58 protein-coding genes and 1 pseudogene (2 of these 59 running past the window's edge) are annotated in these 55,047 nt (G+C 67.0%); 32 read left to right on the forward strand and 27 right to left on the reverse strand.

Annotation, left to right across the window (positions count from 1 at the left end):
• The 3 genes in view from ompR to FHS47_RS09340 are tightly spaced (at most 25 nt apart) and all read left to right on the forward strand, a layout consistent with a single transcriptional unit that may run on beyond the window.
• A protein-coding gene (ompR, locus tag FHS47_RS09330; RefSeq protein WP_167026062.1) for a two-component system response regulator OmpR crosses the window boundary here: on the forward strand, positions 1-55 show its end. Its footprint begins 665 nt before the window's first position; only the last 55 of its 720 coding nucleotides appear in the window; its start codon lies beyond the left edge, outside the window; it ends in the stop codon at positions 53-55.
• On the forward strand, positions 52-1,317 hold the full coding sequence (locus FHS47_RS09335; protein ID WP_167026065.1) for an ATP-binding protein: 1,266 nt from the start codon (positions 52-54) through the stop codon (positions 1,315-1,317). Before ompR ends, FHS47_RS09335 begins: the two co-directional genes overlap by 4 nt.
• Positions 1,318-1,342: 25 nt before the next feature.
• A complete protein-coding gene (locus FHS47_RS09340; RefSeq protein WP_167026068.1) occupies positions 1,343-2,206 on the forward strand; it encodes an alpha/beta hydrolase in 864 nt (287 codons plus the stop codon).
• Between the two features lie 33 nt (positions 2,207-2,239).
• Here the strand turns inward: FHS47_RS09340 and ccsA are convergent, their stop codons facing one another.
• Positions 2,240-3,037 carry a cytochrome c biogenesis protein CcsA gene (ccsA, locus tag FHS47_RS09345; protein ID WP_167026071.1) on the reverse strand — a complete coding sequence of 266 codons (798 nt, stop codon included), beginning with the start codon at positions 3,035-3,037 and terminating at the stop codon, positions 2,240-2,242.
• A gap of 174 nt (positions 3,038-3,211) precedes the next feature.
• On the opposite strand from ccsA, the gene ffh reads away from it, so the two are divergent.
• The 5 genes from ffh (at position 3,212) to rplS (ending at position 6,734) form a co-directional block, all read left to right on the forward strand.
• Positions 3,212-4,594, forward strand: a complete 1,383-nt coding sequence (ffh, locus tag FHS47_RS09350) for a signal recognition particle protein (RefSeq protein ID WP_167026074.1) — start codon at positions 3,212-3,214, stop codon at positions 4,592-4,594.
• 188 nt (positions 4,595-4,782) lie between these two features.
• Positions 4,783-5,034, forward strand: a complete 252-nt coding sequence (gene rpsP / locus FHS47_RS09355; protein ID WP_166699047.1) for a 30S ribosomal protein S16 — start codon at positions 4,783-4,785, stop codon at positions 5,032-5,034.
• Complete coding sequence (rimM, locus tag FHS47_RS09360) at positions 5,034-5,549, forward strand: ribosome maturation factor RimM (RefSeq protein ID WP_167026077.1); 516 nt, start codon at positions 5,034-5,036, stop codon at positions 5,547-5,549. The genes rpsP and rimM overlap by 1 nt, the downstream gene beginning before the upstream one ends.
• Positions 5,550-5,568: 19 nt before the next feature.
• Positions 5,569-6,342 (forward strand): tRNA (guanosine(37)-N1)-methyltransferase TrmD, encoded by a 774-nt coding sequence (trmD, locus tag FHS47_RS09365; protein ID WP_167026081.1) that lies wholly within the window; start codon positions 5,569-5,571, stop codon positions 6,340-6,342.
• On the forward strand, positions 6,339-6,734 hold the full coding sequence (rplS, locus tag FHS47_RS09370) for a 50S ribosomal protein L19 (RefSeq protein WP_167026084.1): 396 nt from the start codon (positions 6,339-6,341) through the stop codon (positions 6,732-6,734). Before trmD ends, rplS begins: the two co-directional genes overlap by 4 nt.
• A 182-nt stretch (positions 6,735-6,916) precedes the next feature.
• Here rplS and FHS47_RS09375 read toward each other — a convergent pair whose 3' ends face one another.
• The gene (locus FHS47_RS09375; RefSeq protein ID WP_167026087.1) at positions 6,917-8,983 is read right to left on the reverse strand and encodes an EAL domain-containing protein; all 2,067 of its coding nucleotides are present in this window, start codon (positions 8,981-8,983) and stop codon (positions 6,917-6,919) included.
• 101 nt (positions 8,984-9,084) lie between these two features.
• Positions 9,085-10,110 carry an EF-P beta-lysylation protein EpmB gene (gene epmB / locus FHS47_RS09380; RefSeq protein WP_167026090.1) on the reverse strand — a complete coding sequence of 342 codons (1,026 nt, stop codon included), beginning with the start codon at positions 10,108-10,110 and terminating at the stop codon, positions 9,085-9,087.
• A 65-nt stretch (positions 10,111-10,175) separates the two neighbouring features.
• Between epmB and efp the strand changes: the two genes are divergently transcribed.
• From efp to folE2, 7 genes are all read left to right on the forward strand, one after another.
• On the forward strand, positions 10,176-10,754 hold the full coding sequence (gene efp, locus FHS47_RS09385) for an elongation factor P (RefSeq protein ID WP_167026093.1): 579 nt from the start codon (positions 10,176-10,178) through the stop codon (positions 10,752-10,754).
• 97 nt (positions 10,755-10,851) lie between these two features.
• Positions 10,852-12,189 (forward strand): TRZ/ATZ family hydrolase, encoded by a 1,338-nt coding sequence (locus FHS47_RS09390; protein WP_167026096.1) that lies wholly within the window; start codon positions 10,852-10,854, stop codon positions 12,187-12,189.
• On the forward strand, positions 12,186-12,470 hold the full coding sequence (locus FHS47_RS09395; RefSeq protein WP_208381884.1) for a YciI family protein: 285 nt from the start codon (positions 12,186-12,188) through the stop codon (positions 12,468-12,470). Before FHS47_RS09390 ends, FHS47_RS09395 begins: the two co-directional genes overlap by 4 nt.
• 5 nt (positions 12,471-12,475) lie before the next feature.
• The gene (gene ubiG, locus FHS47_RS09400; protein WP_167026099.1) at positions 12,476-13,183 is read left to right on the forward strand and encodes a bifunctional 2-polyprenyl-6-hydroxyphenol methylase/3-demethylubiquinol 3-O-methyltransferase UbiG; all 708 of its coding nucleotides are present in this window, start codon (positions 12,476-12,478) and stop codon (positions 13,181-13,183) included.
• Positions 13,180-13,860: an HAD-IA family hydrolase gene (locus FHS47_RS09405; protein ID WP_167026102.1), complete on the forward strand. Its 681-nt coding sequence runs from the start codon at positions 13,180-13,182 to the stop codon at positions 13,858-13,860. The genes ubiG and FHS47_RS09405 overlap by 4 nt, the downstream gene beginning before the upstream one ends.
• The gene (locus tag FHS47_RS09410; RefSeq protein WP_167026105.1) at positions 13,857-14,693 is read left to right on the forward strand and encodes a squalene/phytoene synthase family protein; all 837 of its coding nucleotides are present in this window, start codon (positions 13,857-13,859) and stop codon (positions 14,691-14,693) included. The genes FHS47_RS09405 and FHS47_RS09410 overlap by 4 nt, the downstream gene beginning before the upstream one ends.
• 101 nt (positions 14,694-14,794) lie before the next feature.
• A complete protein-coding gene (folE2, locus tag FHS47_RS09415) occupies positions 14,795-15,718 on the forward strand; it encodes a GTP cyclohydrolase FolE2 (RefSeq protein ID WP_167026106.1) in 924 nt (307 codons plus the stop codon).
• Between the two features lie 100 nt (positions 15,719-15,818).
• On the opposite strand, the gene FHS47_RS09420 is transcribed toward folE2, so the two are convergent.
• From FHS47_RS09420 to yidD, 3 genes are read right to left on the reverse strand one after another with little or no spacing between them, the layout of a single operon-like run.
• Positions 15,819-16,610, reverse strand: a complete 792-nt coding sequence (locus tag FHS47_RS09420) for a M23 family metallopeptidase (RefSeq protein ID WP_167026109.1) — start codon at positions 16,608-16,610, stop codon at positions 15,819-15,821.
• The gene (locus tag FHS47_RS09425; protein ID WP_167026112.1) at positions 16,607-17,947 is read right to left on the reverse strand and encodes a dihydroorotase; all 1,341 of its coding nucleotides are present in this window, start codon (positions 17,945-17,947) and stop codon (positions 16,607-16,609) included. Before FHS47_RS09425 ends, FHS47_RS09420 begins: the two co-directional genes overlap by 4 nt.
• Positions 17,940-18,224, reverse strand: coding sequence for a membrane protein insertion efficiency factor YidD (yidD, locus tag FHS47_RS09430; protein ID WP_167026114.1), 285 nt, complete (start codon positions 18,222-18,224; stop codon positions 17,940-17,942). Before yidD ends, FHS47_RS09425 begins: the two co-directional genes overlap by 8 nt.
• 129 nt (positions 18,225-18,353) lie before the next feature.
• Here yidD and dksA point away from each other — a divergent pair, with 129 nt between their 5' ends.
• A complete protein-coding gene (gene dksA, locus FHS47_RS19765; RefSeq protein WP_167026117.1) occupies positions 18,354-19,409 on the forward strand; it encodes an RNA polymerase-binding protein DksA in 1,056 nt (351 codons plus the stop codon).
• Between the two features lie 58 nt (positions 19,410-19,467).
• On the opposite strand, the gene FHS47_RS09440 is transcribed toward dksA, so the two are convergent.
• Together FHS47_RS09440 and cysS are read right to left on the reverse strand one after the other, a co-directional pair.
• A complete protein-coding gene (locus tag FHS47_RS09440) occupies positions 19,468-19,905 on the reverse strand; it encodes a SufE family protein (protein WP_167026120.1) in 438 nt (145 codons plus the stop codon).
• A complete protein-coding gene (gene cysS / locus FHS47_RS09445; protein WP_167026122.1) occupies positions 19,902-21,281 on the reverse strand; it encodes a cysteine--tRNA ligase in 1,380 nt (459 codons plus the stop codon). The genes FHS47_RS09440 and cysS overlap by 4 nt, the downstream gene beginning before the upstream one ends.
• Positions 21,282-21,488: 207 nt before the next feature.
• Between cysS and FHS47_RS09450 the strand changes: the two genes are divergently transcribed.
• The 7 genes from FHS47_RS09450 (at position 21,489) to FHS47_RS09480 (ending at position 29,346) form a co-directional block, all read left to right on the forward strand.
• Positions 21,489-22,034, forward strand: a complete 546-nt coding sequence (locus FHS47_RS09450; protein ID WP_167026125.1) for a glycine zipper 2TM domain-containing protein — start codon at positions 21,489-21,491, stop codon at positions 22,032-22,034.
• A 379-nt stretch (positions 22,035-22,413) separates the two neighbouring features.
• Positions 22,414-23,421, forward strand: coding sequence for an N-acetylornithine carbamoyltransferase (locus FHS47_RS09455; protein ID WP_167026127.1), 1,008 nt, complete (start codon positions 22,414-22,416; stop codon positions 23,419-23,421).
• A 40-nt stretch (positions 23,422-23,461) separates the two neighbouring features.
• On the forward strand, positions 23,462-24,667 hold the full coding sequence (locus tag FHS47_RS09460; protein WP_167026130.1) for an argininosuccinate synthase: 1,206 nt from the start codon (positions 23,462-23,464) through the stop codon (positions 24,665-24,667).
• An 8-nt stretch (positions 24,668-24,675) separates the two neighbouring features.
• Positions 24,676-25,773 (forward strand): acetylornithine deacetylase, encoded by a 1,098-nt coding sequence (locus FHS47_RS09465; protein ID WP_167026132.1) that lies wholly within the window; start codon positions 24,676-24,678, stop codon positions 25,771-25,773.
• On the forward strand, positions 25,763-27,079 hold the full coding sequence (locus FHS47_RS09470) for an acetylglutamate kinase (protein WP_167026135.1): 1,317 nt from the start codon (positions 25,763-25,765) through the stop codon (positions 27,077-27,079). The genes FHS47_RS09465 and FHS47_RS09470 overlap by 11 nt, the downstream gene beginning before the upstream one ends.
• A gap of 7 nt (positions 27,080-27,086) precedes the next feature.
• Positions 27,087-28,034 (forward strand): N-acetyl-gamma-glutamyl-phosphate reductase, encoded by a 948-nt coding sequence (argC, locus tag FHS47_RS09475; RefSeq protein WP_167026138.1) that lies wholly within the window; start codon positions 27,087-27,089, stop codon positions 28,032-28,034.
• A 16-nt stretch (positions 28,035-28,050) separates the two neighbouring features.
• On the forward strand, positions 28,051-29,346 hold the full coding sequence (locus FHS47_RS09480) for an argininosuccinate lyase (RefSeq protein ID WP_167026141.1): 1,296 nt from the start codon (positions 28,051-28,053) through the stop codon (positions 29,344-29,346).
• Between the two features lie 109 nt (positions 29,347-29,455).
• On the opposite strand, the gene kynU is transcribed toward FHS47_RS09480, so the two are convergent.
• The 11 genes and pseudogenes from kynU to FHS47_RS09530 all read right to left on the reverse strand — a co-directional run bounded on the left by kynU (position 29,456) and on the right by FHS47_RS09530 (position 40,568).
• Positions 29,456-30,727 carry a kynureninase gene (gene kynU / locus FHS47_RS09485; RefSeq protein ID WP_208381885.1) on the reverse strand — a complete coding sequence of 424 codons (1,272 nt, stop codon included), beginning with the start codon at positions 30,725-30,727 and terminating at the stop codon, positions 29,456-29,458.
• Between the two features lie 16 nt (positions 30,728-30,743).
• Positions 30,744-31,244 carry a hypothetical protein gene (locus tag FHS47_RS09490; RefSeq protein WP_167026146.1) on the reverse strand — a complete coding sequence of 167 codons (501 nt, stop codon included), beginning with the start codon at positions 31,242-31,244 and terminating at the stop codon, positions 30,744-30,746.
• A gap of 94 nt (positions 31,245-31,338) precedes the next feature.
• Entirely contained in the window at positions 31,339-32,364 is a 1,026-nt protein-coding gene (locus FHS47_RS09495) for an amidohydrolase family protein (protein WP_167026148.1), read from the reverse strand.
• Between the two features lie 68 nt (positions 32,365-32,432).
• Positions 32,433-34,502, reverse strand: a complete 2,070-nt coding sequence (locus tag FHS47_RS09500) for an FUSC family protein (RefSeq protein WP_167026151.1) — start codon at positions 34,500-34,502, stop codon at positions 32,433-32,435.
• Between the two features lie 131 nt (positions 34,503-34,633).
• Positions 34,634-35,197 carry an elongation factor P-like protein YeiP gene (gene yeiP / locus FHS47_RS09505; protein WP_167026154.1) on the reverse strand — a complete coding sequence of 188 codons (564 nt, stop codon included), beginning with the start codon at positions 35,195-35,197 and terminating at the stop codon, positions 34,634-34,636.
• 37 nt (positions 35,198-35,234) lie between these two features.
• Positions 35,235-36,002, reverse strand: coding sequence for an SDR family oxidoreductase (locus tag FHS47_RS09510; RefSeq protein ID WP_167026157.1), 768 nt, complete (start codon positions 36,000-36,002; stop codon positions 35,235-35,237).
• A gap of 66 nt (positions 36,003-36,068) precedes the next feature.
• On the reverse strand, positions 36,069-36,641 hold the full coding sequence (locus FHS47_RS09515; RefSeq protein WP_167026160.1) for a GNAT family N-acetyltransferase: 573 nt from the start codon (positions 36,639-36,641) through the stop codon (positions 36,069-36,071).
• The gene (locus tag FHS47_RS19920; RefSeq protein WP_343203523.1) at positions 36,638-37,048 is read right to left on the reverse strand and encodes a GNAT family N-acetyltransferase; all 411 of its coding nucleotides are present in this window, start codon (positions 37,046-37,048) and stop codon (positions 36,638-36,640) included. Before FHS47_RS19920 ends, FHS47_RS09515 begins: the two co-directional genes overlap by 4 nt.
• 75 nt (positions 37,049-37,123) lie before the next feature.
• Positions 37,124-37,609, reverse strand: a pseudogene (locus FHS47_RS19775) (GNAT family N-acetyltransferase); the annotation flags it as partial.
• A 53-nt stretch (positions 37,610-37,662) separates the two neighbouring features.
• Positions 37,663-38,562 (reverse strand): hydroxymethylglutaryl-CoA lyase, encoded by a 900-nt coding sequence (locus tag FHS47_RS09525; protein ID WP_167026163.1) that lies wholly within the window; start codon positions 38,560-38,562, stop codon positions 37,663-37,665.
• Positions 38,563-38,573: 11 nt separating this feature from the next.
• Positions 38,574-40,568, reverse strand: a complete 1,995-nt coding sequence (locus tag FHS47_RS09530; RefSeq protein ID WP_167026166.1) for a biotin carboxylase N-terminal domain-containing protein — start codon at positions 40,566-40,568, stop codon at positions 38,574-38,576.
• A 195-nt stretch (positions 40,569-40,763) separates the two neighbouring features.
• On the opposite strand from FHS47_RS09530, the gene FHS47_RS09535 reads away from it, so the two are divergent.
• Positions 40,764-41,246 (forward strand): peptidylprolyl isomerase, encoded by a 483-nt coding sequence (locus FHS47_RS09535; protein WP_166699013.1) that lies wholly within the window; start codon positions 40,764-40,766, stop codon positions 41,244-41,246.
• A gap of 123 nt (positions 41,247-41,369) precedes the next feature.
• Here FHS47_RS09535 and FHS47_RS09540 read toward each other — a convergent pair whose 3' ends face one another.
• Positions 41,370-42,353, reverse strand: coding sequence for a phospholipase A (locus tag FHS47_RS09540; protein WP_247741419.1), 984 nt, complete (start codon positions 42,351-42,353; stop codon positions 41,370-41,372).
• A 246-nt stretch (positions 42,354-42,599) separates the two neighbouring features.
• Entirely contained in the window at positions 42,600-43,157 is a 558-nt protein-coding gene (locus FHS47_RS19595; RefSeq protein WP_208381887.1) for an EF-hand domain-containing protein, read from the reverse strand.
• Between the two features lie 117 nt (positions 43,158-43,274).
• Between FHS47_RS19595 and FHS47_RS09550 the strand changes: the two genes are divergently transcribed.
• Entirely contained in the window at positions 43,275-44,543 is a 1,269-nt protein-coding gene (locus FHS47_RS09550) for a crosslink repair DNA glycosylase YcaQ family protein (RefSeq protein ID WP_208381888.1), read from the forward strand.
• On the opposite strand, the gene FHS47_RS09555 is transcribed toward FHS47_RS09550, so the two are convergent.
• Positions 44,544-45,005, reverse strand: a complete 462-nt coding sequence (locus FHS47_RS09555) for a hypothetical protein (RefSeq protein ID WP_167026172.1) — start codon at positions 45,003-45,005, stop codon at positions 44,544-44,546.
• A gap of 338 nt (positions 45,006-45,343) precedes the next feature.
• Here FHS47_RS09555 and FHS47_RS09560 point away from each other — a divergent pair, with 338 nt between their 5' ends.
• The 4 genes from FHS47_RS09560 (at position 45,344) to FHS47_RS09575 (ending at position 48,124) form a co-directional block, all read left to right on the forward strand.
• Entirely contained in the window at positions 45,344-45,553 is a 210-nt protein-coding gene (locus FHS47_RS09560) for a cold-shock protein (protein ID WP_046967385.1), read from the forward strand.
• 1,087 nt (positions 45,554-46,640) lie between these two features.
• Complete coding sequence (locus FHS47_RS09565) at positions 46,641-46,844, forward strand: cold-shock protein (RefSeq protein ID WP_167026175.1); 204 nt, start codon at positions 46,641-46,643, stop codon at positions 46,842-46,844.
• 94 nt (positions 46,845-46,938) lie between these two features.
• The gene (locus FHS47_RS09570; protein WP_167026178.1) at positions 46,939-47,808 is read left to right on the forward strand and encodes a pirin family protein; all 870 of its coding nucleotides are present in this window, start codon (positions 46,939-46,941) and stop codon (positions 47,806-47,808) included.
• A 10-nt stretch (positions 47,809-47,818) separates the two neighbouring features.
• Positions 47,819-48,124, forward strand: a complete 306-nt coding sequence (locus tag FHS47_RS09575) for a DUF962 domain-containing protein (RefSeq protein ID WP_167026181.1) — start codon at positions 47,819-47,821, stop codon at positions 48,122-48,124.
• An 18-nt stretch (positions 48,125-48,142) separates the two neighbouring features.
• Here FHS47_RS09575 and cqsA read toward each other — a convergent pair whose 3' ends face one another.
• The 4 genes from cqsA to FHS47_RS09595 all read right to left on the reverse strand — a co-directional run bounded on the left by cqsA (position 48,143) and on the right by FHS47_RS09595 (position 52,529).
• The gene (gene cqsA / locus FHS47_RS09580; RefSeq protein WP_167026184.1) at positions 48,143-49,408 is read right to left on the reverse strand and encodes an alpha-hydroxyketone-type quorum-sensing autoinducer synthase; all 1,266 of its coding nucleotides are present in this window, start codon (positions 49,406-49,408) and stop codon (positions 48,143-48,145) included.
• Positions 49,409-49,679: 271 nt separating this feature from the next.
• Positions 49,680-50,717 carry a response regulator gene (locus FHS47_RS09585; RefSeq protein WP_167026187.1) on the reverse strand — a complete coding sequence of 346 codons (1,038 nt, stop codon included), beginning with the start codon at positions 50,715-50,717 and terminating at the stop codon, positions 49,680-49,682.
• Positions 50,717-52,093: a HAMP domain-containing sensor histidine kinase gene (locus FHS47_RS09590; protein ID WP_167026189.1), complete on the reverse strand. Its 1,377-nt coding sequence runs from the start codon at positions 52,091-52,093 to the stop codon at positions 50,717-50,719. The genes FHS47_RS09585 and FHS47_RS09590 overlap by 1 nt, the downstream gene beginning before the upstream one ends.
• Before the next feature lie 46 nt (positions 52,094-52,139).
• Positions 52,140-52,529, reverse strand: coding sequence for a cytochrome c (locus tag FHS47_RS09595; RefSeq protein ID WP_167026192.1), 390 nt, complete (start codon positions 52,527-52,529; stop codon positions 52,140-52,142).
• A gap of 75 nt (positions 52,530-52,604) precedes the next feature.
• On the opposite strand from FHS47_RS09595, the gene FHS47_RS09600 reads away from it, so the two are divergent.
• The gene (locus FHS47_RS09600; RefSeq protein ID WP_167026195.1) at positions 52,605-53,423 is read left to right on the forward strand and encodes a tRNA threonylcarbamoyladenosine dehydratase; all 819 of its coding nucleotides are present in this window, start codon (positions 52,605-52,607) and stop codon (positions 53,421-53,423) included.
• Here FHS47_RS09600 and FHS47_RS09605 read toward each other — a convergent pair.
• Entirely contained in the window at positions 53,420-54,505 is a 1,086-nt protein-coding gene (locus FHS47_RS09605) for a PLP-dependent aminotransferase family protein (RefSeq protein ID WP_167026198.1), read from the reverse strand. The two genes, FHS47_RS09600 and FHS47_RS09605, sit on opposite strands and share 4 nt — an antisense overlap.
• Here FHS47_RS09605 and FHS47_RS09610 point away from each other — a divergent pair.
• Together FHS47_RS09610 and FHS47_RS09615 are read left to right on the forward strand one after the other, a co-directional pair.
• Entirely contained in the window at positions 54,504-54,791 is a 288-nt protein-coding gene (locus FHS47_RS09610; RefSeq protein WP_343203517.1) for a GIY-YIG nuclease family protein, read from the forward strand. The genes FHS47_RS09605 and FHS47_RS09610 overlap by 2 nt on opposite strands.
• A gap of 61 nt (positions 54,792-54,852) precedes the next feature.
• Positions 54,853-55,047: the 5' end (the start) of a 2OG-Fe(II) oxygenase gene (locus tag FHS47_RS09615; RefSeq protein ID WP_167026202.1), read on the forward strand. It continues 666 nt past the right edge of the window; 195 of the gene's 861 nt are visible here — the first part of the coding sequence; the start codon lies at positions 54,853-54,855; the stop codon falls past the right edge of the window.

Here is a 55,047-nt window from a genome sequence, read left to right on the forward strand (position 1 = left end):
GCAGACTGTATGGGGCGTGGGTTACGTCTATGTACCGCCGGATGAAATCGCATGAGCCGCCTTCCGTTGCCGCGCAGCGTGTTCGGACAGCTCGTGCTCGTGATCGGGCTGGTGTTGCTCGGCGCGGCGGTGCTGGCCGTGGCGATGGGGCGTCAATTGGCCACCCGCCCGGCTGCCGGGCAATTGCTGAAAGCCATGGACGGCTTTGCCGATGTCGCCGAGGAACTGGCGCGCACCCAGCCCCACGAACGCGTGGTGGCCCACTTGCGCAATGCCGGACTGGCGGTGAGCGAACTGCCGCCGCCACCGCGCGACCTGCGTGCCGTGCCATTCATGCGCGAGTTGCTAGAGCAGGCGCCGCAGCAGCTTGCCCGTGGTCGCGAGGTGCGCCTGGGGCGAATCGGCATGGCGAATGTGGTGTGGCTGAAGCTGAATACGCAGCCGGCATTGTGGGTTTCGTTCGCTTTCGATCAGCGCGCCAGTCGCGTATTGCGCTTTTCGGTACTGATGCTGTTCGTGGGCGCGGTGCTGGTCTGGCTGGCGGCGGCCTATTACGCGCGCCGCCTGGTGGTGCCCTTGCGGCGTCTGGCGCAATCCGCCCCGGCGATCGTGCGCGGCGAATCGCCGCCCCCGGGCGCGCTGGCGGGGCCGCGGGAAGTGCAGGAACTGGCGCGGGCCCTGGCCGATTCGAGCAGGGACGTACGCGAGGCCGCCGAGGAACGGGCGCTGATGCTCGCCGGCATCTCGCATGACCTGCGCACGCCGCTGACGCGACTGCAGTATGCGGTGGAACTCGTGCCCGGCGTCGATGCGGAACTGCGCGCCGGCATGCATCGCGATATCGCCGATGTCGATGCGATCCTGTCGCAGTTCATCGCCTATGCGCGCGACGGCCGCGACGAAGCCAGCGAACCTCTCGACCTCGCCGTGCTGTGTCGCCATGCGATCAGCGCCTGCGAGCACGAGTGGCAGGTGGAAACGCCCCTCTACGCGCCCATGACCGGCAAAACGATGGCGTTGCAGCGCGCGGTGGGGAACTTGCTCGTGAACGCGCAACGGCACGGGGCACCTCCCTATTCGCTGCGACTTTTGCGGCAAGGCGATGCCTGGCGGCTCGAGGTCGCCGACCATGGCCCCGGTTTATCCGCGCAGGCAGCGGAGCGCGCGCGCCAGCCGTTCGTGCATGGCGAGGGTGGCGGTACGGGCCTGGGGCTGGCGATCGTCGAGCGCGTCGCACGCCAGCATGACGGTGAGCTGCGACTTTTGCCGCTGCATCCTCATGGACTGGTAGCGACGCTCGTGTTGCGCGGAAGTTGATCGTTCCATCGACGAGGCGGACGTTATGGGTAAGAGACGAGCGTACGTGGTGGCAGGCGCGGCCTGGATCGCATTAGGCCTGGCCGGCATCGCGCATGGCGCAAACGACGATGTGCGGCAGCCCGAATCACGGGTGGTGCACGACGTTGCCTACGGCAGCGACCCTCGGCAGCGTTTCGACGTGTATCTGCCACCGTCGCCACATGACGCCCCGGTTATTTTCATGGTGCACGGGGGCGCCTGGGCGATCGGCGACAAAACCAATCCGGGTGTTGTCGACAGCAAGGCCGCCTACTGGCTCCCCAAGGGATACGTGCTGATATCGGTGAACTATCGGCTGCTGCCTGGAGCCGGGCCGTTGGAGCAGGCCAACGACGTGGCCCGGGCGTTGGCTGCCGCGCAACGGCTGGCGGCGTCGTGGGGAGCGGACTCCCACCGGTTCGTATTGATGGGGCACTCGGCAGGTGCGCACCTGGTCGCCTTGTTGGGCGCCGATCCGGAGTTGCTGTCCGCCGCCGGGGCCGTTCGCCCGCGGGGCGTCGTTTCCCTGGACAGCGCCGCGATGGACGTCGTGCAGATCATGGAGTTTCCGTGCCATCCCAGGCTTTACGATCGCGCCTTTGGCGAGAACCCACGCGACTGGGCCGCCGCATCGCCCTACCACCGGCTCCGGTCCGGTGCGCTGCCCATGCTGGCCGTGTGTTCCAGCCGGCGTTTCGATGCCTGCCCGCAGGCGCGCCGTCTTGCCCAGAAGGCGGCAACACTCGGCTCGCGGGTCGATGTGCTGCCGCAAGACCTGTCGCACGCCGAGATCAACCGAACGTTGGGACAGCCCTCGGATTACACGGCGCGGGTAAGCGCCTTCATCGACGGGCTTGTCGCCTTGTAGCCGGCGATGCAGCAGCCGGCACGCCGGCTTGCGCTATGGCGTTCTGTGCAGGATCAACTCGAGCACGGCTTTCGTGCCGAAGAACGCCAGCAGCAGGATGCCCATGCCGATCAGCGTGAGATAAACCGCACGAATGCCGCGCCAGCCATACCGCCAGCGGCCCCACAGCAGCACGCCGAAGACGATCCACGCGATGATCGACAGCACCGTCTTGTGTACGAGGTGCTGTCCGAACAGGTCGCCCACGAAGAGCGCGCCGGTGACCAGCGTGAGGGTCAGCAGCACGAAGCCCACCGCGATGAGGCGGAACAGCAGTACTTCCGTCAGCGTGAGAGGGGGCAGGGCACGCAACCAGTGGCCGAAACGGCTGCGGCGGAGCGCGCGTTCCTGGATGGCGAGCAGCACCGCCAGCGCGGCGGCGATCGAGAGGATGCCGAAGGCGAACACCGCGATGGTCACGTGCAGTTCGATCTGCCACGTCATCGACTGCGGCGTGGTGCTGGGCGCGAGCCAGGCGTCGATGCCGAGAAGCACGGCCGACAACGGGAAGATCAGGATGCCCAGGCCGGCGACGGGGCGGGACAGGTTCACCACCAGCGTGAGCGTCGAGGCGATCCACGCCACCAGAGAGAGGGCGGCGAAGAAGTGCAGGTCGAGCGTGCCGCGATGGGCCGTGAGAAGGAGAACGCCGTGCGCCAGCGCCGCGAAGGTGGCGAGCGTCATGCCCCAGCGCGCGAGCGGCTGCCCACCCGTCGCGAGCGGCCGGGCGAGAACGCCGGCGGCGGACAGGTAAAGGACCACGGCGACCAGGGAAAGGGCGGTGACGATCATGGGGGCGCAGTGTGGCATAGAGCGGTGGCTTTGTAGGAGCCGCTATAGCGGCGAGGGGCGCCCCTCGCCGCTTCATCGTTCCGTTGGCTTCTCGCCGCCATGGCGGCTCCCACAAAGTGGCAGATCGAAGGTTCGGCTATAATCCGCGGTTTACCGCATCCTGCCGAATCCCTCATGTTCGAATCCCTCAGCCAGCGCCTGTCCGACACCGTCAACCGCCTGCGTGGCCGCGGCCGGCTGACGGAGGAAAACATTCGCGAAACCTTGCGCGAAGTGCGCATCGCCCTGCTCGAGGCCGACGTGGCCCTGCCGGTGGTGAAGGCGCTGGTGGAGCGCGTGAAGGTGCGCGCCGTGGGCCAGGAAGTGCTGAAGAGCCTTTCTCCGGGCCAGGCGCTGGTCAAGGTCGTCAGCGACGAACTCACGTCCGTGATGGGCGCCGCCAACAGCGAACTGAACCTGGCCGCGCAGCCGCCGGCCGTCGTGCTCATGGCGGGCCTGCAGGGCGCGGGCAAGACCACCACGGTCGGCAAGCTGGCCCGCTTCCTCAAGGAGCGCAAGAAGAAGCGCGTGATGGTGGTCAGCTGCGACGTCTATCGTCCGGCGGCGATCGAGCAGTTGCGCACCCTGGCCAGCCAGGTCGAGGTGTCCTTCTTCCCCTCCGAGGCCGGGCAGAATCCGGTCGACATCGCGAAGGCCGCCGTGGCGGCGGCCCGCCGCGAGGTCATCGACGTGCTGCTGGTGGATACCGCCGGCCGCCTGCACATCGACGAGGCCATGATGGCCGAGATCAAGGCCCTCCATGGTGCCCTCGATCCCATCGAAACGCTGTTCGTGGTCGACTCCATGACCGGCCAGGACGCCGCGAACGTCGCCAAGGCCTTCGCCGATGCGCTGCCGCTTACCGGTGTGGTCCTGACCAAGACCGACGGCGATGCCCGCGGCGGTGCGGCGTTGTCGGTGCGCTACATCACCGGCCGCCCCATCAAGTTCCTCGGCGCAGGCGAGAAGACCGACGCCCTGGAGCCGTTCCACCCCGACCGCGTGGCCCAGCGCATTCTCGGCATGGGCGACGTCCTGTCGCTGGTCGAGGAAGTCGAGCGCAAGGTCGACCAGGAAAAAGCCCAGAAGCTGGCCGAGAAGGTCATCAAGGGCAAGCGCTTCGATCTCAACGACATGCGCGACCAGCTTGAGCAGATGAGCAACATGGGTGGCCTGGCGGGCCTCATGGACAAGCTTCCGGGCATGTCCAGCATTCCCGACAGCGTCAAGTCCAAGGTCAACGACAACGAGCTGAAGCGCATGGTGGCCATCATCGGCTCCATGACGAAGAAGGAGCGCCGCCATCCGGACCTCCTCAACGGCTCGCGCAAGGCCCGCGTGGCGCGTGGCTCCGGCACGCAGCCCGCCGACGTGAACCGCCTGCTGAAGCAGTACATGCAGATGGAAAAAATGATGTCCAAGCTGTCCAAGGGCGGCAGCAAGGGGCTCCTGCGGCAGATGCGCGGCGCCATGAAGGGCATGGGCGGGATGGGCGGCATGATGCCGCCGGGCCGCTGACGCGGCCCGGAGTGAACCGTGAGCAGTGAACCGTAAGTAATAGCGGCGGTCCCCGGGGCCGCGGCGGCAGCTCACGGTTTACGGTTAACTCTTTACACACTCGAAATTTTCACTACAATGTTCGGCTTTACCGCGCCCGCTTCTCGCGCGCGCCTTGCCGGACTACGGCATTCTGGAGCTCGTAACTTATGGTTAAGATTCGTCTTTCGCGCGGTGGCGCCAAGGGCCGTCCGTTTTATCACGTCGTCGTGACCGACCAGCGCGCACCGCGCGATGGCCGCAACATCGAGCGCGTGGGCTACTACAACCCGGTCGCTTCGGGCGCCGACAAGCGCCTCGAGCTCGACGTCGCCAAGGTCCAGGCCTGGGTGGCCAAGGGTGCGCAGCTGACCGACAAGGTCCGTGCCCTCGTGAAGGAAGCCGGCAAGCTGGCTGCTTGATGTCGACGGAGTCCGGGAAGCGCGTCCGCGTTGGGCGCATTGTCGGGCTCCACGGCGTGCAGGGACAGGTCAAGCTCGAAAGCTGGACCGAACCCCGCATCCAGATCTTCCGCTATCAGCCATGGCTGCTCACGGCGCCGGGTGTGGAGCGGGAGATGAACGGAATCCGAGGGCGCGCGCAGGGAAAGGGCATCGTTGCCACCCTGCCGGGCATCGAGGATCGCGACCAGGCGGCCGCGCTGGTCGGTTGCGAAATCACGGTTTCGCGCGACACGCTGCCGCCCCCCGCACCGGGCGAGTTCTACTGGACCGACCTCGAAGGCCTTGAGGTCGTCACCAAGGAAAACGCCAGCCTGGGAAGGGTGAGCCATCTTTTCGCCACGGGCGCCAACGACGTCATGGTGGTGAAGGAAGGCGACAGGGAGCGGTTGATTCCGTTCGTCCAGGGCCCCTACGTGCATTCCGTCGATTTCGACGCGGGGCGCATCGTGGTGGACTGGGACCCCGAGTTCTGATACGCGAAGCCTGAAGATCATGCGCATCGACGTGGTTTCGCTGTTTCCCGATTTCGTCCGCCAGTCGGCCGCGATCGGGGTGGTCGGAAGGGCGCAGCAGCGCGAACTGTTACAGGTGGAAACCTGGAACCCTCGCGACTTCGCCACCGACAATTACCGTACCGTGGACGGCCGTCCCTTCGGCGGCGGGCCCGGCATGGTGATGCTGATCGAACCCCTGCGGGCCGCCCTGGCGGCGATCCGCGAGGCCGCACCGGAGCCGGTGCATGTGATTTACCTCAGCCCGCAAGGTGCGCGGCTGACGCAGAAGCGGGTGGAAGCGCTGGCCAAGATGCCGCGAATCGCCCTCATCTGCGGACGTTACGAGGGTGTGGACGAGCGCCTGCTCGAGCACGAGGTCGACGAAGAGCTCTCAATCGGCGATTATGTGCTGTCTGGCGGGGAACTCGGCGCAGCGGTGGTTATCGATGCGGTGGGTCGTCTACAGGAAGGCGCGTTGAACGACGCGCAGTCCGCCCAGCAGGACTCCTTCTCGGATGGCCTTCTGGATTGCCCGCATTACACCCGTCCCGTGCATCACGATGCGTGGGGCGGCGTGCCGGAGGTGCTGCTTTCCGGCGATCACGCGGCTATTCGCCGCTGGCGTCGGAAGCAGTCGCTGGGTCGTACCTGGCTGCGCCGGCCGGATCTGCTAACGCAGCGTGTGCTCGACGACGAGTCGAGGGCATTGCTGGACGAATTCCGCCGTGATTACGAACGGCTAAACGCTACAAATTTGACAGGTGCGCCATGAACAAACTCCTCCAACAGTTCGAAGCCGAGCAGATCGCCCGCCAGCTGCCGGATTTCGGTCCTGGCGATACCGTCGTCGTCAATGTGAAGGTGAAGGAAGGTAACCGCGAGCGCGTCCAGGCGTTCGAGGGCATCGTCATCGCCAAGCGCAGCCGCGGCCTGCATTCCGCCTTCACCGTGCGCAAGATCTCGCACGGCACCGGCGTGGAGCGCGTGTTCCAGTCGCACAGCCGCGCCATCGACTCGGTGGAAGTGAAGCGCAAGGGCAAGGTCCGCGGCGCGAAGCTGTACTACCTGCGTGGTCTGGAAGGCAAGGCCGCCCGCATCAAGGAAGACGTGGCCGCCGCCGCTGCCGCCAAGGCCGCGAAGAAGGCTGCCGCCGCCGCCGAGTAATCGGCTACCGCACGGCAAACGAAAAGCCCGCGAGCGATCGCGGGCTTTTTTCGTTGTGCGGGAGCTTGCTTGCTTTGTGTGGGAGCCGCTTCAGCGGCGATGGGTGCTTGCGGCAAGCCTGCCCGCTGCCGCGGGATCGCCGGCAATAGCCGGCTCCCACAGGGCTTCGCGAGGGCCGGCGGTCAGACCGGCATGTATTCCTCGGCCAGCACCTTCGCGGGCTCCTGCAGGAAGTTGCCCTGGATGAAGTCCACGCCGCAGGCGAACAGCAGCGACGTGCTCACGGCGTCCTCGACCCATTCGGCCACCGTCTGCTTGCCGGAGGCGTGGCCTTCCTTGCAGATCTCGGCGATCTTCTTCTGGTTTTCCGGGTGCTGCGGCAGGTCGGTCATGAAGCTGCGGTCGATCTTCAGGAAGTCGACCTCGACGTGGTTCAGCAGCTGGAACGAATTGAGACCGGAGCCGAACTGCTCGATGGCGAACCCGCCACCGGCCTGGCGCCAGCCCGCCACGAACTCCTGCGTGGGGCGCAGGCTGGTGAGCACCTTCGATTCCGGCATCTCGATGACGAGCTTGCTGCGGCGGAGATTGGCGCCTTGCAGGCGACGCACGAGCCAGGGCAGGAGATCTGGATCCTCGAGCGACTGCAGGGTCATCTTCACGAAATAGGTGGTGGTCAGCCCGTCGTTCTCGCGGTGCGCGAGTGCGTCGATAGCGTGTCCCAGCACCCAGCGGTCGATGGCGGGCAGCAGGCCGTTGCGCTCGGCCACGGGGAAGAAGTACGACGGCAGCACGTCGCCCTTGGGGCCGCGCATGCGCACGAGGATCTCGTAGTGCTCGCCGGCCGCGTCCTGCAGGCTGATGATTTGCTGGTGGTAAAGCCGCAGGCCGTCCTGCGCCAGCGCCTCGCGAACCAGATCCAGCCAGTATTGCTCGCGCTCCGCATCCGCTTTCTCGCGGGCGCTCGGGTCGTGCAGTTCCACCCGGTTGCCGCCCTGGTTCTGCGCGGCCCGCAAGGCGGCGCTGGCCTGCTCCAGCACCGTTTCGGTGTTGGCGTTCTTTTCGGCGAGCAGCGTGCCGCCGATGGTGACCGTGACCGTGAGCGAGCGCGAACCCGCGTCGAAAATGGTTTCCGCGATCGTCGTGCGAAGGCGCTCGGTGAGGGCGGCGTGTTCCAGGTCGCCGCGCGGCGACAGGATCAGGCCGAGCGTGTGGTCGCCGACGACGCCGGCGATGTCGTCCTCGTCGATGGATTCGCCCACTTTCGCGGCAAGCGCCGCGAGCAGGTGGTCGGCATTGCCGATGCCGGCGCTCGCGACGATGTCCTTCCAGTTGTCCGGTTCGAGCAGGATCACCGCCTGGCCCGCATTGCCGGCCGCCGCCGCAGCCACGGCCTGGTCGATGGACTCGAGCGTGCGCGCGCGGTTGAACAGGCCGGTGACCGGATCGCGCTGCAGCTGGGCCACGAGCGCGGCGTCGACGGTCTGCTGGCGGAACACGATCTGCAGGCAGGACTCGCCTTCGAAGGTGGCTTGCGCGAAGTCGACCATCGCCTTGAACGTGCCGCCGTCGTCGCGGCGGGCCAGCAGCTCTATGGCCTGCGGCACTTTCTCGCCTTTCGACAACGCGCGCAGGGTGTTCTTGAAATCGTCGGCGTGGGTGCCGGCGATGAGGTCGAGGATAGGCAGGCCGATGATGTCGTCGAACTCGGCGAAGCCGAACGCTTCGAGGTATGCCTGATTGACGCGCACGTGCATGCCCTCGTGCACGTAGGCGATGGCGTCACGGGAGGAGTCGAGCAGGGCGTCGCAGCGGCGTTCGGTCTCGCGCAGCGAGGTTTCCAGGCGACGTACCTGCCGCCGGGTGGAAAGCGCCTCGAATTCGCGCTGGACCACCGCCAGGAGTTGGTCGGGCCGCTTGCGTAGCGCCACGCCGCGCGAGCCTCGCACCATGAGGTCGGCTACCGCCTCGTCGTCCGCCAGGCCATCCACCACGGCGATGAGGGCGAGGTCGCGGCCGCTGGCGTCGAGCTGGCGCATCACCGCCGCCGTGTCGATGCCGGGAACGGCCGGATTCATCAGTACGAGGTCAGGCACGATCTCGTCGAGGCAGGCCTTGATCTCGTCGGGGTTGGTGGCCCGTGCGGGGCGCACCGCGATGCCGCCGTTGCGCAAAACGTTGATCAAGAGCTCGGCGTCTTCCACCGAGCTCTCGATGAAGAGGATCCTGATGACGTTGTCGTGTTTCATGCCGTTCCGAAGTACCGCTGGTCTATCCCGCGAACCGGCTGGCCGGTCCGTTCCCCCATAGCGCGGTCCGGACGGGTCGGCCCGACCGGATGACGTCCATACTAACGCGCAAAATCGGTGATAGGTCGCTTGGCGGGATCGCCCTGGAGTTCACGCACCAGTCTGGGCACCAGGTAGCCGGGCAGGCGGCCTCGCAGGGCTTCCATCAGCCACAGGGCCCGATCGTCGTCGACCTCGTAATGCGCGGCGCCCTGCACCTTGTCCAGCTGGTGCAGGTAGTAGGGAAGCACCCCCGCTGCGAACGATCGTTCCGCCAGCGCCGTGAGCGTGTTCACGTCGTCGTTCACGCCGCGAAGGAGCACGGCCTGGTTGAGCAGGCTGGCGCCCGCGGCCCGCAGGCGCGCGCAGGCGGCGTCCACGCCCTCGTCGAACTCGTTCGCGTGGTTGGCGTGCAGGACCACCAATTTTTGCAACGGCAGGGCGGAAAGCCACGCCGTAAAGGCTTCGTCGACGCGCTCCGGCAGCACCACCGGCAGGCGCGTGTGGATGCGCAGCCGGATCACGTGGGGCAGTTCGGCCAGGCCCCGAGTGAGTTCCTCGAGCTTGTGCGTGGCCAGTGAAAGGGGGTCGCCGCCCGAGAGGATGATCTCGCGGATCGAGGTGTCGGCCCGCACGTGGGCCAGGGCCTCGCGCCACTGCGCGGCCGCGGCGATCTCCTCGGCATACGGGAAGTGGCGGCGGAAGCAGTAACGGCAGTTCACGGCACAGCTGCCGCTGGCGATCAGAAGGGCGCGGCCGTCGTACTTGTGCAGCACCCCGTGCCCGGCACGGGAGGCCATGTCGCCCACCGCGTCCACGGTGTAGCCCGGCCGGGTCTCGTGCTCCACGGCGCGGGGAAGGACCTGCAGCAGCAAGGGGTCGGTGGGATCGCCCTGGCGCATGCGCGCCACGAAACCACGTGGGACCCGGAGCGGGAAGCCCGCGTCATCCGCCGGAAGGAGGTCGGTGCGGTGGGCGAGGCCGACGGCGGCCAGGAGTTCACGGGCGTCGGTGATCGATTCCCGCCAGACCTCGCGCCAGTCCCGGGAGGGCGGCGATAGGCGGGAGGAGGGGCTTGCGGTTATCATTATGGACCTTGGATCGGGCCCAGAGGCCCGTGACAACCTCTATTTTAGCTCTGGAGCAGATTCGCATGGCGACCCTTGGCCTCAATGACGTCAAAACGGGCAAGAAGATCCTTCACAACGGCGATCCCTGGGTCATCACCGAGGCGGACTTCATCAAGCCGGGCAAGGGCCAGGCGTTCACCCGCATCCGCATCCGCAACCTCAAGGACGGCCGCACCACCGAGCAGACGCTGAAGTCCAGCGACTCCTTCGAGGAAGCCGACGCCGTCGACACCGATGCCAGCTTCTCCTACGTGGAAGGCACCGGCAACGAGCGCGAGTGGGTGTTCATGCACTCCGAAACCTTCGAGCAATACCGCGCCAACCTGGCCGCCATGGGCGATGCCTGGAAGTGGCTGAAGGGCGACGAGGAATGCGTCATCACCCTCTTCAACGGCAACATCATCGCGGTGCAGGCGCCGAAGTTCGTCGAACTGAAGATCGTCGAGACCGACCCCGGCGTCCGCGGCGACACCTCGGGCGGCGGCGGCAAGCCGGCCACGCTGGAAACGGGTGCCGTGGTGCGCGTGCCGCTCTTCGTCAACCAGGACGAAGTGATCAAGGTCGACACCCGTACCGGCGAGTACGACAGCCGCGTCAAGTAAGGCCAGCAGTTCGCCCTCCATCGCGGCACGGCAGCCCCACGCGGGGCTCCCGTGCCGCTTTCGTATCGGCTCCCGACGTCCCCACCGAGAGGCCCAGATGAGCGCCAGCCCCACCGAAATCGATCTCCTCGTGGAGGCCCGTTGGGTCGTCCCCGTCGAGCCGCACGCCGTGGTTCTCGACGATCACGCCGTCGCCGTGCATGGGGGCGAGATCGTCGCCGTGCTGCCGATCGCCGAAGCGCGCGCCAGCTACGCACCGCGCGAGCGCGTCGTGCTCGACGAGCACGCGCTGATCCCCGGCCTCGTGAACGCGCACACGCACAATCCCATGACCCTGCTGCGCGGCCTCGCCGACGACATGCCGCTGATGACCTGGCTGCAGGAGCACATCTGGCCCGCGGAAGGCCGCGTGATGGGGCCGGACTTCATTCGTGACGGCGTGGAACTGGCCGTGGCGGAAATGATTCGCGGCGGCACCACGTGCGCCAACGAGAACTACTTCTTCCCCGACGTGATCGCGGCCACCTACCGCGCCATGGGCTTTCGCGCGGTGATCGGCCTGCCGGTGATCGATTTCCCCACCGCATGGGCCAAGACGTCCGACGAGTACTTCAGCCGCGCGCTGGAAGTGCACGACAGCCTGCGCGGCGAGCCGCTGCTCACCACGGCCTTCGTGCCGCATGCGCCGTACACGGTGTCCGACGAGAACTTCGAACGCATTCGCATGCTGGCCGACCAGCTCGACATTCCCGTGCATCTGCACACGCACGAAACCGCGCACGAAGTGGAAGAGGCCGTGGCGAAGGACGGCATCCGCCCGTTCCAGCGCCTGCAGAAGCTCGGGCTCGTGAACGACCGGCTCGTGGCCGTGCACATGACCCAGCTCACCGACGCGGAAATCGCGGCCTGCGCGAAGGCGGGGGTGTCGGTGGTGCATTGTCCTGAGTCCAATCTCAAGCTCGCGTCCGGCTTCTGCCCAGCCGAAAAACTGCGCGCGGCCGGTGTGAACGTGTGCATCGGCACCGACGGCTGCGCCTCCAACAACGACCTCGACATGTTCGGCGAAATGCGCACGGCAGCCCTGCTGGCCAAGGCCGTGGCGGGCAACGCGGCGGCGTTCGACGCGGCATACGCCTTGCGCGCCGCCACCCTCAACGGCGCGGCGGCCATCGGTCTCGGCGAGCGGGTGGGGTCGATCGAGCCCGGCAAGCGGGCCGACCTCACCGCCGTGCGTCTCGACGCGCTGGAAACGCAGCCGCTCTACCATGTGGCGTCGCAGCTCGTGTACGCCACGGGCCGGCATCAGGTCAGCGACGTCTGGATCGACGGGCGGCGCAAGCTTGCGTCCGGCGAACTCGTCGACATCGACACCGCCGCCATCCGTGCCAAGGCGCGCGCATGGCGGGAACGCATCGCCGCGGAGGACGCAGCATGAACGAACCCTTGCATCTCTACCTCGTGCTTGCCATGCGCACGCCCGACTTCCAGCCGGAGGCCGGCGAGAGCCACCAGGCCTTCCTGCAAGACCTGATCGAACAGGATCTGCTCGAACTCACAGGCCCGTTCACGGACGGCACCGGCGGTGCCTACATTCTGCGCGCCACGGATATGGCCACCGCCATGCAGCTTGCGCACAGCGACCCGCTGCACATCACCGGCTCGTCCACCCTCACGGTGCACGAGTGGCGCGTGCGCCGTCCCGGCAAAAAGGACTGACCATCATGCAAAACCAGTCGAACGTCAGCGCGGAGGAAATCGCCCGCTTCGAGAAGCTCGCCGCACGCTGGTGGGACCCGGACGGCGAATCGCGTCCGCTGCACGACCTGAATCCGGTACGCGCCGCGTACATCGCCGGCCACGCCGAACTGCGTGGCTCGAAGGTGGTGGACGTGGGTTGCGGCGGCGGCCTGCTCAGCGAAGCGCTGGCGCGCGCGGGAGCGAACGTCACGGCGATCGACCTCGGCGAGAAGCTGATCCAGATCGCGAAGCTGCACCTGTTCGAATCGAACCTGCAGGTGGATTACCGCGTGCAGTCGTCGACGGAACTCGCGGAAGCCGAGGCCGGCTCCTTCGACGTCGTCTGCTGCATGGAGATGATCGAGCATGTGCCCGATCCGCTGGCCCTCGTTCGCGACCTCTCGGCCATGCTCAAGCCGGGCGGTCAGCTGTTCCTCTCCACGCTCAACCGCACCCCCGCCGCGTTCGGTGCCGCCATCGTGGGCGCGGAATACCTCATGCGCCTGTTGCCGCGCGGCACGCACCATTACGCGCAGTTCCTGAAGCCTTCCGAGGTCGCGGCGATGCTGCGTCGTTTCGGGCTGGAACTCGAAGACCTGCAAGGCCTGGCTTACAACCCGCTCACGCGCAACGCGTCGCTGTCGCCGAACACCTCGGTGAACTACGTGCTCTCGGCGAGGAAAGCGGCGTGAGGGGCCTGCCGTTCAAGCCGGAAGGCGCGTTCTTCGATCTCGACGGCACGCTTCTGGACAGTGCGCAGGATCTCTACGCGGCGCTGCGCGTGCTGTGTGCGGAGCAGAGCATCGAGCCCCCGGCATACGAGAGCGTGCGCCCGGTCGTCTCGCGTGGATCGCGGGCCATCATCGGCAGCGGCTTTCCAGGCGCGAACGCGGACGACATCCTGAAGCTCGTGCCGCGCTACCTCGCCATCTACGAGGCAGCCATGGCCGAGGGAACCGTGCCCTTCGAAGGCGTCGAGGCGATGCTGGCCGGGCTCGATGCCGCGGGCATCCGCTGGGGTATCGTCACCAACAAGCCGGGATTTCTCACCGACGCCTTGCTGCCGCAGGCGATGCCGCACTGGAAGCCCGCCGCGGTGGTCTCCGGCGACACGCTGCCCGTGAAGAAGCCGGACCCGGCACCGGTACTGCACGCTTGCGCGCTGGCGGGATGCGATCCGTCGCGTTCGGTTTTCGTGGGCGACGACCGGCGCGACATCCTCGCTGGCAATGCGGCGGGCATGTTCACCGTGGCGGTTCGCTGGGGTTACCTGGACGGCGGCGATCCCGACAGCTGGGGTGCCGATGCGGTTCTGGACACGGCCGACGAACTGGCTGCCCTGCTGGGCGTGGGCGAGGTTCCGGCGTGACGGACGGTGCCACCCAGGGTTTCGTGGACAAATGGCTGGCGGTGCAGCCGCAGCAGCGGGTCGCGCTCGGCTTCGTCGACGAAAGTGTGCGCGACGAGCGGGTCGCGCTGGCCGCGCTGGAACAGGAGATCGTGGCGTCGGCTTACGGCATCCGCGAGCCGCAGGTGGCCGCGGCCAAGCTGCAATGGTGGGCGGAGGAACTCGCCGGGGCCCCGGCGAGCGGCGGCAGGCACCCCCTGACGAAGCTGCTGTTCGCTAGCGAAAGGGCGCGCGCCGTCCCCGGCGCCTTGTGGCTCGCACCCGTGCTCGCGGCCATGGCCCAGCTGGAACAGGGCACCGCGTCCGACTTCGCGGCCCAGGTCACGGCTTCCCGCGGCCTGCATGGCGCCATGGCCGAACTGGAGAACGCGTGGTGGTTCGGCGAATCCGCGCCGACGGAATCCGCGGCACGCGTCGCCACCCTCTCGCACCTCGTTTTCGCGCTGTCACGGCTGGAGCTGGATGCGGAGCGCGAGCGCCTGCCGCTGCCGATGGCCCGGCTGGCCCGCCATGCCCTGGCACGGGGCCAGTTGAAGGACGATTCCCCGGCACGCCGCGAGGCCCTGCGCGAGCAACTGGCGGAGTTGGCGGCCGGTCTTCGCGACGCGCTGGCGCTCGGCGAGCCCCTGAGCACCTTCCGGGGCCTGGAGGGGCGTACGTCGCTGGCCACGGCCGCCGCGGCCGCCAAGGCGGGGGAACCCTTCGCGGAGCTGCATCGCCGGCAGTCACGTTCCGGGCCCATGACGGCGATCCGCGCCTGGCTTTCGGCCCGACATGCAGGCCGATTTGGCTGAACGCACCGTTTCCCGGCACTAAGCATTGAGCCCCTTCCACCGATACCCCATCTCGGACACGGTAAGCCGGTCAATGGCACGTCCCTAAGGATCCTTCCCCGATGTACATCCACGACTCTCCCACCCGCCTGCTGCCCGATGTCGCCTCACAGGAGCACGCCCTGGCCATCGGCACCCTCGACTGGGTAGGCATGGATGGCATGGAAATGCCCGTGGCGTTCGACGCCGGCGACGGCGACGTGCGCTCCACCGGTGCCCGCGTGGGCGCCTTCGTGAACCTGACGAAGCCCGAAGCGCGCGGCATCCACATGTCGCGGCTCTATCTGCTGGTGTCCGAAGCGCTGTCGTCGGGCCCGCTGACCGCGGCAGGCATTCGGGCGCTGCTCGAATCGTTCCTTGCGTCACACGATGGCCTGTCGGACCACGCGCGCCTCACCGTCGGTTTCGAGCACCTCGTCCGGCGCCGCTCGTTGCGCAGCGACAACAGCGGCTGGCGCGCGTATCCGATCACGATCGACGCCACGCTCACCGGCAGCCAGTTCCGCATCGAGATCACCACCGACGTGGTGTATTCGTCCACCTGTCCCGCGTCGGCGGCGCTGTCCCGTCAGTTGATCCAGGACAACTTCGCGAAAACGTTCGCCGCCGACCAGCCGCTGGATCGCGAGACGATCCTGGCATGGCTGGGCACGGAGCAGGGCATCGTGGCCACGCCGCATGCCCAGCGCAGCACGGCCACCATTCGCGTGCGGCCGGCGGGCGACGGGGTCTTTCCGCTGATCGGCATGATCGACAACGTGGAAGCGGCCCTCGGGACGCCCGTGCAGACGGCGGTGAAGCGCGCCGACGAGCAGGCGTTCGCCCTCGCCAACGGACAGAACCTGATGTTCTGCGAAGACGCGGCCCGGCGCATCCAGAAGGCGCTGTCGAGCGATCCGAACATCGCCGACTTCCACCTGCGGGTGGCGCACCATGAAAGCCTGCATCCGCACGACGCGGTGGCCTTCGCCTCCAAGGTCCGCTGAAAGGCCTTTCGTGGGAGCCGGCTATGCCGGCGATCCCGCGGCAGCGGGCAACCTTGTCGTAAGCCCCATCGCCGCTGAAGCGGCTCCCATACCACGAGCTCTACTGGATCCCCGGCAGCAGCAGCGGATCCAGCCGTACGCCAAACCAGTTGAAGCCCCAGTGCAGGTGGGGCCCCGTGGCCCGCCCGGTCTTGCCGGCCGCGCCGAGCACCTGACCCTGGCGAACCCGCTGGCCCACCTTCACGTCGATCCGCGAGAGGTGCAGGAAGTTCGACGACAGGCCGAAACCGTGGTCGAGCAGCAGCGTGCCGCCGGTGAGGTAGAGGTCGGGCTTGGCGAAGGTGACCACGCCGGCGGCCGGCGCCTTCACCGGCGTGCCTTCGGGCACGGCGATGTCCATGCCCGAATGCGGTGCCTTGGGATCGCCGTTGTAGATGCGCTGGTTGCCGAAGCGCCCGCTGATGCGGCCCGTCACCGGCCAGATGAACCCTTGCGCGAAATCCTCCCGCGCGTCGTCGCGATCGCGCGCGGCGACCACTTCGGCCTGCTCGCGCGCGATGCGGGCGGCGATGGCCGGCGGCGGGTTCACGGTTTTCGGGGGTACGCCGTTCACCCGCTCCACCGGCCAGTCGCGCGGGGTGACGGCCAGCCGCCGGCGGTCATTGCCGATGGCGACGTCGACGGGACCTTGCTCATCCCTTCCGACGCCGAAGACGAACACGCCGTCGGCGCCCACGCGAACCGGTTTGCCTGCCACGGTCACATGCTGGCCGGGCGTGGCGTGCCCGACGACCAGCGCGCCTTGGGAAACGCTTTCAGGCAGCGAGGCGGTGCTGGCCAGGGCGGGAGCGGACAACAGGAGCGCGGCGAGCGCGCTTGAGAATGTCCTCATCGATCAAAAGCCAACCGCTGGCCGCGAACCGTGTCGTCCACCGTCGTGCCGTCGAACACGCGGCGTCCGTTGACGAACGTCGACGCGATGCTGCTGCTGAACGTGGTGCCCTCGAACGGGGACCAGCCGCATTTGGACAGCACCTCTTCGCGGGTGACCGTGTGCTTGCGCTTCGGGTCCACCAGGACGAGGTCGGCGGCATAGCCTTCGCGGAGGAATCCGCGGTTAGCCACGTCGAACAGCTTCGCGGGCGCGTGGCATACGGTTTCGACCACGCGTTCGAGCGTGAGCTTGCCTTCGAACACGCGCTCGAGCGCCGCCTGCAGGGCGAACTGCACGAGGGGGAGGCCTGAAGGCGCCTTGTCGTACTTCTGTGCCTTCTCTTCAAGCAGGTGCGGCGCATGGTCGGTGGCGAGGACGTCGAGACGGCCTTCGGCCAACGCTTTCGTGATGGCCTCCCGGTCGGCTTCATCCTTGATCGCCGGGTTGCACTTGATGAGGAAACCCTTCTCGTCGTAATCGGCCTTGCCGCCGAAATGAAGGAAGTGCACGCAGGTTTCCGCCGTGATCCGCTTGCCTTCGATCGGGCCCGGCTCGAACAGGGCGAGCTCGTCGGCGGTGGAGATGTGCAGGACGTGCAGCCGGGTGTTGTGTTTCTTCGCCAGCGATATCGCGAGGCGCGTCGACTTGATGCAGGCTTCGCGCGAACGGATGTGCGGATGTTCCCAGGCGGGGATGTCCTCGCCGTACTTCTCGTGCGCCTTCGCAAGGTTGGCGTCGATCATCGGCGTGTCTTCGCAGTGCGTGATGATGGGCGTGGGCGCGTCACGGAAGATGTGGTCGAGCGTCTCCGGGTTGTCCACCAGCATGTTGCCTGTGGACGCACCCATGAACACCTTGATGCCGGGCGCGCTTTTCGGGTCGAGCGCGCGGATGGCCTCGAGGTTGTCGTTGCTGGCACCGAGGTAGAAGGCGTAGTTCACCACCGAGGTTTCCGCCGCGCGGGCGTACTTCGCTTCCAGCGATTCGCGGTCGAGCGCGGGCGGCTTAGTGTTCGGCATTTCCATGAAGCTGGTGATGCCGCCGGCGGCGCAGGCGCGCGATTCGTGCGCGATGTCGGCTTTCTGGGTGAGGCCGGGCTCGCGGAAGTGCACCTGGTCGTCGATCATGCCGGGCATCAGCCAGAGTCCCGTGGCGTCGATAACCTGTTCGTCACGGTTTCTTTCCAGGCCCTGCGAGATCGTTTCGATTTTTCCGCCGCGCACGCGCACGTCCGCGATGAAGCGTCGGCCTTCGTTGATCAGTTCCGCGTTCTGGATGAGCCAGGCGTCAGTCATGGGTATGTGCTCCTTGGGCGCCGCAGCGGCGCAGGACGAAGTGTTCCGGCACGGGATCGAGACCGCCCTCGCACAGCGGCTGGCAGCGCAGGATGCGCCACGCGGCGAGCATGCCGCCGCGCGCGGGCCCGAAGCGCGCTATGGCAACCCGTGCATAATCGGAACAGGATGGATGGAAGCGGCAGCGTGTCCCGAGCATCGGGCTCAGCCACCGCTTGTAGAGGGACAGCAGGAATAGGAGGAGGCGGGTCACTGTGTGTCCGGTATCGACCGGCATAGGCCAGCGGACAGTATCCCAGAAGACCGAGGCCTGTTTGCATGCGAATAGTGTAAACAGGCCCTAGGTTGCTGGGGTAACGCATCTGGGCTATAACACCCCGCCGCCACGGCCACCGAGGTGAAGGAAATGGCGAAAAACGCTCGTAGTTCCGCAACCGCCAAGGGACCCGCCAAGAAGGGCGGAGCCGGCGACGTGAAGAAAGCCAAGACGGTAGCGGTCACGAAGACGACCAAGGCACCGGCCAAGACGGCGCCGCGAGCGGCGGCGAAGTCGCCGACGAAGGCTGCTGCCAAGGCGGCCCCGAAGAAGGCCGCCCCTGCGCCGGCGAAGAAAGCCGTGGCCAAATCGGCAGCGAAGACGCCCGCGAAGGCGGCTCCTGCCAAGAAAGCGCCGACAAAGGCTCCGGCCAAGGCCGCTGCGCCTAAGCCCGCCGCGAAGGCAGCGGCCAAAGCTGCGCCGGCCGTGGCCAAGAAGGCGGCGCCCGCCGCCGTCGTGAAGAAGGCCCCCGCGGCACCTGTAAAGACACCTGCTCCGGCGCCTGCGCCGGCAGCTAAGAAAACCGCAACGGCCATCCCCGTCGCCGCGTCCCCCACGGGTCGCACGGCTTCGTCCGTTGCCACCGCGTCACCACGGACAGCGTCCGCGGTGGGCGGCACCACCCCATCCAGAAACGAGAAGTCCGCGCAAGCCAGCATGAACAGCACTGCCTCCAATACCGCCGACAACGGCATCACGCGCGAAGACGGCCGCTATGCGCTGCCCGCTTCCACCATCATCGACCTGCCCAAGGGTTACCGGCCGAGCGACGACGAGGAGTACATGAATCCTCGCCACCTGGCCTATTTCCGCAACAAGCTCAAGGAATGGCGCGAGCAACTGGTGGAAGAATCCCGCCAGACCATGGACAACCTCCGCGAAGAAGTCCGCGATGTGGGCGACGAAGCCGAGCGTGCCACGCGCGAGACCGAAAACTCGCTCGAACTGCGCACCCGCGACCGCTACCGCAAGCTCATTTCCAAGATCGACAAGGCCCTGCGCCGCATCGAGGAAGGCCGGTACGGCTACTGCGAGGAAACCGACGAGGAAATCGGCGTCGATCGTCTCGATGCCCGACCCATCGCCACGCTGTCCCTGGATGCCCAGGAGCGCCGCGAGCACCTGCAGAAGCAGATGGGCGACTGAACGGCCTTTCCGGTACCCGGAAACGAAAAGCCCCGCGATGCGGGGCTTTTTTTCATGGTTATTTCGCGGCCAGCGCTTCCGCGGCGTATGCCTTCAACTTCGCCAGCATCGCCGCCAGGCCGTTCGAGCGGGTGGGGGAGAGGTGCTTCGCCAGGCCTATCTCCTGGATGAAGGCGGGCTCCGTTTCCACGATCTCCCGCGCGGAGCGGTCCGAGTAGACACGCAGCACCAGCGCGATCAATCCCGACACGATGGCGGAATCGCTCGCCGCGTCGAAATGCATCCGCGAGGCGTTGCCCGAGGGGATCAGCCACACCATGGACTGGCAGCCGTGCACCCGGTTTTCTTCCGTCTTGCGCTCGTCGGGGAACGGGGGGAGCTGGCGCCCCAGGTCGATGAGGTATTGGTAGCGTTCGGTCCAGTCGCCGAAGAACGCGAATTCCTCGGCGATCGCAGCCTGAGCCTCCGCTGCGCTCGTTTCCACCGGTGCGTTCATGCCTTCACCACGCTCCAGCGCGTGCCCTGGGCGCTGTCTTCGATCGCGATGCCCAGATCCTTGAGCTGGTCGCGAATGGCGTCGGAGCGCGCGAAGTCCTTCGCCGCACGAGCCGCCCTGCGTTCCTCCAGAAGCGCTTCGATGGCATCGGTGTCGATCGCTTCGCCGGTGTTGCCCTGGCGGAACCAGACTTCGGGATCTTGCTGAAGCAGGCCCAGGAGCGCGCCACCACCGAGGAGGGCGGCCTTGGCGGCAGGGCGCTCATCGCCCGTGGCGCGGCGAGCGGCGTCCGCCAGGTGCGACAGTTCGGCCAGGGCCTGCGGGGTATTGAGGTCGTCGCACAGCGCCGCTTCCACCGCCGCCGGCACGGTCGGCTCGCTTGCGTCCACATCGGCCATGTCGCGCAGCGCGCCGTACCAGCCGTCCAGCGTGCGCACGGCCTGTGTCATGGCGGCGTCGGACCAGTCCAGCGGCTGCCGGTAATGGCCGCGCAGCAGCATCAGGCGCAACGCCTCGCCCGGATGCTGCCGCAGCAGCTCGTGCAGCTGGAGCACATTGCCCAGCGACTTCGACATCTTCCGCCCGTCGAAGGTGAGCATGCCGTTGTGCAGCCAGTACCGGGCGAACGGACGCCCGCCGTGGGCACAGACGCTCTGGGCGATCTCGTTCTCGTGGTGCGGGAAGGTGAGGTCCACCCCACCGGCATGGATGTCGATGGTGTCGCCCAGATGGGCTTCGCTCATGGCCGAGCACTCGATGTGCCAGCCCGGCCGGCCGCGACCCCAGGGGCTGTCCCAGCCCGGCTGCGTGGCGTCTGAAGGTTTCCAGAGGACGAAGTCCCCCGGGCTCTTCTTATAGGGCGCCACTTCCACGCGGGCGCCGGCCAGCAGTTCGTCGGGATCGCGACCCGAGAGCGCGCCGTAGGCCGGGAAGGACTCGACGTGGAACAGAACATGCCCCTGTGCCTCGTAGGCATGGCCGCCGGCGATGAGCCGCTCGATCATGGCCACGATCTGCGGAATGTGGGCCGTGGCGTGCGGCTCCACGTCCGGGGGGGCGACACCGAGCCGCGCGATGTCTTCGCGGTACGCCTGGGCGTAGCGTTCGGTGATCTGGGCAATGGGCACGCCGGCCTCGGCCGCGGCCGCATTGATCTTGTCGTCCACGTCGGTGATGTTGCGAGCGAAGACGAGCTTCGGGTAATGCCGACGGATGAGCCGGGTGAGCACGTCGAAAACGACGGCCGGGCGGGCGTTGCCGATATGGATGTAGTTGTAGACCGTGGGTCCGCAGAGGTACATCGTCACCCGTTCGGGATCGAGCGGAACGAACGCCTCCGTGCGGCGCGACAAGGTGTTGTAGAGCGAGATCGGCATCGGCAGTCCGTGAGTGCTGCGGGGGTGCAAGTGTCCAGTCCGGGATAGTACCAAGGGCGGCCGGGGAAGCGGCCTACGCGCGGGCGCGAATTTGGTTGACACGGGCATGCATCTTACGCCCGGGCTTTCTAAGCGTGGATTCAGCGTGAACTTGCTGAAATGCATGCCAGTAGGCGCGCTCTTGCGCCTGGCTGGAGGTTCTCCTACATGTCTCGCCTGCTTATCCCCGCGCTCGTTCTCGCGGTCTTCGCTACCGGTGCCCAAGCCCAGGACGGTCGATACGGTCCTCCGGGTCCGGGCCCCGACGACAACACCCATTACGGGTGGGCCGACGTGCTGCGCGTGGATCCCGTCTACGGCGTCGCCCGTGTCGAAACGCCGCGCCAGGAGTGCTACGACCAGCCGGTGGTTCGCCAGGAGTCCAGCGGCAACAGCACCGCAGGCACCATCCTCGGGGCCGTCGTCGGTGGCGTGCTGGGCAACACCGTCGGCAAGGGCGACGGCCGCAAGGCCGCCACCGTGGCCGGCGCGGTGGCCGGCGGTGCCGTGGGCAACAGCATTTCCCACCGCGGCGACCGCACGTACGAAGGCACCGAAACCCGCTGCCGCGACGTCAGCACGGTATCCGAGCAGCGCCGCATCGCCGGCTACGACGTGGAATACCGCTACCGCGGCGAGGTCTACGTGTCCCGCCTCAACTACGACCCGGGCGAGCGCCTGCGCGTCCGCGTGAGCGTGTCGCCGGCCGACTGAGTCGGCGACACCGCTGGGGGAGCCGGCTATGCCGGCGATCCCGCGGCAGCGGGCCTGCCTGCCGAGAGCCCCATCGCCGCTGAAGCGGCTCCCACATCCCCCCTGTTGCGCGCCGCAGCAATCCACGGCATGATCGCCGTTCCACCTGCCCAGGCTCATCCGTGTCCCACGCCGTCTACACCGCCATCATCCTGACCAGCGCCCGCATGGCCGCCGGGATGACGTCGCGTGCTCGTCGACCGTACATCGGACCCATTGCCGGGTAGGCTGTCGCGCGCGTTTCATTCGTATCGACTAAAAACCCGGCCATGTGCCGGGTTTTTTCGTTTCCGCCCACCCCTTTCCACGGCCCCCGGGCCACCTGCCGATCCGGATCGCCATGACCCTTCGCCATTTCCTCTCCACCCAGGACTACAGCCGCGCCGAACTCGACGCCCTGCTCGAGCAGGCCGCCGAGTTCAAGCGGTCGCCGCAGGGCCGTCAACTGGCAGGCAAATCCATCGCGCTGCTGTTCTTCAATTCGTCCATGCGCACGCGCACCAGCTTCGAACTGGGCGCCTTCCAGCTGGGTGGCCACGCCGTGGTCCTCTCCCCCGGCAAGGACGCGTGGCCGATCGAGTTCGAGGTCGGCGCGGTGATGGACGGCGAGACCGAGGAGCACATCGCCGAAGTGGCGCGCGTGCTGTCGCGCTACGTGGACCTGATCGGTGTGCGGGCCTTTCCCAAGTTCGTCGACTGGTCGGTGGACCGCCAGGACAAGGTGCTTGCCGCCTTCGCCCAATACGCCACCGTGCCCGTGATCAACCTGGAAACCATCACCCATCCCTGCCAGGAGCTGGCCCATGCGCTGGCCCTCAAGGAACACCTGGGCGATCTGCAGAACCGCAAGTACGTCCTCACCTGGACCTACCACCCGAAACCGTTGAACACGGCCGTCGCCAATTCTGCGCTGCTGATCGCCACGAAGATGGGCATGGACGTAACCCTGTTGTGCCCGACTCCCGAATACGTGCTCGACGAGCGCTACATGGAGTTCGCCCGCGCCAACGCGCGCGAGAACGGCGGTTCGCTCCAGGTATCGCACGACATCGAATCGGCCTATCGCGGCGCGGACGTCGTGTATGCAAAGAGCTGGGGCGCCATCCCGTATTTCGGCCGCTGGGACGAAGAGAAGGCAATTCGCGATGCGAACCGGCACTTCATCGTCGACGAGGCCAAGATGGCGCTCACCAACAACGGGCTTTTCAGTCACTGCCTGCCACTTCGCCGGAACATCAAGGCCACCGACGCCGTGATGGACTCGCCCGCCTGCATCGCCATCGACGAAGCCGAAAACCGCCTGCACGTGCAGAAGGCGGTTATGGCCTCGCTCGTTTCGCACTCCTGATTCGTCTCTTCCTTCGGTCCACGCCTTCTTCGGAGCCCGCATGTCCAGCAAAGATATCGTCCTCGCCTTTTCCGGCGGCCTCGACACCAGCTTCTGCGTCCCCTACCTGATCGAGCGCGGCTACGCCGTGCATACCGTGTTTGTGGATACCGGCGGCGTCTCCGCCGACGAGCGCGAGTACATCGAGCAGCGCGCAACGGAACTCGGCGCCGCTTCGCACCGCACGGTGGACGCCGCGCAGGCGATCTGGGACAGCTTCGTCACGCCGCTGATCTGGGCCGGCGAGTTCTACCAGGGCCAGTATCCGCTGCTGGTGTCGGACCGCTACCTCATCGTGAAGGCGTCGCTGGAACGTTGCGACGAACTCGGCACGAAGTTCTTCGCGCACGGCTGCACGGGCATGGGCAACGACCAGGTGCGCTTCGACCTCACGGTGAAGGCCCTGGGCGACTACACCATCGTGGCGCCGATTCGCGAGATCCAGCGCGAGCACACGCAGGTGCGCGCGTACGAACAGAAGTACCTCGAAGACAAGGGTTTCGAGGTTCGCGCCAAGACGAAGCACTACACCATCAACGAGAACGTCCTCGGCGTCACGATTTCCGGCGGCGAGATCGACGCCTGGGAGATCCCGGGCGAGGGCGCGGTCGCCTGGTGCGCCCCGCGCGCCGAATGGCCGTCGGAGCCGTTGCGCATCGAACTGGGCTTCGAGCAGGGCACCGCGGTGTCGCTCAACGGCAAGGCGGCGTCGGGCCCCGAGATCCTCGCTTTCCTGAACCGCGAGCTGGCGAAGTATGGCGTCGGCCGCAGCATGTACACCGGGGACACGAACATCGGCCTGAAGGGCCGCATCGTGTTCGAGGCACCCGCGCTCACCGCGCTCCTCACGGCGCATCGCGCGCTGGAGGAAACCGTGCTGTCGAAGCAGCAGAACCGCTTCAAGCCGGAGATCGGCCGCAAGTGGACCGAGGTGGCCTACGAGGGCTTCTTCAACGACCCGATCAAGGCCGACCTGGAAGCCTTCCTCGTGTCCACTCAGCGCAAGGTCGACGGCAAGGTGATCGTCGAGACGCGCGGCGGCACCGTGTATGCGGTGAAGGTCGAGTCGAAGCACATCCTCCAGTCGTCGAAAGCCACCTACGCCCAGGCGGCCGACTGGGGCGTGGCCGAGGCGGAAGGTTTCATCAAGCTCTACGGCATGAGCTCCACGCTCTGGGCCGAAGTCGATCGAGCCAACGGAAAATAAGAGAACCCATGGACGCCTTGCTGAAGGACACGCTCACCCACTTGCAGGCGCTGGTCGGTTTCGACACGCGCAATCCGCCACGAACCATCGGTACCGGTGGCATCTTCGATTACCTGCGCGCGAACCTGCCCGGTTTCGACGTGCAGGTGACCGATTTCGGCGCCGGTGCTGTCAATCTGTACGCCGTGCGGGGGAAGCCGAAATACCTGTTCAACGTGCACCTCGACACCGTGCCGGACTCGCCGCACTGGACGGCCAGCCCGTTCGAGCTGCGCCTCACGGAAGATCGTGCCATCGGCCTCGGCTCGTGCGACATCAAGGGTGCCGCGGCCGCGCTGGTGGCCGTGGCGAACGCCACGCAGGGCGACATGGCCCTGCTGCTGTCCACCGATGAGGAAGCCAACGACGCCCGCTGCATCGACGGATTCCTGAAGGTGCCGCGCGATTACGAGGCGATCATCGTCGCCGAGCCGACGCGCGGCGAAGCCGTGCTCGCGCATCGCGGCATCCATTCGGTGCAGATGCGCTTCCAGGGCAGGGCGGGCCACGCCTCGGGCGAGCAGAAGCCGTCGGACAGCGCCCTGCACCAGGCGATCCGTTGGGGTGCCGCAGCGCTCGACCATGTCCAGGCCCAGTCGCACGAGCGGTTCGGCGGCCTTACCGGCCTCCGCTTCAACATCGGCAAGGTGGAGGGCGGCATCAAGGCGAACGTGATCGCCCCGACGGCCGATGTGCGCTTCGGCTTTCGGCCGCTCCCGTCGATGGACGCGGATGGCCTTCTCGAGGCGTTCCGCACCCTCGTGGAACCGCACCCGGTGGAATATGGCGAAACCTTCCGCGGCGACTCCCTGCCGGCCGGGGACACGGCCACCGCGGAAGCGCGGCGCCTCGCCGCCCGCGACCTGGCCGACGAACTCGGCATCCCGGTGGGCAACGCCGTCGATTTCTGGACCGAGGCCGCGCTGTTCTCCAAGGCGGGTTACACGTCCTTCGTTTATGGGCCCGGCGACATCGCGCAGGCGCACAGCGCCGACGAATGGGTCGCCCTCGATCAACTGGCGCATTACGCCCAGACCATCCATCGGATCGTCGACCGTGCACTCTGACAAACATACCCGCAAGACCATCGTCCGGCTGCTGTCCTCGATGGGCAGCGCGCGCGAGATCCAGCAATACCTGAAGCGCTTCTCCCAACTGGACGCCGCGCGCTTCGCGGTGGTGAAGGTGGGCGGCGCGGTGCTGCGCGACGAACTGCCGGACCTCACGTCGTCGCTGTCGTTCCTGCAGCAGGTGGGCCTCACCCCGATCGTGCTGCACGGCGCGGGCCCGCAGCTGGACGAGGAACTGGCGGCCGCCGGGATCGAGAAGAAGACCGTCAATGGTCTCCGTGTCACGTCTCCCGAGGCCCTGGCCATCGTTCGCCGCGTATTCCAGGCGCAGAACCTGCGCCTGGTGGAAGCCCTTCAGGAAGCGGACACGCGGGCCACGTCGGTTCCGTCGGGCGTGTTCGCCGCCGATTTCCTCGACCAGGAAACGTTCGGCCTCGTGGGCCGTGTGCGCGACATCAACCTGGCGCCGATCGAGGCCAGCCTGCGCGCCGGCTCCATTCCGGTGATCGCGAGCCTGGGCGAAACCGATGCCGGCCAGATCCTCAACATCAACGCCGACTTCGCAGCCAACGAGCTCGTGCGCGTGCTGCAGCCGTACAAGATCGTGTTCCTCACCGGCACGGGCGGCCTGCTCGATGGCGAGGGCAGGGTGATCGACTCGATCAACCTGTCGACCGAATACGAACAGCTCCTCGAGCAGCCGTGGCTGCATTCGGGCATGCGCCTGAAGATCGAGCAGATCAAGGACCTCCTGGACGACCTGCCGCTCACGTCGTCCGTGTCGATTACCCGCCCCGCCGAGCTGGCGAAGGAGCTGTTCACGCATAAGGGCTCCGGCACGCTCGTGCGTCGTGGCGAACGCGTGCTGCGGTTCGACTCGTGGGACGACGTCGATCTCATGCGCATGCGCCAGCTCATCGAATCGAGCTTCGGGCGCACCCTCGTGGACGGCTATTTCGAGCGCACCAAGCTGTATCGCTTGTACGTGTCCGAAAACTATCGCGCGGCGATGGTGCTCACGCAGGAAGAAGGCTTCGCGTACCTCGACAAGTTCGCCGTGCTCGACGACGCCCAGGGCGAGGGCCTGGGGCGGGCGGTGTGGCAGGTGATGCGGGACGAGAATCCAAAGCTGTTCTGGCGTTCGCGCCACGACAACCCGATCAACCCGTTCTACTACGGGGAGGCCGACGGTTGCCTCAAGCAGGGCCGCTGGACGGTGTTCTGGTATGGCCTGGACAACTTCGCCGACATCGAGCGCTGCGTGGCCCACAGCCGCACGCGCGTACCCACCTTGCAGGACTGACCCTTTCATGGCCAAGAAGACCATCGGCATCGTCGGCGCGCGCGGTCACACGGGCGCCGAACTCATCCGGCTCATCGCCGGCCATCCCGATCTGGAACTCGCCTTCGTGTCCTCGCGGGAACTGGCGGGGCAGCGGCTGGCCGATCACAACGACGCCTATCGCGGCGAACTCGCCTTCGGAAACCTCGACCCCGCCGCCGTGGCCGCCACGGGCGTGGACGCGGTTGTGCTGGCGCTCCCCAACGGCAAGGCCGCTCCCTATGTGGAAGCGATCGACAAGGCCGGTGCCCCGACTGTGATCGTGGACCTCTCCGCCGACTATCGCTTCGACGAGCGCTGGTACTACGGTTTGCCGGAGCTGTACCGCGACCGCTGGCGCGGCGAGAAGCGGATCAGCAATCCGGGCTGCTACGCTACGGCCGTGCAGGTATCCATCGCACCGATCAAAGACCTCCTTGCCGCGCCACCCGTCTCGTTCGGCGTGTCGGGCTATTCGGGTGCGGGTACCACGCCTTCCGACCGCAACGACCCGGAAAAGCTGCGCGACAACCTCATGCCGTATTCGCTCACCGGCCACATGCACGAGAAGGAAGCCAGCCGGCACCTCGGCCTGCCGGTCGAATTCATGCCGCACGTGGCGCCGCACTTCCGCGGCCTCACTGTCACCACCAATCTCTATCTCGCGAAGCCGGCGAAGCGCGAGGACATCGTGCGCCGCTTCGAGGCGCGCTACGAGAAGGAGCCCCTGATCCACGTGGTAGACGAGGCGCCGTGGGTGAGCCAGATCGCCAACCGGCACCATATCGACGTGGGCGGCTTCGCCATGTCGACCGACGGCCGCCGCGTCGTCGTGGTCGCCACGCTGGACAACCTGCTGAAAGGCGCGGCCACGCAGGCCATGCAGAACGTCAACCGTGCGCTCGGCTTCGCCGAACTCACCGCCATTCCGCTCTGAACGGTAGGAACCCCACATGACCCAGCCGCTCTGGCAGAAATCCGATACCCAGGTCGACGCACGCATCATGCGTTTTCTCGCGGGCAACGACGTGATTCTCGATCGCGAGTTCTTCCTGCACGACATCGCGGCGAGCAAGGCGCACGTCGAAGGCCTGGCCAACATCGGCATCGTCTCGCAGGAGGAGCGCGACGCGCTGCTGCGCGAACTCGACACGCTGGCGGCGGATTTCGCCGAGGGCGCGTTCGTATTGGACGAGCGCTACGAGGACGGCCATTCCGCCATCGAAGCCCGACTCACGGAACGGTTGGGTGATGCAGGCCGCCGCGTGCACACGGGGCGCAGCCGCAACGACCAGATCCTGGTGGCGACGCGCCTGTGGCTGAAGGAGAAGCTGGGCACGTTGGAGGGCCTCTGCCGCCGCGTGGCGGAAGTGTGCCTGGACCGAGCCGCCGGCGACGCGTTGTCTATGCCCGGGTATACGCATATCCAGCGTGCGGTGGTGTCGTCCACGGGCATGTGGTTTGCGGCATTTGCCGAGGCGTTCATCGACAACACGCTGCGCGCGCGCCAGGCGCTGGAACTCATCGACGCCAACCCGCTCGGCACCGCGGCCGGTTACGGCGTGAACGTTCCCCTCGATCGCGCGCACACGACGGCGGCACTCGGCTTCGGCCGCATGCAGGTGTCGCCCATCTACGCGCAACTGTCGCGCGGCAAGTTCGAGATGGCCGCGCTGGACGCGGTGGGTACCGCGTTGCTCGACACACGCCGGCTGGCCTGGGACCTTTCGCTGTTCACCACGGCCGAATTCGATTTCGTGAAGCTGCCGGCGGAGTACACCACCGGCTCGTCGATCATGCCGAACAAGCGCAATCCTGACGTCGTGGAACTCCTGCGCGCGAGCTATGCGAGCGTGGCGGCTGCGCGCACCGAGATCGAACAGCTGCTCTCGCTTCCCTCCGGTTACCAGCGCGACCTGCAGTTCTCCAAGGGCTCGCTCTTCCATGGTTTTTCCATGGGGCTCGGCGCGCTCGAACTGCTGCCCGACATGCTGGCCCGCTTCGAGTGGAAGGCGGACAACATGCGCGCGGCGATCGAGCCGGCGATGTACGCGACGGACGTGGCGATCGAGCAGGCCGCCGCCGGCGTTCCGTTCCGCGATGCCTACCGCGCCGCGGCCGAGGCGGCGGCGTCGGCCGGCGAAGGCCGCACGCCGGAAGGCAGCCTCGCGGCGCGCACGTCGCCCGGTGCGGGCAATGATCTGATGCTCGATACCCTGCGCGCCCGCTTGAGGGCGATGCAACGATAACCTGTGGGGGCTGCTTTGTGTGGGAGCCGGCTATGCCGGCGATCCCGCGGCAGCGGGCAAGCTTGCGACAAGCTCCCATCGCCGCTGAAGCGGCACCCACCGTTCGCGTTCACCTTGTCCAGGCTTCGATGGCCTCCACCGCACCGAGGCAATCGGCATAACGGTTGTACAGCGGCGTCGGCGATAGCCGGATGACGTCCGGCTCGCGCCAGTCGCCGATCACGCCGTGCTTTTCCAGGTGTTCGAACAGTGCGCGCCCCGCGTCGCGGCCCGCGCGAACACGGATTGACAACTGCGCGCCGCGTTGGGCCGGATCGTTCGGTGTCACGATGTCGAGGACGGCCTCGAGGCGCGTGCGGATCAGCCAGTCCAGATAGGCGGTAAGACGGCGGCTCTTGTCCACGAGCCGCGGCATGCGGGCCCGCGTGAACACGTCGAGCGACGCACGCAACGGTGCGAGCGCGAGGATGGGCGGATTGGAAAGCTGCCAGCCGTCGGCGCCGGGTGTCGGGACGAAGTGGGGCCCCATCTGGAAGCGCGTGTTCTTGTCGTGGCCCCACCAGCCGGCAAAGCGCGGCAGGTCGGCGTGCGCATGACGATCGTGCACGAAGGCGCCGGCCACGGCGCCCGGACCTGCATTGAGGTATTTGTAGGTGCACCACACCGCGAAGTCCGCCCCGCTCTCATGCAACGAGAGGGGCAGGTTGCCGACGGCATGGGCGAGGTCGAAGCCCACGGTGCAGCCCTGAGCATGACCCAGGCGCACGATGGCCTGCAGGTCGAACACCTGGCCCGTGCGGTATTGCACGCCCGGCAGCAGGATGAGCGCGACGCGATGCCCATGCTCCGCGATGGCACGCTCGATCGCCGCCATGGAGAGCGTGCCGCCGGGGCCGTCGGGCTGCAGTTCGATGAGGTCGCGCGACGGGTCGAAGCCGTGGAAGCGCACCTGCGATTCCAAGGCATAGCGGTCGGTCGGAAACGCGCCGGCCTCCATGAGGATCGCCGGCCGCTCCGCCGTGGGCCGGTAGAAGCTGACCATCATGAGGTGCAGGTTTGCACCCAGCGAGTTCATTGCGACCACTTCGTGCGGCTGCGCGCCGACCACTTCCGCCATCGCGTCGCGCACGTACTCGTGATAATGCATCCAGGGCGAGCGGCCGCGAAAATGCGCTTCGACGGCCAGTTCGGACCAGTCGTCCAACTCGGCTTCGATCGCGGCACGCACGCCCTTGGGTTGTAGCCCCAGGGAGTTCCCGCAGAAATAGAGGGTGTCGCGGCCTTCGTGCCGGGGAATGTGGAATTCGTCGCGGAAGGCGCGGAGCGGATCGGCGGCGTCCTGGGCCTCGGCCCAGGCACGCGTCGCTTCGAAAGCGGTCATCGGCAAAACCCGTGGATCACGAAGGCATGTGGGCGGCCACCTCGGCGCAGCCCTTGTCGAATGCGGCGCGGAAGGCGGCATCGCCACCCGCGGGGCGAACGCAACGGAGCTGGATCGCGTAACCGTCGCTGTAGAAATAGCGCTCGAAGTAATCCAGCTTCACCGTGCCTTCCTTCGCCGTGTATACATTCTCGGTCGGGGAATTGGCCTTGCCCGGCGCGTAGTCGGTCAAGGCGGTGGCATGGCTGCGCAGGTTGCCGGCGAACTGCTGGAAACCGTTGAGGTTGGGCACCTTCTGCGCGGTGATGGAAACCCGTGCCAGGGTGGCGTCCGCGGCGCTCGCGCCGGGCACCTGGAACACCTGCGTTTCGTTTTCGCCCTCCGACTGCATGATGGGTACCCATGTGTCCGGCACCGGAAAGCGGATGGCGCCGCCCATCATGGAGACGTCGGTCGCGCCGAGGGCGGGACTTGCAACGAGCAGGGCGGGCAGGATGAGGCGCGAAAGGCGAGTCACGAGTGGAGATCCCCTGGGGACGCGGCGGCGCCGCATAACGGCGGCATTCTGGCACAGCCAACGCACCCGGATGACGGCCCGGCTGTGCGCCAGTTCACGCCACGGCGGCGACGGGCTGGAACTTCGACATCGGCACGCCGAGCCACTCCAGCGCGGTGCCATGGAAGAGGCGCGCCCGTTCCGTCTCGTCCAGGCCAAGGGCCTCGATACCGCTGCCGGGTTCCTGCTCGCCCAGCGGGAACGGATAGTCGGTGCCGAGCATCACCCGGTCGCTGCCTGCGGTGGCAAGCAGATAGCGCAGCGCTGCATCGTCGTGCACGCAGGAGTCGAAGTAGAGGCGCGACAGGTACTCGCGCGGATTGCGCGCGTTGTCGGTTGCGACGAGGTCGGGGCGCATGCGGAAACCGTGTTCGATGCGGCCGATGGAATACGGAAAGCTGCCGCCGCCGTGGGCGAGCATGACCCTTAGCGAGGGCAGGCGTTCCAGCACGCCGCCGAAGATCAACGCGCAGGCCGCTCGCGATTGTTCGGCGGGCATGCCCACCAGCCACGGCAGCCAGTACTTGGGCATCGAATCGGCGCCCATCATGTCCCACGGGTGCACGAGGATCGCCGCGCCGAGGTCGGCGGCCGCCTCGAAGAACGGGAACAGCTCGGGTGCGTCCAGGTTCCACGCATTGCAATGCGACCCGATCTGCACGCCTTGCAGACCCAGTTCGTCAATGCAGCGCTCCATTTCGCGGATCGCGAGCGAGGGCGATTGCAGCGGCACGGTGCCGATGCCCGCGTAGTGGCGGGGGTGGGCCTCGCAGACCGCGGCCATGGCGTCGTTGAGATGCGTGTGCAGCTCCAGGGCCTGGTGGCCCTTGGCCCAGTACGAGAACATCACGGGAACGGTCGAGACCACCTGCACGCCCACGCCGAAGCGCGCGTAGTCGGCGATGCGATGCTCCGCATCGAACGCGGATTCCCATACCTCCCGGAAGAACTTCCCGTCCTTGTAGATGCGGTGGTGGCCGCTGGAATGGGTCATCACGGGGAAGCGCTCGTCACCGTAGCGGGCGGCGAGATCGGGCCAGTCGCGGGGCAGAATGTGCGCGTGGGTGTCGATCTTGAGCATGGGCCCGAGTGTACCGCCGGCCGCGCGCGGGGGCCTCTCGCGGTGCAGCAAGCGGCCCGTTGCGAGCGTTACGCCGGCGCGCTGGAGCGCCGGTTCACCACGTGCGCGATCGTGTCCACGTTGTCGGTCAGGCGGTCGGTGAGGCGCGCCACCGCTTCGGCGAAGCCGCGATCTTTCTCACGCGCCAGCGATTCGACCAGCGCGCGCTGGTGTTCGCGCAGGGCGGGCGGCATGGCGACGGCCTCGGCTCGGGTCAGCGCCTCGGCCTGGGCACGCAGGGCCGTTGCCGCTTCGTGGATGAACGCGCCCACCTGGGGCCATGCCTCGGGCACGTCGCCGACGTCGATGAGGGACTCCAATGCCATGGCCGTTCGCGCGAGTCGGTTGCCGTTCGCGTAGAGGGTTTCGGCCAGTTCCGCCAGCACGGCGGGTGTGCCCGGTTCGGCCAGCATGCGGTCGATCGACGCCTGTGCGTTCGTGCGCGCGGTGCGCGTGGCTGCGCGCACCTCGTGACGCCTGCGGCTGTCGGCCGGAGCCACCAGCGCTTCCAGGTAATTCGCATAGGCGCCGAGCATGTCCGAGAGCGCACTGCGGGCCCGGTGCCGTTCCCAGGTCGGCCAGAGCACGTAGGCGAGCAAAGCCAGGCCGCTGCCGAGCGCCGTGTTGAGCACGCGGTCGGACATCGCGGAGAACGGATCGACGCCCTCGAAAGAGAGGAGCACCACCACCGTGCCGGTCAGCCCTGCCACGGCGATGCCATAGTGCGCGCCGGCCAGGTAGCGGAAGCCGAGGCAGAGCACGCCCATCACCGCCACGTGTGCCCAGACCACGTCCGGGGTGAGCCGGAGCACGAGGGTGGTGAGCATGAGGCCGAGCACGGTGCCCACCACGCGGAGGAGGCCGAAATTGAAGGTGGCGGCGAAATCGGGGCGCAGGACGATCGCCGCCGTCATCGGCAGCCAGTAGCCGTGCGGCAACGAGAAATAGCGGGACACGGCGAACGCGAGGGTGAGCACCACGGCGCAGCGCACCGCATGCCGGAAGGCCACCGAGTGCGGCGTGAGGTTCGCGCGCAGCGTGGACAGGGCGGAGGCGCTGCGCAATGTCTCCGGCAGGGCGGTTTCGGCGCGCTGCGCGCGCAGCTCGCCGCGCGAGCCGGCCCAGTTCGTGTTGCGCACGGCGGCGGCGAGCTGTCCCGAGAGGGCGTGGATGTGTGCGCCCAGCTCGGTGGGGCTTCCACCCGAGCGCAGCGCCCGCTCGCTGGCCTGCAAGGTGGCAAGCGCGCGCTCGGCGCGCTGCGGCGGTTCGGCCGCATCCAGTGCATCGGCCGTGGCGGCCAGCACCCGGGCAGCGTCATTGCGGAACATCTCGCCCATGCCGTCGCGGGCCGTGTCCAGCACCTCCATGGCGATGAGTTCGAGACGGATGCGCTCCGCGAGCTCCAGCAGCACGCGGAACGCCTCCATGGCGCGCCCCCGGGCATGGTGGCGTCCGAGCAGGGTCATCTGCAGCGCGTCCATGGCGTCGGTGAGCGCCGGAGCCTCGGCATCGTGGTGCTGCTTGCGCGCCAGGGCGGCCAGCCCGCGATACACGGTGGCAAGCGCCATGCGCTCGGGCCGGTAGCGTTGCAGCGGCCATTCCGCGACGGAGAACGCGGCCAGCAACATGCCGCCGGCGAAGATCAGCCCGCCACCCGCGAACGCACCGGCGAGGCTGGTGGGCGTGGCGGCGGTGATCACGAGCAGGAGCATGCTTGTCATGCCCACGCGTGCGATATCGGGGCCGAACACCACCAGCAAACCGCCGAAGAAACCGCAGATGGCGCAGGCCACCGACATCGGCAGGACGAGGTTGCCGATAGAGAAGCCCACCAGGGACGCGGCACCCGCGGCGAGGGCCGCGAGGAAAAGGCGGCTGAGGCGCTGCTGGTAGGGCCCCGGCTGGTCCGAGAACATCGTGTCGAGCGCGCCGGCGGCGATGCCGATGCCCACCTGCGGATAGCCCCACATCAAGCCGAGCGCGAGCGGCAGGATCACTGCCGCCGTGTTTCGCAGCGCCACCCGCAGGGGGACGTCGGGTCGCTTCGTCCGGATCAACGTACCGATGACGCTGGCGCGGAACGAATAGCCGTTGCTCATGGCATTAGAGTAAAGCGTGAAGAGTGAACCGTGAACCGTGAACCGTAAACAGTAAACAGTGAACCGTAAACCGTAAACCGAAAGTGCGACGGCTCTTAGGCTTACGGTTCACGGTTCACGGTTCACGCACCTCACGCGCGCCCTGCAAACTCGCCGGTGAGGGTGTTCACCGTGACTTTTTCCCCGGTGGTGATGTATTCCGGCACCTGCACTTCGATGCCGGTGCTGAGCTTGGCGGGCTTCGTGCGCTTGGTGGCGCTGGCGCCCTTCAGTTCCGGTGCCGTGTCGGCGACCGTGAGCACGACCGAGGTGGGCACCTGGAGGCCGACCGGTGCGTCGTCGATCACCTGCACGTAGTAGCCCTCCATGTCTTCCACGATATAGCCGGCGTTGTCGCCGATCACCTCGGGGCCGAGGATGTACTGCGTGTAATCCTCGTCGTCCATGAAGACAAAGTTGTCGCCGTCCATATAGGAGAACTTCGCCTGGCGGCGGGTGAGTTCGACTTCCTTCAGTTCGTCGTCGGCACGCAGGCTGAGGTCGAACTTGCGATTGCCCGGGATGGAGTAGAGCGTGAAGCGGAACGTGACGTTGCCGCCGCGTGCGGTGGGGGCGCTGCGCTCGATGTCGCGCACCTGATACACCGTGCCGTCGTTTTCGACCACGTTACCTTTCTTGACTTCGGATGCTTTCATGGCTGTTCGACTTCGTGTCGTGTGGTTTGAGGGTTGATTACTTCGGCGCGAGACGCACGGCGCCGTCGAGGCGGATCGTTTCGCCGTTGAGGTAACGGCTGGCGAGGATGAAGGCCACGGTGTCGGCGAATTCTTCCGGCTTGCCCAGGCGTGACGGGAACGGGATGGAGGCGGACAGCGACTCCTGCACCTGCGGCGGCATGCCGTCGACCATGGGGGTCCAGAAGATACCCGGCGCGATGGTGTTCACGCGGATGCCGAAGCGGGCGAGTTCGCGCGCCATCGGCAGGGTCATGCCCACGACACCGCCCTTGGAGGCGGAATAGGCGGCCTGGCCGATCTGCCCTTCGTAGGCGGCCACGGAGGCAGTATTCACGATCACGCCGCGCTCGCCGTCATCGCCAGCCGGGTTTGCCTGCATCAGCTGGGCCGCGGCCTTGGCCACGTTGAAGCTGCCGACGAGGTTCACCATGACCGTGGTGGAGAAGTTGGCCAGTGGCATGGCGCCTTCCTTGCCGAGCACGCGGCCGGCGCCCAGGATGCCCGCGCAGTTGATCACGGCGTTCAGCCCGCCCATCGCTTCGCTCGCTGCGGCGACGTTCGCGGCGACGCCTTCCTCCGAGGTGACATCGGTGCGATGGAACGAGGCGTTGGCACCCAGCGCCGCGGCGGCCGCCTGGCCCTTTTCCTCGTTCACGTCGAAGAGCGCCACCTTGGCACCCGCCGCGACGAGACGCTGGGCGACGGCGTGACCCAGACCGGATGCGCCGCCGGTGATGACGGCCCTGACCTGTTCGAGCTGCATGGAAACTCCGCTTTGCGAATGGCAAAGAAGCACATGTTAGCGGGTAGGAGCGCGCAGGGCGCGCTTCTACCGGGAAGAGGCCAGCACGCTTGCCAGTGCCGGCGTCCCGATCAGGTCGGCGAACGGAACCACCGGCGGCGGTGGGTTGGCCGGTTCGGAGAGGAACAGGCTCCATACGCCTACGTCCCACCAGCGGTCGAGCTTGTAACCCGCCTTCGGCCAGACGCCTGCCGGCTTGAAGCCCATGGCTTCATGCATCGCCACGCTCGCATCGCCCGGCAGCGTGATGACCCCGACCGCCTGGTTGATGCCTTGCAGTCGCATGGTCTCCAGCAGCGCGCCATAGAGGCGGCGGGCGATACCGCGCCGGCGTGTCTTCTCGTGCACGTAGATGGAGGTTTCGGCGACCCAGTCGTACGCCGCGCGTTCGCGGAAGCGTCCCGCGTAGGCATAGGCCAGCACCTCGCCGCCTTCTTCCCATACGAGCCAGGGATGGTTGGCCAGCCGGGCGCGGATACGATCGGCCATGGCGTCGTCGCCGGGGGGCGATGTTTCGAACGTGATCGCGCTCGATTCGACGACGGGTGCGTAGATCGCGTGGCAGGCGCCGGCATCGGATGCGACAGCGACGCGGATCACAGGCTTTTCTCCATGAAGATGCTCGACGCGCTGGCGCGATAGTCGCCGAACGGGCGGCAGCGGCGATAGCCCGCGCGCTCGTAGAGTTCGATGGACTCGGTCTGCGCCGGGCCCGTTTCCAGCTTCACGGTCTTGCCGCCTGCCGAGAGCACCTGCTGTTCCAGCGCTTCGAGCATCTGCTTGCCCAGGCCCATGCCGCGGCATGCGGGCAGCACGTACATGTATTTGAGTTCCACGTACTCGCCGTGATCCACGGCGGCTCCGCAGGCCAGAGGGAGGCCGTCGACGCGGGCGGTCATGAAGGTGGTGTGCGGCTGACGAAGGCTCTCGACCCCGACGGAAGGCGGCGGCAGGTGGCGGTCGAGGTCGGAAAGGTAACCGTGCAGTTGTTCGATCAGCGGGAGCACGTCCGGCCGGCCGGGGTCGTCGACGGCGAATACCAGCGACGGCGGTGGAGGCGCGACGGTGAGATCCCCGTCGTTGAGGCTGCGCAGGAAAAAGCGATCGCAGGCGAAGTGCCCCGTGCCGCCCATGGGGGCGTCGATACGCGTGAAGCCGTGGCGCAGGTAAAGGGCCTGGGCCGCGTCCATGCCCGTCAGCGTTTCGAGGTAGCAGCGTGAGAACCCCGCACGGCGCGCGGCGTCGAGACAGCGGCGCAGGAGCTGCGATGCGGCGCCCGTGCCGCGCGCTTCGGGAAGGAAATACATCTTGCGCAGTTCGCAGGTTTCCTCGTCGCCGCCTTCCAGCGGGGCCATGCCTCCGCCACCGACGGCGCGGCCGTTCATCTCCACGACGAAATAGGCCGTGCGTGGTCGCGAGTAGGCAGCCGACATGGCGTCCACCTCCGCGTCGTGGATGGCGAAGCCAGGGCCGTCGGCGCCGAACTCGGGCATGACGGTGCGTATGACGGCGGCGATGTCGGCATCGTCGCGCGGTTCGATGGGGCGGATGAGGTAGTCGGCAGGCATGGAACCCATGCTGCCATGGATGCCGGCGATGGAGGGAGCCCCATCGCCCACAGTCAGGCGGCGGTGCGCGCCCGGGTCACACGGCTGGCGGTGGGCTTGCCCAGCTGGCCGGCAAGCCACGCGCCCGTTTCCACCAGGCGGTCGAGATCGACGCCGGTCGTCATGCCCATGCCGTGCAGCATGTACACCACGTCCTCGCTGGCCACGTTGCCCGTGGCTCCCTTCGCATAAGGGCAGCCACCCGTGCCGGACACCGCGCTGTCCACCACGCGCACGCCTTCTTCGAGACAGGCGAGGATATTGGCGAGGGCCTGGCCGTAGGTGTCGTGGAAATGGACGGCAAGGGCCGCCATCGGCACCTCGGCCGCCACCGCGCGTAGCATGGCGCGCGCCTTCGCGGGCGTGCCGACGCCGATCGTGTCGCCCAGGGATACTTCGTGGCAGCCCAGCTCGTGCAGGCGGCGCGCCACCCGCACCACGTCCGCGACCGGTACGTCGCCCTGGTACGGACAGCCGAGCACCGTGGAAACATAGCCGCGGACCGCCACGCCGTCGGCCCGCGCCTGTTCGAGTACAGGCACGAACCGGTCGATGGACTCGTCGATCGATGCGTTGACGTTCTTGCGGTTGAACGCCTCGGAGGCTGCCGTGAATACGGCGACTTCGCCGGCGCCTACTTCCCGGGCGCGCTCGTAGCCCTGCAGATTCGGCACCAGCACCGGGTACGCCACGCCGGGCGCCTTGCGGATGCCGCGGAACACTTCGGCGGCATCGGCCAGCTGCGGCACCCACTTGGGGCTGACGAAGCTGGTGGCTTCGATGGTGGCCAGGCCCGTGTCGGACAGGCGGTCGATCAATTCGATCTTGATGGCTGCCGGCAGCATGGTTTTCTCATTCTGCAGGCCGTCGCGAGGACCGACTTCGACGATGCGGACGTGGTTCGACGAATTCATGCGGGTTCCTGTCAGGCAGCTTCGACGAAACGAACGAGGACGGTGTCCGCGTCCACGAAATCGCCTTGCACCACCGAGATGGACTCAATGCTGCCGGCGCGCGGCGCCTTCAAGGCCAGTTCCATTTTCATCGCTTCCATCACCAGGAGTTCCTGGCCTTCCTCCACGGCGTCGCCGGCGGCTGCACGAACCAGGACGATGCGGCCCGGCATGGGCGCCACCAGCTGCCGCGCCCCAGCGGTTTCCTCTCCCTGCCAGGCGAAGGCGGGCGCGCGCTCGAAGCCCCAGCGCCGGCCCTGGTCGTCATGCACGCGCACGCGGCCGCCGGACAGCGAAACGGGCACGCGTCGCGCGTGGTCGTCGAAGCGGGCGGAGAGCGTGTCGCCGTCGACGCGCGCGCCGGTCACGGTGCACGAGAGGTCACCCATGTGGAGCACATAGTCGCCCGCATGTCCGTGCGCATCGACCTCATGCCGACGACCGCCTTCCACCAGAGCCACTACGCGCTTCCCCGGATGCCCCAGGCGCCAGGCATCGGCGGCGCCCCAGGGCGAATGCGGATCGCCCGGCACGTTCCTCGCCGCGTTCTCGTCGGCGAGCAGCAGGGCGGTGGCCGCCGCGAAGCATTCGAGGTCGCCGGGTTCGGAGGAACCTGCAAGGAACTCGTCGAGGTGACGGTCGAGGTAGCCCGTGTCGATGCGCCCCTCGACCACGACGGGGTGGCGGGCCAGGCGTTCGAGGAACGCGACGTTGGACTTCGGCCCCACGATCTCCGTTTGCGCCAGGGCCTCGCGCAGACGCTCAAGTGCCTGCGCGCGGTCGCGGTCGTGCACGATGAGCTTCGCGATCATGGGGTCGTAGAAGATCGTCACCGTATCGCCGGCCACCACGCCGCCGTCGAGGCGGACATGGGCCGAGGCCGGTGGCAGGGTCAGCGCCACGAGCCGGCCGGAACCCGGCAGGAAGTTCGCTTCCGGGTCCTCGGCATAGAGACGCACCTCGATCGCATGGCCTTGCGCGCGGATCGCATCCTGCGCCAGCGGCAGCGGTTCGCCCGCCGCCACGCGCAATTGCCATTCCACGAGGTCGAGGCCGAGGGTTTCCTCGGTGACCGGATGCTCGACCTGGAGGCGGGTGTTCATTTCCATGAAGAAGAACTCGCCGTCCTGGCCCACGATGAACTCGACCGTGCCGGCGCCTACGTAGTTCACCGCGCGCGCGGCGGCGACAGCCGCGGCGCCCATGCGGGCGCGCCGCGCCTCGTCGAGGAAGGGCGACGGCGTTTCCTCCAGCACCTTCTGGTAACGCCGCTGTGCGGAGCACTCGCGCTCGTTGAGGTGGACGATGTTGCCGTGCGTGTCGCCGAACACCTGGAATTCGATGTGGCGGGGATGCTCGACGTAACGTTCGAGGATGACGCGCGTATCGCCGAACGCCCCCGCGGCCTCGCGCTGCGCCGAGGCGAGGGCTTCGTCGAACCCGGCGGCGTCGCGCACGATGCGCATGCCCTTTCCGCCACCGCCCGCCGCCGCCTTGATCATCAACGGGAAGCCTGTGCGCCGTGCCTCGGCCGCGAGGTGCGCGGGGTCCTGGTTCTCCCCGTGGTAACCCGGAACCAGCGGCACGGCATGGCGCTCCATGAGCGCTTTCGCCGCCGCCTTGGAACCCATGGCATCGATGCTCTCGGGTCGCGGGCCGATGAATGCGATGCCTGCTTCCGCGCAGGCCCGGGCGAAGCCGGTGTTCTCGGAGAGGAACCCGTAGCCGGGGTGGATCGCCTGCGCGCCGCTCCGTTTCGCCACCTCGATGATGGCGTCGCCGCGCAGGTAGGATTCCGCCGGCCGTGGGCCGCCGATGGGCCAGGCCTCGTCCGCCAGCCGCACGTGCTGCGCGTCCGCGTCCGCGGCGGAATACACCGCGACGGTACGAATGCCGAGGCGCCGGCAGGTCCGGATCACGCGGCAGGCGATTTCGCCACGGTTGGCGATCAGAATGCAGTCGAACATGCGGCTCCCGGCACGGGTCGGAGGGTGGGGGAAAGGCGGGAAAACTAGCAGATTGCGGGCTCCGGGCGGGTTGCGCCGCAGCATCGCCAAGGTTTTGTGATTTGCAGTCAGGGGGCGGGTCGCCTAGCCTTGGAGGCCTGGGAAGGCCGCTTCGTCCCATCCCTGTCCCTATTCCCCCTCCACAGCGAGAATTCCATGCAGATCGCCAACCGCCACGCCGTTTCCTTCCATTACACGCTGACCGACGACCAGGGCAATGTCATCGACAGCTCGGAAGGCCGCGAGCCGCTGGCCTATATCCATGGCGAAGGCCATATCGTCCCGGGTCTGGAAAAGGCGCTGGAAGGCCGCTCGGCTGGCGACCAGTTCAAGGTCGACGTCGCTCCGGAAGAAGGCTATGGCCCGCGCCACCAGGAGCTGATCCAGGTGGTGCCGCGCGCCGCGTTCCAGGGCGTGGAAGACCTGCAGCCCGGCATGCAGTTCCAGGGTCGCAACGACCAGGGCAGCATCAACGTCACCGTCAGCAAGATCGAGGGCGACAACGTCACCGTCGACGGCAACCATCCGCTCGCCGGCCAGACCCTGCACTTCGCTGTCGAGATCACCAACGTGCGCGAAGCGACCGACGAAGAACTTTCGCATGGTCACGTGCACGGTGAGGGCGGTCACCACCATTAAGGTGGCGGACCCATGTGGGAGCCGGCTTTGCCGGCGATTCCCGCGGCAGCGGGCAACCTTGCCGCAAGAATCCATCGCCGCTGAAGCGGCTCCCACACAAAGCCTGCAAGGCCGAATCGCTCGTCAATACCAATCCAGCAACGACACACCCAACCCGAGGTAGGTCGCCCGGTGGTTGTAGTCGATCAGGCTTTCCCCGTAGCCGTTGAAGATTTCCATGTAGCCGCGCAGGTTGCCGACGACCGGGAAGCTCCACGTGCCGCGTAGCGAACCGTGCGAACGGTCGCCGCCCCGGAACGAGTGCCGCGCGGTGAGGCCGAATTCCTGGCGCCCCACCTCGTGCACGATCTGGATCTCGCCCCGGCCCATGTAGTCCTGGATGTCCGGGTTGTCGTCGTCCTTGCGATCTTCCGGAATACGCCACCACGGGCGCAGCATGATGGTCCAGCCTTCGCGTTCCAGTCCGATGTCGGCGATCACGCGATTCCAGCTGCGCGACAGCGGATCGGCGCGGCCATTCGACTGATGGTTGATGCCGATGCCGGCAAGCCGGCCCGTCCAGCCGAACACCTCGTAATGCGTGTTGAAGGCGAGGATTGCCTCGGGCTCGTAGTTGGTTTCGCGGAAGGGCCGCGAGTTGTCCGTGTTGTACACCTGCCAGCGCGAGGACTGGGTATAACCGACCCAGAGATCGCCGTTGTCGCCGAAGAGGTTCTCTCCCACCTTCGTCTTCAGGCTGATCTGGAATTTCGCTTCCACGTCGTCGAGCTGCTGCGGCGTGGCCACCGTATGGTCGGGAGCGGGACTGTGCGGCCGGGTGTTCTGCTTCGACGTACCGAAGAAGGGCAGGGCGTACGTCGGCTTGTAGCCGCGGAGGTTGAACGTGCCGAGTTTCGCTTCCGGCGAGAGCTCCCAACGGCTGTCCAGTAGCGAGAGTGGCCGGGCCACGTCCTGCGACTCGCGCGTGGCCAGGTCGACGCTGACCGAATGCGCCTTGGTGTCTTCCTTTTTCGCCGCCTGCGGCAGGCGATCGCGGCCCACCGCCTTGTCGTAGCACAGCAGGCGCTGCGAGTCGGTCTCGATCGCCGAGCACGCGCGGATGTCCATCGGACTGGGGTTCTGCGCGAGCGCCAGGCTCGCATGCAGGCACGCGTAGGCGCACAAGGCGCCGGAGGCGGCGCGGTATGACTTCATAAGGGGCTCCGTGCTGTCCGGACACGTTCCGGTGGGCAACGGAGTGTAGCGGCAAGGTTTGTGAAGAACGTGCCGTGACGGATTTGCAAACGGAACAAAAAGTGGGAAGCCCGGTGAAGGGCTTCCCACGGTGCAGGCCGGGTTGTCCCGGCGTTTTCGTTATTGGCCGCTGGCGCCCGAGTGGGCTACCCACTTCGCGTATTCCGATTTCGAGATCCGGCCGTCGCGATTGCTGTCGGCGTACTGGAAATCGTTGGCAAGAAGCGGATAGGCCGACGCCTGTTCCGGCGTGATCGAGCCCTTGCCGCCCGAGAGCGTCGCGAAGTCGGGTGCAGGACCCGCCGGCTTGGCGGGCGCTGGACCGCTGTTTACGGTGACCTGCCCCTGTGGGGTCTGCATGGTTGCTCCGCTGGAGTCACCTGCCGGCGGGGGCGGCATCGGTGCTCCCGGAGCGCCGGGGGGCGGCGGTGGTGCCTGGTTGGCCGGCGGCGGCATGTTCGGGTCCGGGGCCTGGGTCGTCGGCGGTATCGGATTGCCCGCCTGGCCCGGCTGTCCCGGCGGCGGGGGGACATCGCCCGGCGGCGGGGGCGGCGAAGGCGTGGCTTCGCCGGGCGGCGGAGGCGGCACCTGATTGGGGGGCGGGGGCACCTGGGCGAATGCCGCGCCTGCCAGCAGCAGCGATACGCCGAGGGTTGCGGCGCGAACTTGCTTCTTCATGGAATGGCCTCCTTTCGAGTCGGGTTGGAGTGCTTACGACGTCTCGCGTCGTGGCATCGTTGCCGACGCTATCAAGGAACGATTTAATGGCGGCCCAACTGCGGAAAGGCCTCTACCGTGCCGTCACGCGCCACCGACGCTCTATCGACGACCGGCGTGATCCGCCTCTCGCAACGCTCCGCGCAACTCCTGCACCTGGGCGCGCAGGGCCTCCTGAAACGCTCCACGCGCAAGGCTCGCAAGGCGGATGTCGCCACCGCGATCGAGCGCATGGGCCTGTTGCAGATCGACACCATCAATGTCGTCGCGCGCAGTCCGTACATGACCCTTTTCTCGCGACTGGGCGCGTTTCGCAACGAATGGCTCGACGAATCGCTGGGCGAGGGCCTGCTCGCGGAGTGCTGGGCGCACGAAGCCTGCTTCGTGCCTGCGGCAGAGTATCGCTACCACCGCGATTACCGCTCCGGCCGTGCGGGCCACTGGGCCCACCGCATGGCGGAACGCACGCACGAGGAAGCACGCGCCGACATGGACGCATTGCTCGAGCGCATTCGCCGCGAGGGGCCGCTGCGAGCCTCGGATTTCGAGCGCGATACACCGGGAACGAAAGGCTGGTGGGGATGGAAACCCGAAAAGCGCTGGCTGGAGGCGTGGTTCGCACTTGGCCGGCTGATGGTGGCGAGGCGCGAACGGTTCCAGCGCGTGTACGACTTGACGGAACGTGTCACCGCGCGCTGGCCGGTCCCGCCACCTGTGGCGGCCATGGACGAAGACGAGGCGCGTCGCCACTTCATCCTCGAAAGCGTCCGCGCGCTCGGTGTGACGAAGGCGCGCTGGATCGCCGACTATTTCCGGCTTCGGCCGCGCGTGACCGACGACGAACTGGCGCCGCTCGCGGATCAGGGCCTGCTGGTGCGGGTAGCGGTCGAAGGTTGGGACGAACCCGCGTATGTGCACCGGGACCACGAGGCATTGCTGCGCGAGTCTGCCAGGAATGCGCTGCGCGCGTCGCGCACGACGCTGCTTTCGCCGTTCGACCCAGTGGTATGGGACCGGGCGAGGGCGCAGGACCTGTTCGGCTTCGAGTACACGATCGAGTGCTACACGCCGGCGGCGAAGCGCAAATATGGGTATTACGTGCTTCCGATCCTGCATCGCGGCCGCCTCGTCGGGCGACTGGACGCCAAGGCGCACCGCCAGGCAGGCCTGTTCCAGGTGCTCGGCGTCTGGTTGGAGGCCGGCGAGGCCACCACCCCTGCGCTGGTCGAGGGCGTGGCAAGTGCGATCCGCGAATGCGCGGCGTGGCATGGCACGCCGCGCATCGCTATCGACCGTAGCCAGCCGCGCGATCTGGCCGGCCGGCTCGCCAAGGCAGTCGGAGACTGATCAGCGGGTGGAAGCGGGGGCCGGAACGTCCGCGCAGGACTTGCCGTGTAGTGCTTCCTTCAGCTGGGTGGCCAGCGAGGTACAGCGCGCGCCGAGCTGGCCGCGCATGTCCGGGTCCTGCGATTGGCGCAACAGACTCGTCCGCATCATGTCGTAGCGGCTCTCGATCTGGTCGCGAGCGTAGATGCCGGCGGCCAGATGGCAGCTCTTGTAGCTGGCCAGGTATTCGTCGCATGCGGCGATGCCGGTATTGTCGGGCAGCGGCGCATCCTTCTTGCTGCCGGTCCTTGGCGTACCTGTCACGGTTCCGGTCGACCGCTTCGCCGGGGTACCGCCCGTCGTCGTGGTCGTGGTGGTGGCAGGCGCGGCGGTGTGCTCGGTGGTGGTCGCAGGCCGGGTCTTGTGGTCCGAGCAGGCGGCTAGCGCGAGCGCGCCGGCAAGAAGCGGAATGAGTCGGTTCATGGAGCGGTTCATGGTCGGCGGTCCCCCTTGGCGAACGTGGACGGATGGTAGCCAAAGTCGCAACATCGATGCGACGCTGCGCAAGCATGTACCTCGAAGGAGTGAAATCGATGTCAGCGGCGGCATGATCGGGCGATGTCGCCCCCATCGCTATTTCGCGCGGGTACAGGTATAGTCGCCGCACTGTGTTTGCCGGGGTCATAGAGTTACGTTGACCCGATGCCGCTGATCACGGATCCGCAACATCGCTTCGCTCCTCGCGTTTCCTTGCACACCAGTAATGCAGCGACTTATTCCAAGTCGCTGGTTTCATTCGTAAATCGTATTGGAGTGTTTCTATGTCGGATCGTGAGATCGGCACCGTAAAGTGGTTCAACGACGCCAAGGGCTTCGGCTTCATTTCCCGTGAGAACGGCCCGGACGTGTTCGTTCACTTCCGCGCCATCCAGGGCAACGGCTTCAAGTCCCTCGCCGAAGGCGAGAAGGTCTCCTTCAAGGTCGTGAACGGCCAGAAGGGTCTGCAGGCTGAGGAAGTCAACAAGGCCTGATCGGCCGACTTGACCAGCTTGTAAAAAAGCCGGGCGGCGACGCCCGGCTTTTTTTATGGTTCTTCGCGGAAGTCCCGGGCGCTTGCCCCCGATGCAAAGGTTCATTCGCCAAGGCGAATGCATGTGCCCTAGCGGCTGGCGCCGCCGTCAGCTTTGACGGTGAGGCCAGAGCCTTCGGTGTCCACCCTCGCTGCTCAGACAGGTCCTCCGCGTTCGTAAACGAGGGGCCGCTGACGCGGCCCGTATACCTATCTGGCCTTCGGCCGCTCACTTGTGCGGAACTCGCCTCGAGGGTGGACACCGAAGACTCTCCCCATCTTTGAGGCGGCCTGTCCGGAGAGCCGGCACAGCCGAAGCCAGCCGCTGCGGGCGGGACAGCATCGTCTCGCCTGGCCCACCTGCACGGTCAGCCAGTCGCGACCTCGGACGCTGCTTGTCGGGAAATCTTTTCAGATACCAGGCATCGCTTGCGCAGGCATCACCATCGAACGCCGCCGCTCTCCCATCACGCTACCTCACCGCCCGGAAGAGACCTTGGTGTCCACCCTCGAGGCGAGTTCCGCACAAGTGAGCGGCCGCAGGCCGATAAGCACATGGGCCGCGGCAGCGGCCTTCCTTTTCGAACGCGGAGGACCTGTCTGAGCAGCGAGGGTGGGCACCAAGGTCTCCTGCGGGACGCTCGGCCGTACAGCGCTTTGGCAAGATCGGGCAAGCGAACCCACGACGAGCCTGTCGAAGCCAGTAGCGTCGACTCGAAGGCTGTCCTCACCCCGGTAAGGCGTGAAGAACCTTTTTTATTTCCGGCCCCGTGCTGCACCCGGGATGCCATGGCACAAATTCGGCCAACTTCTCCCTGTCTTCACGATTTTCGTCGTGATCAGCGTCAAGAATTCGTCTTCTGTAGGAATTCCCCTACAGATGTTTGGGGAAATGTGGTTATGATCGGACGTACTGTGTCTGCGCGGTCACGAGAGTGGCCCGATGTTAGCGAGCAGTTAGACGCTCCATCGCCTCACCCGGTCCTGCATGCCCAGTAAGTCGCCGGCTCGCGAGCCGGGTTTTCGTGTGTTGGATAGAGGTGTGTGTGATGGCAACAGGTACCGTGAAGTGGTTCAACGACGCCAAGGGCTTTGGCTTCATTACTCAGGATGGCGGCGGCCCGGACGTGTTCGTGCATTTCCGCTCGATCCAGGGCAACGGCTTCAAGTCGTTGCAGGAAGGTCAGAAGGTGGAATACGAAGTGACCCAGGGGCAGAAGGGTCCGCAGGCGGACAACGTCAGGGCGATCTGATCGCGCGGCCGTAGCGATACGGCCCTACGAGCAAGCTTCCGCTCCTCCGGCCCCTGTGCCGGGGGAGTTTTCGCGTGTCCGGAGACGTCGAGCCATGACCACCATTCCCATAGACGGCAAGGAGCGCGACCTCGGCGGCGGTTTCGTCGTCCGGCGCATGTTGCCGCACCTGAAGGCCCGCCATGTCGGTCCCTTCGTGTTCTTCGACGAGATGGGCCCCGTGGCCTTCGGCGACGACGCCGGACTGGACGTGCGCCCGCATCCGCATATCGGCCTTGCCACCGTTACCTGGCTCTTCGACGGCGTGATCCGACATCGCGACAGTCTGGGCAGCGAAGTCGACATCCACCCGGGCGACGTGAACTGGATGACCGCGGGCCGCGGCATCGCGCATTCGGAACGCACGCCGTTGGAGGTGCGCCACGACCACGCAAGCCTCCACGGTATCCAGGTGTGGGTGGCCTTGCCGAAGTCGCATGAGAAGATCGACCCGGAGTTTCATCATCATCCCGCGGCCGAGCTACCCACGGTCGAGCGCGATGGAGCGCGGATGGTGGTGATCGCCGGTCAGGCGTTCGGCGCAATGTCGCCCGTGCGCGTCTTCGCCCCCATGTTTTTCGTTGAAGCCCGCCTCGAGCCGGGTGCGCGCCTCTCGATGCCGGAAGAGCACGCGGAGTGGGGCGCCTACGTGGTCGAGGGCGCCGCACGCTTCGGTGACCTCGCCATAGCCAAGCGGGACATGGCGGTGGCCCATGACGGGCCGCCCCCGGTGCTCGAGGCGACGGAACCGTCCCTCGTGATGCTTTTCGGCGGTGCGCCGCTCGACGGCGAGCGGCACCTCTGGTGGAATTTCGTCGCCAGTTCGCCGGACCTCATCGAGAAGGCCAAGGCCGATTGGGCGGCCGGAAAGTTTCCGTTGGTACCCGGCGACGAGTACGAGCGGATTCCTCTGCCCAATAACTGACGGAGGGCGTATGGCCGGCTTCGACAGTTTTCGCGATTTCTATCCGTACTACCTCGGCGAACATGCCGACCTCCGTTGCCGCCGGCTGCATTTTGCCGGCAGCTGGGTGGTGCTCTTCGCCCTGGCGATGCTCCTTTTCACCGGGCTATGGTGGTGGCTGTTGCTTGCGCTGGTCGGCGGCTACGGTTTCGCCTGGGTAGGCCACTTCGTGTTCGAGAAGAACCGGCCCGCCACGTTTCGCCATCCCTTGTATAGCCTGATGGGCGATTGGGCGATGTTCTGGGACATCCTGCGCGGGCGCGTTTCCCTGCGGTAACCACGCCCGCGCCGAACTTCAGGCGACCTCGGCCGGCAAGGCGGAGCGTGACGTCTCCTTTTGTGCCCGTCGCGACGCGCTCCACTCGGGCAGATTCATCTCGTCCTTCGCGCGGCGGCATACATCGAGCAGGCGCTCGACGTCTCCGTCGCTCATGCCCGCATTGAGGGTGAGGCGAAGGAGCGACCGGTTGACGGTCGTCGCCGGTGCGCTGAACACCGAGCCGAACACGCCATGGCGTTCCATGATGTCGCGTACCCGTCCCGTGAGGATTTCCTGCCCGGCCTCGAACGCCACGATCTGCTCGGTGCCGTCGCCGATCGGGTAGCCGAGGGCGGCAAGGTCGCCGCGTACGCGCCGGGTGATCTCGCGCAGGCGCTGGCGCCGCCATCCCTCACTCTGGATGACGCGATGCGAGGCCGAAATGCCGGCCAATTCGTGTGGCAACAATGACGAACTGAAGATCGCGGGCAGCGCTTCGCAACCGAAGTAGTCCTTGAAGCGGCGGGTGCAGGCGATGAAGCCGGCGCGCGAGCAATAGGCCTTGGCGAGGCTGGCGGTGATGAAATGCACCCGGTCGTTGAGGCCGAGGCTGGCGACGAGCCCCTCGCCACGCTGGCCGTGCGTACCCAGGGAGTGGGATTCGTCCACCACGAGCACGCAGCCGTGTGCATGTGCGATGTCGGCAATGTCTTGGAGCGGCGCGAGGCTGCCGTTGGTACTGTATACGGCGTCCACGACGATCACGCCGGGGCCGTGCCGAAGCACCTGGCGTTCGAGATGCGCCATGTCGTTGTGCAAGGCCGGCACGGCTTTCGCTCCGGCGCTGCGTATGCCCTCCCACAGCGAGGCATGGGCGAGCATGTCGATGTACACCGGCACGCGTTCGCCCGCGATGGACTGGATGAGTCCGACATTGGCTGCGAATCCGGATTGCGCCAGGATCCCGTCCTCGCTTCCCACCGCGCGGGCCAGTTCGGCTTCCACGCGGTGCAGTGGCTGGTTTTGGTCCTGCTGGAAAAGCGCCGACATCATCATGCCGAGGCCGCCCGTCGCGAGCGCCTCGCGCTGTGCCTCGACAATGGCCGGATGCCCCGCGATGGCGAGGTAGTCGTTGCTCTGGAGCATGAGGTCGCCGGCGCCGGGCTGGCGCCCCCTCAAAATGTGACGTCCACCCCAATCGATGGCTACCCGTTCGTTGTGAAATCGGTCGACCCTACGCGCAACGAAGTCGGGAAGTGCCGGCGCCTTGGCGATCGGGTGCAGGATGGAAACGTTTTCCATGAATCTTCTCTCTCTGGTTAAGGGCCCAGGCGATATCCGCGGCGCCGTTGCGACGACGCACGCGCGCGCCTCGCCCGGAAAGGCGCGTTGTGATGGAGAGGGCGATCCGGGCCCCACGCGGGGGCCGGCCCCTCGGGCCGCTAACTGGAGAGACTTTGTGCGGGTAGGGTCGTACGCGCGAGATGAACTCGCGCGACAACGCCGCTCCGCCCCGTAAAGACCGGAACGAAGCGTCTGACCGGCTTGAAGAACAGGACGGTTTGAGAGGGCTCTAGATGAACCGCGACCTGCTGTCGGCGGCGAGGCTGAGGTCTTGCTCGCGCAGCCAGGCACGGTACGACTTCACGTGCTGCAGGCGGAATCGCTGCACATCGTCGATGAGCGCGTAGTAATACCACTGTTCGCCCGACACCGCCGTGGCCATGTGGAGCTGGGATTCCGGATTCACCACGCCCTTGTGGTAGAAACCGTCGCGCGAATTGAACCAGGGCAGGGCGGTGCCGCGCCGGAGGGCTTCCAGCACGGCCTGCGGCGCGCCAAGATCTGCCGCAATTTCATAGTGGGTGCGGAGGTCTTCGTCGGTCTGGACGAGGAGGAAACGCCCGATGCCCCAGGCGTCCACCAGCAGTAACCCCGTGGGATTGCAGTGCACGTAGCACTCTACCGGCTGGAAGGTAGCGGTCACCGATTGCAGCACTTCGCGGAATGCCGGGTCGCGCAGGAACCGGAAGTTGCCCAGGGCGAGCGTTTCCGCCACGAAGGCGCTGGCCCGCTCGAAGTAGCGGTGCTGCAATTCGGTGATGGCGGTCTGCAGCTTTTCGATGGCCGCGGGATCGTTCTTGCGGATGAAGCGGTCGATGACACCGGAGTTGAAGGCGTCGATGGCGGTAGCGTCGTCGGCCCGGCCGGTCAGGAGTATCTTGCCGATGTGCGGGTTCGGTAAGCGCTTACAGAAAGTGATGCCGTCCATCTCGGGCATGGCCTGATCGACCACCACCACCGAGATCTCGGCGAAGCGTTCCGGGTCGTAGACCACGCGATGGATGGAATCGATGTCCAGCGCCACCAGCTCCTGGGTTTCCGACGGACGGTCCTTCCACCGATAAAGCCAGCCGCCGCCCGGCACGGGACGGCTGCCGTTGTTGCCGAGCGTGGCCAGGGCGCTGCGCGGCGAACTGAAGGTCCGCACGCGCATCATCGGATCGAGCAGCAACGGCACGACCTCGAGGTATTCCTCGTGGTCGTCGACCAGCACCGTCGTGGTCGGAAAATGGAAGGGCTGGATGTCGCCCTGCGAGTTCAACGTCATCACTGCCGGTCCCCGGTCTCCGGATGCGGGAAGGTGAGGGTGAACTCGGTGAATTCGCCCAGGTTTGTACGGCATGCGATGCCACCGCCCATATGCTCCATCGCCGCGCGGCAAAAAGCGAGCCCTATTCCCAGCCCGGTCACGGTGCCGGTGCCCTCGCTGTCGCTGGCGTAGGAATAGAACCGGTTGAAGATGCGGGGCACCACGTCCGGGGGGATGCCGGGGCCGGTGTCGTGAACGCGGATACGGTTGGTGGGTTCCCCTGGCTCGATGAATACCTGGATTTCGCCCTTTCCGGCCCGGTCGGTATGGAAAAGCGCGTTGCGCAGGAGGTTGAACAGGATGTGCACCACCAGGGCCTCCTCCCCCAGCAGTGGGAAGTCGCCCACGGGCGACAGCGTGATGCGTTCGCGCTCGGCACGTGAACCGTAGGGAAACCGGCGCAGGGCCTGCTCCACGCACTCCCGCGCCATCAGCGGCGACAGCGGCACCTCGCCGATGGGGCGGGCGGAGAGGAGCAGCATGTCGATGATGGTGTTGGCATAGGTCACTTCCCGCTCCATGACCCCGATGCTCCGTTCCAGGGCGTGCAGGCTCTGGGCGCGGACTTCCGGCACCGGCAGCCCCTCGCGCTCTGCCAGACGGTGGCTGCGGATGAGGTCGGGCATGAAGCGGGCGACGGCGCGCGCGGCGATGCGCAGCGAACCCAGCGGTGTGCGCAGCTCGTGCGCGATGTTGTTCGACGCGGCCGTAAGGGCGTCGATGCGCGACTGCTCGGCCATGTTGGAGGAAACCGTACAGGTGGCCCCGCCCACCATGGCGAAGAGCAGCAGCGGAATGTATTCCAGCATCGTCTGCGTCTGCAGGTGCGCCTCCGGCGACAGTACGAACACGAGTGCGGCGAGCAGGCTTCCGATACTGAAGACCACGAGGAAGCTGGCGATGTCGAACAGCATCATGAGCAGCATCACGCACGCCAGGTGCGTCATGAGCCATGGGGGCGTGGCATTGCGCAAGGTCATGTAGCCCACGAAGAAGGGCATCGCCACGGTCATGGCGAAGTACCAGTACGTAGGCAGGTGCGTGCGCAGCCGGCGCGGCCACCAGGGCAGGAGGGCGAGCGGAATGAAGGTGGCGCTGCACACCAGCCGCATGGGAAGGTTTTCGTACGGCTGTGGGAACAGGTACGCCCAGACCGGGTAGTACACGGCCAGGCAGAAGCTTCCCACCACGCCGATGGCCACCATCTTCGGCTGCGAATACCGGGTACGCAGGAACATGGTGGTTTCGAAGCGTTCCAGGGCGCGCAGCAGCAGCCACAGCCGCATGCGGAAGAAACGCCGTGGGCGATTCTGTTTGTCCGCTGGTGTGGACATGGAGGGCGGTGTCCCGGTCATTGGGTCGGACGACACGGGCGTCTCGCTACCGGTATTGCCGGTGACAGGATTGGCAGGCCTCGCCGATGGTGGCAAGCGTGCGGGTGAGGGCCTCGCATGTCGCGGGTGCGGCCTTGGCCGCGCCGTCCAGCACGACGCGAAGCCGCTCGGCGGTTTCGTAGAACGGGGTGTCCATGCCCGGGAAGGCCTCGCGGATGTCGCCGGCCATCGCCCCCATCTGGGCGAGGTGCCCTACCGAGCCCTTGGCATCGCACTGCTTCGCCCGCACGTTGGCGCGAAGCGCGCCCAGGTGGTGCTGCATCACGGCCATGACGCCGCTATGGAACGGCGTGCCCTGGCGTAAGGCCGAAAGGGCAAAAGTGGCCCCCATCGCGCCCACGACGAGGCCGAGAAGGACGAGCAGCAGCGGGCGCATCGGGAATCCATCGCAACACGAGGGCGCCAGCATAGCCCAGGGATACGCGGGTCCGCGATTTTTCGATATGAGACAATGAACGCACTTCTTTCCAGCGAGTCATCCGTGAGCACGGCCCAGGCCGAACGTTTCGCAGGCATCGAACGCCTCTATGGTCGCGGCAGCCTCGACCGACTGTCCCAGGCACATGTCTGCGTCATCGGCGTGGGCGGCGTGGGTTCGTGGGCCGCCGAGGCCCTGGCCCGCAGCGGTATCGGCCGCCTCACGCTCATCGACGGCGACGATGTTTGCCTGTCGAACACGAACCGGCAGCTGCACGCGCTGGACGGCCAGTACGGCAAGCCCAAGGTGGGCGTGGTGGCCGAGCGCATGCATGCCATCAGCCCCACGATCCGGCTCGAAGCGGTGGAGCGTTTCCTTACGCCGTCCACCCTGGACGAACTGCTGGACCGCAACTACGACGTGGTGATCGATGCGTGCGACGCCTTGAAGGTGAAACTCGAAACGATCGTCTGGTGCCGGCGCCGCAAGCTGCCGCTCGTGACCGTCGGTGCGGCGGGCGGGCGCACGGACCCCACCCAGATCCGCGTGCGCGACCTCTCGCGCACCGAGCACGATGCCATGCTCAGCCTCATCCGCAAGAAGCTCCGGCAGGAACACGGCTTCCCGCGCAACCCCGACCGCTTCTTCGGCGTGTCGGCCGTCTACTCGTTGCAGAACGTGCAGTACCCGCAGGCGGACGGCAGCGTGTGCGGCGTGCGGCCGCCGGGCTCCGACGCGCTGAAGCTCGACTGCGGCGGCGGGCTCGGTGCCGCCACGCACGTCACCGGTGCCTTCGCGTTCGCCGCCGTGGGCAAGGCGCTGGAAAAACTGACCGCGGCGAAGCGTTCCTAAGGGGCCTGGCTTTCCAGTTCCCGCGCCACGATCCCCAGCGCGGCTTCGAGCCGCTCGGTCGATTCCTCCGCGCCCAGGGCAAGACGCACGCCCTGGGCGGATTCCGCCGCCGCGACGAAACCGTTGCCGGCGGCGACGCGAACGCCCCGGCCAAGCAGGCGTTTTTCGAGGTCGTCGGCGTGGCGGTGCGGCACCCAGGCGTGCAGACTCGCACCGGCGGTAACGACGGCGCTGCCGAGCACGCGTCGAGCCATGGCGGCGCGCCTTGTCATGGTTTCCGCGACGCCGCGCAGGCAGGCCTCCGCCGTGCCGTCTTCCATCCAGCGCGCCACTATGGTCGGCCACCACGCCGGCAAGCCGTCCAACTCGCGCTCGATCGCCGCCACCGAGTCCGCCTGCATCGAGGCGTCGGGGTGAAGCAGCCATCCCATCCTGAGCCCTGGCCCGAGGATCTTTCCGATGCCGCCCGCATGCACGGTGCGGCCCGGTGCGATGACGGCAAAGGGTGGCAGCGCGTCCCGCCCGTGCCAGGCGAGGGGCGAATACACGTCGCCTTCGATGAGGGTGAGTCCGCTCTGTTCCGCCACCATGGCGATCTCTATGCGTCGAGAGAGCGGCATCGTGGCAGTGGTGGGATTGTGCAGGGTCGGCTGCACATAGACCGCCCTGGCCTGACTGCCGCGCGACGCCTCCAGAAGCGCGTCCGGGCGCATGCCATGCTCGTCCGTCGCCACGTCGATGCAGCGGATATCCATGGCTCGGGCCAGCGCACGTATGCCCTGGTAGGTTTGCGCTTCGACGAACAAGGCGGCTGCCGGCATGCGGGCGACAGGCCGGAGGGCGAGCGCGAGCGCGTGGCGCGCGCCATTGGTGAGCGTGAGCAACGCAGGGTCCACGGGCCCATGCCCACCGGCGCGCTGCATCCAACCGGCGATCGCCAGCCTCACCCGTGGCGCGCCCGCCGGGTCCGGATAGGCGAGGTCGTCGACGGTCACCATGCCGGTGGCCAGCGTTTCGCCGAGCAGTGCCGCGGTGGCTCGCCGCGGCGGCAGGTTCACGGCGAGGTTGTAGGTCGTATCCATGGGCACATCATCGGTTAGGCTTCGCGCCATGTGGTGTGTATATCTCATCGAATGTCGTAACGGTGCGTGGTACGCGGGCATCACGAACGACCTGGACGCCCGCTATGCGGCGCATGTGGCAGGGAAGGGCGCCCGTTATACCCGCGCCAACCCGCCGGTTCGCCTGCTCGGCTCGCGCGCGTTCCCCGACCGTTCGGCGGCCTCAAAGGCCGAGTGCGAGGTGAAGCGCCTGCCGAAGTCGAAAAAGCTGGCCTGGTTGTCGCTTCCGCCGGCTCACGGAGCCTGAGGAAGCGCAAGGCCGGACACGGGGTACCCGCGCCCCGTGGCGTGGCTTACGATGAGCGGCGATGGATACTCGACTGCATACGAAGGTCACCCCCGATTGGCACCGCTGGATCGGCGAGGCGCTCGCGGCCGGACACCCGCCCGCGGACCTGCTGGCCACGATGAAGGAAAACCGCTTCGACGAACGCGCAGCCCGCGACGCCATCGCCGATGCGCTGTTCGGCCCGCGGCCGCCCGCCGCTTCGCCGCCCGCCGAC

This window comes from Luteibacter sp. SG786, assembly GCF_011759605.1.
Lineage (GTDB): Bacteria > Pseudomonadota > Gammaproteobacteria > Xanthomonadales > Rhodanobacteraceae > Luteibacter.

Bases quoted from the DNA above. Each gene is read 5' to 3' on its own strand.
- FHS47_RS09335 (WP_167026065.1), top strand. From the start codon at position 52: ATGAGCCGCCTTCCGTTGCCGCGCAGCGTGTTCGGACAGCTCGTGCTC.
- FHS47_RS09340 (WP_167026068.1), top strand. From the start codon at position 1,343: ATGGGTAAGAGACGAGCGTACGTGGTGGCAGGCGCGGCCTGGATCGCA.
- ccsA (WP_167026071.1), bottom strand. From the start codon at position 3,037: ATGATCGTCACCGCCCTTTCCCTGGTCGCCGTGGTCCTTTACCTGTCC.
- ffh (WP_167026074.1), top strand. From the start codon at position 3,212: ATGTTCGAATCCCTCAGCCAGCGCCTGTCCGACACCGTCAACCGCCTG.
- rpsP (WP_166699047.1), top strand. From the start codon at position 4,783: ATGGTTAAGATTCGTCTTTCGCGCGGTGGCGCCAAGGGCCGTCCGTTT.
- rimM (WP_167026077.1), top strand. From the start codon at position 5,034: ATGTCGACGGAGTCCGGGAAGCGCGTCCGCGTTGGGCGCATTGTCGGG.
- trmD (WP_167026081.1), top strand. From the start codon at position 5,569: ATGCGCATCGACGTGGTTTCGCTGTTTCCCGATTTCGTCCGCCAGTCG.
- rplS (WP_167026084.1), top strand. From the start codon at position 6,339: ATGAACAAACTCCTCCAACAGTTCGAAGCCGAGCAGATCGCCCGCCAG.
- FHS47_RS09375 (WP_167026087.1), bottom strand. From the start codon at position 8,983: ATGAAACACGACAACGTCATCAGGATCCTCTTCATCGAGAGCTCGGTG.
- epmB (WP_167026090.1), bottom strand. From the start codon at position 10,110: ATGATAACCGCAAGCCCCTCCTCCCGCCTATCGCCGCCCTCCCGGGAC.
- efp (WP_167026093.1), top strand. From the start codon at position 10,176: ATGGCGACCCTTGGCCTCAATGACGTCAAAACGGGCAAGAAGATCCTT.
- FHS47_RS09390 (WP_167026096.1), top strand. From the start codon at position 10,852: ATGAGCGCCAGCCCCACCGAAATCGATCTCCTCGTGGAGGCCCGTTGG.
- FHS47_RS09395 (WP_208381884.1), top strand. From the start codon at position 12,186: ATGAACGAACCCTTGCATCTCTACCTCGTGCTTGCCATGCGCACGCCC.
- ubiG (WP_167026099.1), top strand. From the start codon at position 12,476: ATGCAAAACCAGTCGAACGTCAGCGCGGAGGAAATCGCCCGCTTCGAG.
- folE2 (WP_167026106.1), top strand. From the start codon at position 14,795: ATGTACATCCACGACTCTCCCACCCGCCTGCTGCCCGATGTCGCCTCA.
- FHS47_RS09420 (WP_167026109.1), bottom strand. From the start codon at position 16,610: ATGAGGACATTCTCAAGCGCGCTCGCCGCGCTCCTGTTGTCCGCTCCC.
- FHS47_RS09425 (WP_167026112.1), bottom strand. From the start codon at position 17,947: ATGACTGACGCCTGGCTCATCCAGAACGCGGAACTGATCAACGAAGGC.
- yidD (WP_167026114.1), bottom strand. From the start codon at position 18,224: ATGCCGGTCGATACCGGACACACAGTGACCCGCCTCCTCCTATTCCTG.
- dksA (WP_167026117.1), top strand. From the start codon at position 18,354: ATGGCGAAAAACGCTCGTAGTTCCGCAACCGCCAAGGGACCCGCCAAG.
- FHS47_RS09440 (WP_167026120.1), bottom strand. From the start codon at position 19,905: ATGAACGCACCGGTGGAAACGAGCGCAGCGGAGGCTCAGGCTGCGATC.
- cysS (WP_167026122.1), bottom strand. From the start codon at position 21,281: ATGCCGATCTCGCTCTACAACACCTTGTCGCGCCGCACGGAGGCGTTC.
- FHS47_RS09450 (WP_167026125.1), top strand. From the start codon at position 21,489: ATGTCTCGCCTGCTTATCCCCGCGCTCGTTCTCGCGGTCTTCGCTACC.
- FHS47_RS09455 (WP_167026127.1), top strand. From the start codon at position 22,414: ATGACCCTTCGCCATTTCCTCTCCACCCAGGACTACAGCCGCGCCGAA.
- FHS47_RS09460 (WP_167026130.1), top strand. From the start codon at position 23,462: ATGTCCAGCAAAGATATCGTCCTCGCCTTTTCCGGCGGCCTCGACACC.
- FHS47_RS09465 (WP_167026132.1), top strand. From the start codon at position 24,676: ATGGACGCCTTGCTGAAGGACACGCTCACCCACTTGCAGGCGCTGGTC.
- argC (WP_167026138.1), top strand. From the start codon at position 27,087: ATGGCCAAGAAGACCATCGGCATCGTCGGCGCGCGCGGTCACACGGGC.
- FHS47_RS09480 (WP_167026141.1), top strand. From the start codon at position 28,051: ATGACCCAGCCGCTCTGGCAGAAATCCGATACCCAGGTCGACGCACGC.
- kynU (WP_208381885.1), bottom strand. From the start codon at position 30,727: ATGACCGCTTTCGAAGCGACGCGTGCCTGGGCCGAGGCCCAGGACGCC.
- FHS47_RS09495 (WP_167026148.1), bottom strand. From the start codon at position 32,364: ATGCTCAAGATCGACACCCACGCGCACATTCTGCCCCGCGACTGGCCC.
- FHS47_RS09500 (WP_167026151.1), bottom strand. From the start codon at position 34,502: ATGAGCAACGGCTATTCGTTCCGCGCCAGCGTCATCGGTACGTTGATC.
- yeiP (WP_167026154.1), bottom strand. From the start codon at position 35,197: ATGAAAGCATCCGAAGTCAAGAAAGGTAACGTGGTCGAAAACGACGGC.
- FHS47_RS09510 (WP_167026157.1), bottom strand. From the start codon at position 36,002: ATGCAGCTCGAACAGGTCAGGGCCGTCATCACCGGCGGCGCATCCGGT.
- FHS47_RS09525 (WP_167026163.1), bottom strand. From the start codon at position 38,562: ATGAATTCGTCGAACCACGTCCGCATCGTCGAAGTCGGTCCTCGCGAC.
- FHS47_RS09530 (WP_167026166.1), bottom strand. From the start codon at position 40,568: ATGTTCGACTGCATTCTGATCGCCAACCGTGGCGAAATCGCCTGCCGC.
- FHS47_RS09535 (WP_166699013.1), top strand. From the start codon at position 40,764: ATGCAGATCGCCAACCGCCACGCCGTTTCCTTCCATTACACGCTGACC.
- FHS47_RS09540 (WP_247741419.1), bottom strand. From the start codon at position 42,353: ATGGACATCCGCGCGTGCTCGGCGATCGAGACCGACTCGCAGCGCCTG.
- FHS47_RS19595 (WP_208381887.1), bottom strand. From the start codon at position 43,157: ATGAAGAAGCAAGTTCGCGCCGCAACCCTCGGCGTATCGCTGCTGCTG.
- FHS47_RS09555 (WP_167026172.1), bottom strand. From the start codon at position 45,005: ATGAACCGACTCATTCCGCTTCTTGCCGGCGCGCTCGCGCTAGCCGCC.
- FHS47_RS09560 (WP_046967385.1), top strand. From the start codon at position 45,344: ATGTCGGATCGTGAGATCGGCACCGTAAAGTGGTTCAACGACGCCAAG.
- FHS47_RS09565 (WP_167026175.1), top strand. From the start codon at position 46,641: ATGGCAACAGGTACCGTGAAGTGGTTCAACGACGCCAAGGGCTTTGGC.
- FHS47_RS09570 (WP_167026178.1), top strand. From the start codon at position 46,939: ATGACCACCATTCCCATAGACGGCAAGGAGCGCGACCTCGGCGGCGGT.
- FHS47_RS09575 (WP_167026181.1), top strand. From the start codon at position 47,819: ATGGCCGGCTTCGACAGTTTTCGCGATTTCTATCCGTACTACCTCGGC.
- cqsA (WP_167026184.1), bottom strand. From the start codon at position 49,408: ATGGAAAACGTTTCCATCCTGCACCCGATCGCCAAGGCGCCGGCACTT.
- FHS47_RS09585 (WP_167026187.1), bottom strand. From the start codon at position 50,717: ATGACGTTGAACTCGCAGGGCGACATCCAGCCCTTCCATTTTCCGACC.
- FHS47_RS09590 (WP_167026189.1), bottom strand. From the start codon at position 52,093: ATGTCCACACCAGCGGACAAACAGAATCGCCCACGGCGTTTCTTCCGC.
- FHS47_RS09595 (WP_167026192.1), bottom strand. From the start codon at position 52,529: ATGCGCCCGCTGCTGCTCGTCCTTCTCGGCCTCGTCGTGGGCGCGATG.
- FHS47_RS09600 (WP_167026195.1), top strand. From the start codon at position 52,605: ATGAACGCACTTCTTTCCAGCGAGTCATCCGTGAGCACGGCCCAGGCC.
- FHS47_RS09610 (WP_343203517.1), top strand. From the start codon at position 54,504: ATGGGCACATCATCGGTTAGGCTTCGCGCCATGTGGTGTGTATATCTC.
- FHS47_RS09605 (WP_167026198.1), bottom strand. From the start codon at position 54,505: ATGGATACGACCTACAACCTCGCCGTGAACCTGCCGCCGCGGCGAGCC.